At 73.0% G+C, this 56667-nt stretch carries 53 protein-coding genes (2 of these 53 running past the window's edge); 31 read left to right on the top strand and 22 right to left on the bottom strand.

What is annotated here, in order from left to right; genetic code table 11:
* The 3 genes in view from ACIBG4_RS00995 to ACIBG4_RS00985 are tightly spaced (at most 47 nt apart) and all read left to right on the top strand, a layout consistent with a single transcriptional unit that may run on beyond the window.
* On the top strand, positions 1-322 hold the 3' end of the coding sequence (locus ACIBG4_RS00995; protein ID WP_397200092.1) for an acyltransferase domain-containing protein. It extends 623 nt beyond the left edge of the window; the window shows 322 of its 945 coding nt (coding positions 624-945); its start codon lies beyond the left edge, outside the window; the stop codon is at positions 320-322.
* Between the two features lie 47 nt (positions 323-369).
* Positions 370-987 (top strand): TetR/AcrR family transcriptional regulator, encoded by a 618-nt coding sequence (locus ACIBG4_RS00990; protein ID WP_397200091.1) that lies wholly within the window; start codon positions 370-372, stop codon positions 985-987.
* On the top strand, positions 984-2120 hold the full coding sequence (locus tag ACIBG4_RS00985; protein WP_397200090.1) for an acyltransferase: 1137 nt from the start codon (positions 984-986) through the stop codon (positions 2118-2120). Before ACIBG4_RS00990 ends, ACIBG4_RS00985 begins: the two co-directional genes overlap by 4 nt.
* A gap of 9 nt (positions 2121-2129) precedes the next feature.
* On the opposite strand, the gene ACIBG4_RS00980 is transcribed toward ACIBG4_RS00985, so the two are convergent.
* Entirely contained in the window at positions 2130-3887 is a 1758-nt protein-coding gene (locus tag ACIBG4_RS00980; protein ID WP_397200089.1) for an AMP-dependent synthetase/ligase, read from the bottom strand.
* A gap of 179 nt (positions 3888-4066) precedes the next feature.
* Between ACIBG4_RS00980 and ACIBG4_RS00975 the strand changes: the two genes are divergently transcribed.
* Entirely contained in the window at positions 4067-5071 is a 1005-nt protein-coding gene (locus ACIBG4_RS00975) for a hypothetical protein (RefSeq protein ID WP_397200088.1), read from the top strand.
* A 128-nt stretch (positions 5072-5199) separates the two neighbouring features.
* Here the strand turns inward: ACIBG4_RS00975 and ACIBG4_RS00970 are convergent, their stop codons facing one another.
* Complete coding sequence (locus ACIBG4_RS00970; protein WP_310714042.1) at positions 5200-5457, bottom strand: zf-TFIIB domain-containing protein; 258 nt, start codon at positions 5455-5457, stop codon at positions 5200-5202.
* 57 nt (positions 5458-5514) lie between these two features.
* Positions 5515-6369 carry a phosphotransferase gene (locus tag ACIBG4_RS00965; RefSeq protein WP_310714046.1) on the bottom strand — a complete coding sequence of 285 codons (855 nt, stop codon included), beginning with the start codon at positions 6367-6369 and terminating at the stop codon, positions 5515-5517.
* A gap of 18 nt (positions 6370-6387) precedes the next feature.
* Here ACIBG4_RS00965 and ACIBG4_RS00960 point away from each other — a divergent pair, with 18 nt between their 5' ends.
* Positions 6388-7290, top strand: coding sequence for a TIGR03619 family F420-dependent LLM class oxidoreductase (locus ACIBG4_RS00960; protein ID WP_397200087.1), 903 nt, complete (start codon positions 6388-6390; stop codon positions 7288-7290).
* Between the two features lie 62 nt (positions 7291-7352).
* Here ACIBG4_RS00960 and ACIBG4_RS00955 read toward each other — a convergent pair whose 3' ends face one another.
* Together ACIBG4_RS00955 and murQ are read right to left on the bottom strand one after the other, a co-directional pair.
* Entirely contained in the window at positions 7353-8414 is a 1062-nt protein-coding gene (locus ACIBG4_RS00955) for a serine hydrolase domain-containing protein (RefSeq protein WP_397200086.1), read from the bottom strand.
* 128 nt (positions 8415-8542) lie between these two features.
* Positions 8543-9514 carry an N-acetylmuramic acid 6-phosphate etherase gene (gene murQ, locus ACIBG4_RS00950; RefSeq protein ID WP_397200085.1) on the bottom strand — a complete coding sequence of 324 codons (972 nt, stop codon included), beginning with the start codon at positions 9512-9514 and terminating at the stop codon, positions 8543-8545.
* 57 nt (positions 9515-9571) lie between these two features.
* On the opposite strand from murQ, the gene ACIBG4_RS00945 reads away from it, so the two are divergent.
* Positions 9572-10684: an exo-beta-N-acetylmuramidase NamZ domain-containing protein gene (locus ACIBG4_RS00945; RefSeq protein ID WP_397200084.1), complete on the top strand. Its 1113-nt coding sequence runs from the start codon at positions 9572-9574 to the stop codon at positions 10682-10684.
* Positions 10685-10686: 2 nt separating this feature from the next.
* Here the strand turns inward: ACIBG4_RS00945 and ACIBG4_RS00940 are convergent, their stop codons facing one another.
* From ACIBG4_RS00940 to ACIBG4_RS00905, 8 genes are all read right to left on the bottom strand, one after another.
* Positions 10687-11598: a GNAT family N-acetyltransferase gene (locus ACIBG4_RS00940; RefSeq protein ID WP_397200083.1), complete on the bottom strand. Its 912-nt coding sequence runs from the start codon at positions 11596-11598 to the stop codon at positions 10687-10689.
* Positions 11595-12605, bottom strand: coding sequence for an ABC transporter ATP-binding protein (locus ACIBG4_RS00935; protein ID WP_397200082.1), 1011 nt, complete (start codon positions 12603-12605; stop codon positions 11595-11597). The genes ACIBG4_RS00940 and ACIBG4_RS00935 overlap by 4 nt, the downstream gene beginning before the upstream one ends.
* Positions 12602-13642 carry an ABC transporter ATP-binding protein gene (locus ACIBG4_RS00930; protein ID WP_310714059.1) on the bottom strand — a complete coding sequence of 347 codons (1041 nt, stop codon included), beginning with the start codon at positions 13640-13642 and terminating at the stop codon, positions 12602-12604. Before ACIBG4_RS00930 ends, ACIBG4_RS00935 begins: the two co-directional genes overlap by 4 nt.
* 2 nt (positions 13643-13644) lie before the next feature.
* Positions 13645-14583 carry an ABC transporter permease gene (locus ACIBG4_RS00925; RefSeq protein WP_397200081.1) on the bottom strand — a complete coding sequence of 313 codons (939 nt, stop codon included), beginning with the start codon at positions 14581-14583 and terminating at the stop codon, positions 13645-13647.
* On the bottom strand, positions 14580-15587 hold the full coding sequence (locus ACIBG4_RS00920; protein ID WP_397200080.1) for an ABC transporter permease: 1008 nt from the start codon (positions 15585-15587) through the stop codon (positions 14580-14582). Before ACIBG4_RS00920 ends, ACIBG4_RS00925 begins: the two co-directional genes overlap by 4 nt.
* Positions 15588-15594: 7 nt before the next feature.
* Positions 15595-17421, bottom strand: coding sequence for an ABC transporter substrate-binding protein (locus ACIBG4_RS00915; RefSeq protein WP_397200079.1), 1827 nt, complete (start codon positions 17419-17421; stop codon positions 15595-15597).
* Between the two features lie 186 nt (positions 17422-17607).
* Positions 17608-18411 (bottom strand): aminotransferase class IV, encoded by an 804-nt coding sequence (locus tag ACIBG4_RS00910; protein WP_397200078.1) that lies wholly within the window; start codon positions 18409-18411, stop codon positions 17608-17610.
* 42 nt (positions 18412-18453) lie between these two features.
* A complete protein-coding gene (locus tag ACIBG4_RS00905; RefSeq protein ID WP_310714071.1) occupies positions 18454-19677 on the bottom strand; it encodes a M20 family metallopeptidase in 1224 nt (407 codons plus the stop codon).
* A gap of 71 nt (positions 19678-19748) precedes the next feature.
* Between ACIBG4_RS00905 and ACIBG4_RS00900 the strand changes: the two genes are divergently transcribed.
* Together ACIBG4_RS00900 and ACIBG4_RS00895 are read left to right on the top strand one after the other, a co-directional pair.
* Positions 19749-20528 carry an HAD-IIA family hydrolase gene (locus ACIBG4_RS00900; protein ID WP_397200077.1) on the top strand — a complete coding sequence of 260 codons (780 nt, stop codon included), beginning with the start codon at positions 19749-19751 and terminating at the stop codon, positions 20526-20528.
* Between the two features lie 50 nt (positions 20529-20578).
* Positions 20579-21208 carry a hypothetical protein gene (locus tag ACIBG4_RS00895; protein WP_397200076.1) on the top strand — a complete coding sequence of 210 codons (630 nt, stop codon included), beginning with the start codon at positions 20579-20581 and terminating at the stop codon, positions 21206-21208.
* Here ACIBG4_RS00895 and ACIBG4_RS00890 read toward each other — a convergent pair.
* On the bottom strand, positions 21165-21638 hold the full coding sequence (locus tag ACIBG4_RS00890) for an NUDIX domain-containing protein (RefSeq protein WP_397200075.1): 474 nt from the start codon (positions 21636-21638) through the stop codon (positions 21165-21167). The genes ACIBG4_RS00895 and ACIBG4_RS00890 overlap by 44 nt on opposite strands.
* A 74-nt stretch (positions 21639-21712) precedes the next feature.
* Here ACIBG4_RS00890 and ACIBG4_RS00885 point away from each other — a divergent pair, with 74 nt between their 5' ends.
* The 8 genes from ACIBG4_RS00885 to ACIBG4_RS00850 all read left to right on the top strand — a co-directional run bounded on the left by ACIBG4_RS00885 (position 21713) and on the right by ACIBG4_RS00850 (position 29790).
* Positions 21713-22642: an acyl-ACP desaturase gene (locus ACIBG4_RS00885; protein ID WP_397200074.1), complete on the top strand. Its 930-nt coding sequence runs from the start codon at positions 21713-21715 to the stop codon at positions 22640-22642.
* A gap of 127 nt (positions 22643-22769) precedes the next feature.
* Positions 22770-24776, top strand: coding sequence for an ABC1 kinase family protein (locus tag ACIBG4_RS00880; RefSeq protein ID WP_397200073.1), 2007 nt, complete (start codon positions 22770-22772; stop codon positions 24774-24776).
* 84 nt (positions 24777-24860) lie between these two features.
* Positions 24861-25592, top strand: a complete 732-nt coding sequence (locus ACIBG4_RS00875; protein WP_397200072.1) for an NADPH-dependent FMN reductase — start codon at positions 24861-24863, stop codon at positions 25590-25592.
* Positions 25593-25762: 170 nt separating this feature from the next.
* The gene (gene arfB / locus ACIBG4_RS00870) at positions 25763-26170 is read left to right on the top strand and encodes an alternative ribosome rescue aminoacyl-tRNA hydrolase ArfB (protein WP_310714082.1); all 408 of its coding nucleotides are present in this window, start codon (positions 25763-25765) and stop codon (positions 26168-26170) included.
* A gap of 59 nt (positions 26171-26229) precedes the next feature.
* Complete coding sequence (locus ACIBG4_RS00865; RefSeq protein WP_397200071.1) at positions 26230-26613, top strand: ArsC/Spx/MgsR family protein; 384 nt, start codon at positions 26230-26232, stop codon at positions 26611-26613.
* Between the two features lie 96 nt (positions 26614-26709).
* Positions 26710-27528 (top strand): hypothetical protein, encoded by an 819-nt coding sequence (locus ACIBG4_RS00860; RefSeq protein ID WP_310714086.1) that lies wholly within the window; start codon positions 26710-26712, stop codon positions 27526-27528.
* The gene (locus tag ACIBG4_RS00855; RefSeq protein ID WP_397200070.1) at positions 27525-28118 is read left to right on the top strand and encodes an HAD family hydrolase; all 594 of its coding nucleotides are present in this window, start codon (positions 27525-27527) and stop codon (positions 28116-28118) included. Before ACIBG4_RS00860 ends, ACIBG4_RS00855 begins: the two co-directional genes overlap by 4 nt.
* A gap of 115 nt (positions 28119-28233) precedes the next feature.
* On the top strand, positions 28234-29790 hold the full coding sequence (locus tag ACIBG4_RS00850; RefSeq protein WP_397200069.1) for an alkaline phosphatase D family protein: 1557 nt from the start codon (positions 28234-28236) through the stop codon (positions 29788-29790).
* Positions 29791-29820: 30 nt separating this feature from the next.
* Here ACIBG4_RS00850 and ACIBG4_RS00845 read toward each other — a convergent pair whose 3' ends face one another.
* Positions 29821-31512, bottom strand: a complete 1692-nt coding sequence (locus ACIBG4_RS00845) for an efflux RND transporter periplasmic adaptor subunit (protein ID WP_397200068.1) — start codon at positions 31510-31512, stop codon at positions 29821-29823.
* Positions 31513-31715: 203 nt separating this feature from the next.
* Here ACIBG4_RS00845 and ACIBG4_RS00840 point away from each other — a divergent pair, with 203 nt between their 5' ends.
* From ACIBG4_RS00840 to ACIBG4_RS00815, 6 genes are read left to right on the top strand one after another with little or no spacing between them, the layout of a single operon-like run.
* Entirely contained in the window at positions 31716-32846 is a 1131-nt protein-coding gene (locus tag ACIBG4_RS00840) for an efflux RND transporter periplasmic adaptor subunit (protein WP_397200067.1), read from the top strand.
* Entirely contained in the window at positions 32843-33574 is a 732-nt protein-coding gene (locus ACIBG4_RS00835) for an ABC transporter ATP-binding protein (protein ID WP_397200066.1), read from the top strand. Before ACIBG4_RS00840 ends, ACIBG4_RS00835 begins: the two co-directional genes overlap by 4 nt.
* Positions 33571-34827 carry an ABC transporter permease gene (locus ACIBG4_RS00830; RefSeq protein ID WP_397200065.1) on the top strand — a complete coding sequence of 419 codons (1257 nt, stop codon included), beginning with the start codon at positions 33571-33573 and terminating at the stop codon, positions 34825-34827. The genes ACIBG4_RS00835 and ACIBG4_RS00830 overlap by 4 nt, the downstream gene beginning before the upstream one ends.
* Before the next feature lie 36 nt (positions 34828-34863).
* The gene (locus ACIBG4_RS00825; protein WP_397200064.1) at positions 34864-35418 is read left to right on the top strand and encodes a hypothetical protein; all 555 of its coding nucleotides are present in this window, start codon (positions 34864-34866) and stop codon (positions 35416-35418) included.
* Positions 35415-36107: a response regulator transcription factor gene (locus tag ACIBG4_RS00820; RefSeq protein WP_397200063.1), complete on the top strand. Its 693-nt coding sequence runs from the start codon at positions 35415-35417 to the stop codon at positions 36105-36107. Before ACIBG4_RS00825 ends, ACIBG4_RS00820 begins: the two co-directional genes overlap by 4 nt.
* A gap of 10 nt (positions 36108-36117) precedes the next feature.
* Positions 36118-37626, top strand: coding sequence for an ATP-binding protein (locus ACIBG4_RS00815; protein ID WP_397200062.1), 1509 nt, complete (start codon positions 36118-36120; stop codon positions 37624-37626).
* Here the strand turns inward: ACIBG4_RS00815 and ACIBG4_RS00810 are convergent.
* The gene (locus tag ACIBG4_RS00810; protein WP_397200061.1) at positions 37611-39059 is read right to left on the bottom strand and encodes an FG-GAP-like repeat-containing protein; all 1449 of its coding nucleotides are present in this window, start codon (positions 39057-39059) and stop codon (positions 37611-37613) included. The genes ACIBG4_RS00815 and ACIBG4_RS00810 overlap by 16 nt on opposite strands.
* 153 nt (positions 39060-39212) lie before the next feature.
* On the opposite strand from ACIBG4_RS00810, the gene ACIBG4_RS00805 reads away from it, so the two are divergent.
* Complete coding sequence (locus ACIBG4_RS00805; RefSeq protein ID WP_397200060.1) at positions 39213-40457, top strand: cytochrome P450; 1245 nt, start codon at positions 39213-39215, stop codon at positions 40455-40457.
* 14 nt (positions 40458-40471) lie between these two features.
* Here the strand turns inward: ACIBG4_RS00805 and ACIBG4_RS00800 are convergent, their stop codons facing one another.
* From ACIBG4_RS00800 to ACIBG4_RS00780, 5 genes are all read right to left on the bottom strand, one after another.
* Positions 40472-41869 (bottom strand): MFS transporter, encoded by a 1398-nt coding sequence (locus tag ACIBG4_RS00800; protein WP_397200059.1) that lies wholly within the window; start codon positions 41867-41869, stop codon positions 40472-40474.
* A 57-nt stretch (positions 41870-41926) separates the two neighbouring features.
* Positions 41927-42532, bottom strand: a complete 606-nt coding sequence (locus ACIBG4_RS00795) for a TetR/AcrR family transcriptional regulator (protein ID WP_355445041.1) — start codon at positions 42530-42532, stop codon at positions 41927-41929.
* Positions 42533-42599: 67 nt separating this feature from the next.
* Positions 42600-43247: a heme oxygenase (biliverdin-producing) gene (locus ACIBG4_RS00790; protein ID WP_397200058.1), complete on the bottom strand. Its 648-nt coding sequence runs from the start codon at positions 43245-43247 to the stop codon at positions 42600-42602.
* A 764-nt stretch (positions 43248-44011) separates the two neighbouring features.
* Positions 44012-45124, bottom strand: coding sequence for an alpha/beta hydrolase family protein (locus ACIBG4_RS00785; protein ID WP_397200057.1), 1113 nt, complete (start codon positions 45122-45124; stop codon positions 44012-44014).
* The gene (locus ACIBG4_RS00780; RefSeq protein WP_397200056.1) at positions 45108-45683 is read right to left on the bottom strand and encodes a TetR/AcrR family transcriptional regulator; all 576 of its coding nucleotides are present in this window, start codon (positions 45681-45683) and stop codon (positions 45108-45110) included. The genes ACIBG4_RS00785 and ACIBG4_RS00780 overlap by 17 nt, the downstream gene beginning before the upstream one ends.
* Positions 45684-45844: 161 nt before the next feature.
* Between ACIBG4_RS00780 and lon the strand changes: the two genes are divergently transcribed.
* Positions 45845-48217: an endopeptidase La gene (gene lon, locus ACIBG4_RS00775; RefSeq protein ID WP_397200055.1), complete on the top strand. Its 2373-nt coding sequence runs from the start codon at positions 45845-45847 to the stop codon at positions 48215-48217.
* 146 nt (positions 48218-48363) lie between these two features.
* Positions 48364-49218: an alpha/beta fold hydrolase gene (locus tag ACIBG4_RS00770; RefSeq protein WP_397200054.1), complete on the top strand. Its 855-nt coding sequence runs from the start codon at positions 48364-48366 to the stop codon at positions 49216-49218.
* A gap of 153 nt (positions 49219-49371) precedes the next feature.
* Here ACIBG4_RS00770 and ACIBG4_RS00765 read toward each other — a convergent pair whose 3' ends face one another.
* Positions 49372-49836, bottom strand: coding sequence for a MarR family winged helix-turn-helix transcriptional regulator (locus tag ACIBG4_RS00765; RefSeq protein ID WP_397200053.1), 465 nt, complete (start codon positions 49834-49836; stop codon positions 49372-49374).
* A gap of 442 nt (positions 49837-50278) precedes the next feature.
* Here ACIBG4_RS00765 and ACIBG4_RS00760 point away from each other — a divergent pair, with 442 nt between their 5' ends.
* The 6 genes from ACIBG4_RS00760 to ACIBG4_RS00735 all read left to right on the top strand — a co-directional run.
* Positions 50279-51319, top strand: coding sequence for an FUSC family protein (locus tag ACIBG4_RS00760; RefSeq protein WP_397200052.1), 1041 nt, complete (start codon positions 50279-50281; stop codon positions 51317-51319).
* Entirely contained in the window at positions 51303-52565 is a 1263-nt protein-coding gene (locus tag ACIBG4_RS00755; RefSeq protein ID WP_397200051.1) for an alpha-amylase family protein, read from the top strand. Before ACIBG4_RS00760 ends, ACIBG4_RS00755 begins: the two co-directional genes overlap by 17 nt.
* 549 nt (positions 52566-53114) lie before the next feature.
* Positions 53115-54065 (top strand): methionine ABC transporter ATP-binding protein, encoded by a 951-nt coding sequence (locus ACIBG4_RS00750; protein ID WP_397200050.1) that lies wholly within the window; start codon positions 53115-53117, stop codon positions 54063-54065.
* The gene (locus tag ACIBG4_RS00745) at positions 54062-54718 is read left to right on the top strand and encodes a methionine ABC transporter permease (protein ID WP_310714139.1); all 657 of its coding nucleotides are present in this window, start codon (positions 54062-54064) and stop codon (positions 54716-54718) included. The genes ACIBG4_RS00750 and ACIBG4_RS00745 overlap by 4 nt, the downstream gene beginning before the upstream one ends.
* 36 nt (positions 54719-54754) lie before the next feature.
* A complete protein-coding gene (locus tag ACIBG4_RS00740) occupies positions 54755-55582 on the top strand; it encodes a MetQ/NlpA family ABC transporter substrate-binding protein (protein WP_397200049.1) in 828 nt (275 codons plus the stop codon).
* Between the two features lie 114 nt (positions 55583-55696).
* A protein-coding gene (locus tag ACIBG4_RS00735; RefSeq protein ID WP_397200048.1) for an AMP-binding protein crosses the window boundary here: on the top strand, positions 55697-56667 show its 5' portion. Its footprint extends 580 nt past the window's final position; the window shows 971 of its 1551 coding nt (coding positions 1-971); its start codon is at positions 55697-55699; the stop codon falls past the right edge of the window.

The raw sequence follows: 56667 nt of genomic DNA, 5'->3' as shown, positions 1-56667 counted from the left end.
GTGCGACGCGGCGTTCGCGCGGGCCCGCGCCTTCTTCGCCCGGCACTTCCCCGAGGAGCGCCCCCGGGTCGTCACCTGCCACTCGTGGCTGCTGGACGACCAGCTCGCCCGCTACCTGCCGGCCGGCTCCAACATCGTCGCCTTCCAGCGCCGCTTCCACCTGCTGCACCGGTTCGAGGGCAGCGACATGCTGGCGTTCGTCCTCGGGGCCGACGCGTACGGGCCGGAGCTGCCGCGCCGCACGCGGCTGGAGCGGGCGATCGCCGACCACCTCGCGGCGGGCGGCACCTGGTACGGCCGCGCCGGCTGGCTGCCCCTCTGACTCACCGGTCCTACCGATCTTCTGTCCGCCTGTGCTAATTTTTGGCCATGCGGTCAGAAAACAAGCCGAGTGGCCAGAAGGCGCGGTCGTTCATCGAGGAGGCGCGGCGGGACCAGATCGTCCGCTCCGCCGTCGAGGTGATCGCCGAGGTGGGCTTCGCCCGCGCGTCGCTCGCCCGGATCGCCCAGCACGCCGGCATCAGCAAGGGCGTCATCTCCTACCACTTCGCCGGCAAGGAAGAGCTGATGGAGGAAGTGGTCACCCGCGTCTACACGCAGATCGCCGAGTTCGTCGTCGCCCGCATGGAGGGCGCCGAGTCCGCCACCGACCTGCTCAGGACGCACGTCCTGTCCGTGGCCGAGCACATGCGGTCCAACCGCGTCCAGCTCCGGGCCCTCGGTGAGATCTTCACGAACCTGCGCGCGGCCGACGGCACTCCGCGCTACGGCGTCCAGACCAGCGACGAGCTCTACCAGGCGCTGGAGGGGATCTACCGCCACGGGCAGGAACGCGGGGAGTTCCGCGCCTTCGACGTCCGCGTCATGGCCGTCACCCACCAGGCGGCCGTCGACTCCATGTTCGCCTACTGGCAGGCCCACCCGGACCACGATCTGGACGCCCACGCCAGGCAGCTCGCCGACCTCCTCGAAAGGGCCTGCACATGACCACCGAGACCCGATCCGCCACCCGCCTGTTAGCGGTCGACAACCTCCGCGTCGTCCTCACCGCGCTCGTCGTGATCCACCACGTGGCCGTGACCTACGGCAACATCCCGGTGTGGTTCTACGTCGAGCCCGCCCGCGACCCCTCCGGGCTGGCCCTCGACATCCTGGTCACGCTGAACCAGGCGTTCTTCATGGGCTTGTTCTTCCTCGTCTCCGGGTTCTTCAGCCCCGGCTCCCACGACCGCAAGGGCGGGCGGGCGTTCGTCCGCGACCGGCTGGTCCGGCTGGGGATTCCGCTGCTCGTCTTCGTCGTGCTGCTGCGCCCGCTGGTCACGCTGCCGCAGTACCTGGCCCAGGGCCGGGACATGCCGTACGCCGAGTTCTACCTGCGCACCTGGGACCCGGGGCCGATGTGGTTCGCCGAGGTGCTGCTCGTCTTCGCGCTGGCGTACGCGCTGTGGCGGCGTATGCGCGCCGGGCGGGATCGCACGCCGGAAGGCGGACCGGAGGGCGCGCCGGAGGTCGGGCCCGAGGTGACGGCGCGGCGGTCGCCGCCGAGTGTCCGGTCGCTCGTGCTGTTCGCCGCCGGGCTCGCCGCGGTCACGTTCCTGTGGCGGCTCGCGGTGCCCACCGGCACGTACGTCCCCTTCCTCGGGCTGCCCAGCCCCGACTACCTGCCGCAGTACGTGGCCATGTTCGCCGCCGGCACCGTGGCCTTCCGGCGCGGCTGGTTCGAGAGCCTGCCGCGCCGGACCGGCCGCCTGGGCTTCGTCATCGCGGCCGTCGCGGTGGCCGTGCCGCTGCCGCTGTCGGTGCTCACCACGGGCGCGCCGTCCTGGGCCGCCACGGCGCTCTGGCAGTCGTTCTTCGCCGTGGGGCTCATCGCCGGTCTCGTGGTGCTCTTCCGGGAGCGCTTCGACGGGCAGGGCCCGCTCGGCCGGTTCCTGTCGGCGCACGCCTACACGGTGTACGTCGTCCACCCGATCGTGCTCGTCGGCGTCGCCGTGGCGCTGCGCGGGCTGGAGGCGGCGGCCGTCGTCAAGTTCGCGCTGGTGACCGCCGTCTCCCTGCCGCTGTGCTGGGGGCTCGCCTACCTCGTCAGGTCGATCCCCGGCGCGAGGCGCGTCCTGTAGGGGCCGTCCTCATGGCTGGTCGTAGAAGGCGTCGAGGACGTCGCCGTGGCGCTCCTCGACGGCCTTGCGCTTGATCTTCAGGCTCGGCGTCAGCTCGCCCGTTTCGACCGTGAAGTCCTCGCCCAGGATGACGAACTTCTTGATCGTCGCGTAGCTCGCCTCTCCCGCGTTCACCTGGTCGATCGCCCTGCTCACCTCCTCGCGCATCCGCGGGTGCTCCCGCAGCTCCGCGGGGTCGGCGGGCAGGCCCTCGGACTCGGCCCAGGGCCTGACGACCTCCATGTCCAGCGTCACCAGCGCCGTGCAGTAGTTGCGCCGGTCCCCGTGGACGAACACGTGCGACACGTACGGGCAGGCCGCCTTGACCCGGCCCTCCAGGTATGTCGGGGCCACGTACTTGCCGCCCGAGGTCTTGATCAGCTCCTTCTTGCGGTCGGTGATGGTCAGCCGGCCCTGGTCGTCGAGCTCGCCGATGTCGCCGGTGCGCAGCCAGCCGTCCTCCAGCGCCTCAGAGGTCTCCTTCGGCAGCCCGTGGTAGCCGCGCATGATGCCCCGGCCGCCGATCAGCACCTCGCCGTCGTCGGCGATGCGCACCAGCGTCCCCGGCAGCGGCGGGCCGACCGTGCCGAACTTGACCGACTCCGGCCGGTTGAAGAAGCTGCCCGCCGAGGACTCGGTCAGCCCGTAGCCCTCCAGGATCGTCAGCCCGGCCGCGTCGAAGAATTCGGCCATGTCGCGCGACAGGGGCGCGGAGCCCGAGATGAAGAAGCGGATCCGGCCGCCGAACCGTTCGCGCAGCTTGGCGAACACGAGCCGGTCCGCCAGCGCGTACTCGACCCGTGTCGTGAGCGGCACGGCGGCGCCGCGCTGGCGCGCCCGCACCACCCGCAGGCCCGTCTGGCGGGCCCACCGGAAGATGCGCAGCTTGGCCCCGCCCTCGCGCTGCACGGTGGCGGCCACCGTGTTGTGGATCTTCTCGAAGATGCGCGGCGCCGCGGCCATGAACGTCGGCCTGAGCACGCCCAGGTTCTCGGCGATCCGATCGAGCCGGCCGTCCACCGCCGTCGGGACGCCGATGTCGATCATCACGACCTGGAGCAGCTTGCCGAACGAGTGCGACAGCGGCAGCCACAGGAAGTGCAGGTCCTCCTCCGAGATGATGCCGAGCTCGCGGACCGCGCCGCCGGCGTACAGCCAGTTGTCGTGGGTCAGCTCCACGCCCTTGGGCCGGCCGGTCGTGCCGGAGGTGTAGATGAGCGTCGCCAGGTCGTCCTGGCCGATGGCGTCGACCATCGCGTCGTAGTCGCCCTCGCCGCTCAGCGAGTCGAGCCGCACCACCCAGCCGTCCTGGCTGGGGGTGCCGTCGATGACGACCACGTGCTTGACGTCGGGCAGCTCCTCGCGCACCGACCTGACCTTGGCCACCTGGTCGTCGTCCTCGACGATGACGATCGTGCTGCCGGAGTCGGTGATGACGAACGCCGACTCGGCGGCCGTGTTGGACGGGTAGATCGTGGTGGTGGCGGCGCCCGTCGACAGCACCGCCAGGTCGGCGAGGATCCATTCGATGCGGGTGGAGCTGAGGATGGCCACCCGTGTGCCGGGGCCCGCGCCGATCTGCGCCAGGCCGAGGGCCAACCGGCGGACCCGCTCGCCCACCTCCCGCCAGGACAGCGAGGCCCAGCCGTCGTCCGACGGCGTCCGGTACGCCTCGGCGTCAGGGGTGGCGGCGATCCGGTCGCGCAGCAGGGAGGGAATGCTCGACATGCCTGTCCTCCTGGGTGTGATGCAGCCGACTCTAGGCGGAGCGCACCGCGCGAGTCGACAGTCGTGATCGTCCCGTGTCGGTGCGCGGACGACGCGACGGGAGGCGGGGGTGGGGCGGGCGGCGCGGGGGAGGGGACCGCGATTGACGATGGGGGATCAAGACGGCGATAGTGGGACAGGTGGCAGCCCCCCGGATGATCTCCTGCGTCCTCGCCCTGGCGACCTTGACGCTCGGCGCCTGCTCAGCCGCCACTCCCCGGCCCTCGGGCGGCCAGCCCGTGGTCAGCGGCGTGGGCGGCGGCTCCGGAACCGCCTCCTCCGGCGCCCCCTCCTCCGGCACCGCGACGGGCCCCGCCCAGACCGCCGCGCCCAGCGCGTCCGCCCTCGACCCCGCCGCGTACAAGACGGAGCTGGCGACCCGGCGCAAGGCCATGGCCGGCGCCCTCGACTCCATGGTGGCGGCGCGGAAGCCCAAGACGCTCGGCCAGCGGGCGCAGCGGGCCACCGAGGCGATCGAGGACGGCGCCGCCGCGCTCGCCGCGGTCACCCCGCCCGACCAGGTGCGCGCCCAGCACGACGCGTACGTGGCGAGCCTGCGCGACTTCGCCACCGCGCTCGGCGGCACCGCCGGCAAGGTCGGCAGCCGCGACCTGTGCACCTCCTCGGCCGCCCTCACCGACGTGGGCGGCGCGCTCAAGGCCCTGGACCAGGCCGGCCAGGCCCTGCAGCAGGCGGGCGACTACCCGGCCGACGTGGTCACCGTGAAGGCCGGCGCCAAGAAGACCCGGCGCCTCGGCAACGGCACGTTCATCCGCCGGAGCACCCTGAACGGCCGCAGCTCGCTGCAGATCGACAACGGCGGCACCCGCGACGCGGTCGTCACCATGGTCAAGGGCGGCTCGAAGACGGTGAGCGTGTACGTGCGCAAGAAGTCGAAGTTCAAGGTCAGCGGTGTGCGGGACGGCAGTTACAAGATCTACTTCACGCACGGCGTCGACTGGGACGGCAAGGCGCGCGCCTTCACCCGCGAGTGCAGCTTCGAGCGCTTCGAGAAGTCGGTGTCGTTCAAGACCACCTTCACCGCCACCCAGATCCGCTGGCACGACTGGCGGATCACGCTGCACGCCATCAACGGCGGCAACGCCCGCACCGCCGACGTGGACCCCGACGACTTCCCGAGCTGACGGTGCCCATCCGGCATGGAGCAGGCATGCCGCGGTAGGCGCGATGGTGCCTGGCGTCGGGCACGGCGAAGGCCGCGCATCACGGGTGCGCGGCCCTGGCCGTGTCGTCCGGTGTGAGCCGGTGTCCGTCAGGACGAGAACAGCATGCCCACCCAGCTGCGCTGGCGGTGGTGGCCGTAGTGGCCGCCGTGGCCGCCGTGCGGGGCGCCCCAGGCGGGGCCGGGGGCGGGCGGCGGGGGAGCGGCGTGGTAGCTGGCCTCCATCCGGGTCAGCGTCTCCAGCTCGCCGTAGTCGAGGAAGATCCCCCGGCAGTTGTCGCACTGCTCGATGTGGACGCCGTTGCGCTCATAAGTCCGCATGCTGCCGCGGCATTTGGGGCACTGCATCTTCGTCGGTCTCCTTGGCCTCGGATCTGTGAGGAAAACCTACCGCGCGCAACCCCGTCACGCTCTGACGATTCTGTTGCACGCCTCGATCAACGACTGCTCCACCTCGTCGAGTTCCCGGCCGTCGCGGCCGGCGTTGACGACGGCCACGGCGGCCAGCTGGATCGTCACCGCGCGGGCCGGCAGGTCGAGCCGGCGCCACGGGTCGGCGCCGTCGCCGAGGGCGGGCCCGCCGAAGGCCAGGTACGCGCCGAGGAAGCGGTCCCACACGGCCGGGTCGAGCAGCCCCGCCGCGTACCAGCAGGCGGGCCGGGCCAGGTCCCACGCGGGGTCGCCGACGCCGAGGTCGTCCACGTCGATGAGCAGCCACCGGTCGCGGCGGACGAGCTGGCCCAGGTGCCAGTCCCCGTGGGTGAGCAGGCCGGGCGCCGGCTCGGGCTCCGGCAGCTCCGCGAACGCCCGGCGTAACAGCCGCTCGACCGGGCCGTCGCCGGGCATCCGCCGCACCGCGCGGGCCGCGCGCGCCGGTGCGCCCGCCTCGGGCAGCGGCGGCAGCAGCGTCAGCGGGACGGCGTGCAGGCGGGCCAGCAGCCGGGCGCCCTCCTCCCAGGGCGCGGCGTCGAGCTCGTCGTGCGAGACGGGCGTGCCGGCCGGCCACACCGTGACCGCGCGGTCCGCCACCGTGAGCACGTCGGGCCGCAGCGGGGGGAGCAGGAGGCCGCTGAGCGCGGCGGAGGCGGCGGCGCGCACCCGCAGCCGCAGCGCCTCGGCGTCGTCGCGCCGCGAGTGCGCCTTGACCACGACCTCGCCCCGGCGTAACACCACGACGTCGGTGCGGGTGGGGTGGAGGGAGGGCTCCCCCGTGCCACCGTGCGCTCCGGCGATGGCCCCGAGTTCCGCCTGCAGATCCACTCGTACAGACTAGAGGGCATGGGAATCGGATTCGCCGTGCCGCAGTCGGGCCCCTGGGCCACCCCCGCCAACATGCGGCGGGTCGCCGCCAGGGCCGAGGAGCTCGGATACGAGCAGCTGTGGACGTTCCAGAGAGTGCTCTACCCCGTGGGCCACCCGATGGGGCCGATCTACCGCAGCGTGCACGACCCGCTGGTCACCCTGTCGTACCTGGCGGGGGTGACCGAGGCGATCGGGCTGGGCGTGGCCGTGATCAACGCCTACGTGCAGCCGGTCGTGCTGGCCAAGCAGCTCGCGTCGCTGCAGATCCTGTCCGGCGGGCGGCTGACGGCCGGGCTGGGCCTGGGCTGGGTGCGCGAGGAGTTCGAGGCCGCGGGGGTGGGCTTCGAGGGACGGGGCCGGCGGATCGAGGAGTTCACGCAGGTGCTGCGCGAGGCGTGGACGCAGGAGGAGGTCGAGCACTCCGGGGAGTTCTACCGGATCCCGCCGTCCCACCTCGACCCGCGGCCGGCGCAGGCGCCGCCGATCCTGCTCGGCGGCGCGGCCGAGGCCGGGCTGCGCCGGGCGGGCCGCATCGCCGACGGCTGGATCAGCTCCAGCCGGGAGGACCTGGCGGGCATCGAGCCGCGCGTGGCGATCATCAAGGAGGCGGCCCGGGAGGCGGGGCGCGACCCCGAGGCGCTGCGCATCGTCTGCCGCGGCGTCACCCGGGTGCGCCCCGCGGGCGCGGCCGAGGGGGAGCGGCCGCCGCTGACGGGCACGTTCGAGGAGATCCGGCGTGACGTGGACGACCTGACGGCGCGCGGCGTGACGGAGGTCTTCCACGACCTCAACTTCGACCCGGAGATCGTCACTGCCGAGCCCAAGGAGGCCATGCGGCGCGCCGAGGAGGCCCTGGAGGCCCTGGCCCCCGCCTCCTGAGTCCCGGGATCGGCGGGACAGGAGCGATCGGCGGGACAGCGCGATCAGCGGGACAGGCGCGATCAGCGGGACAGGCTCAGGGCCTCGGCGGCCACCGCGCGGCGCAGGTCCCGGATGCCGTCCCGGCCGCGCACCGGGTGCACGGCGTTGGTCAGCAGCACCACCGTCAGCCCGCGCGCCGCGTCCACGACGAGCGACGTCCCCGTGAAGCCGGAGTGCCCGTACGCGCCCTCCAGCGGTCCCACGATGCCCGGGTCGCCGATCCGGACCCCGAGCCCGTGCCGGAAGGGCGCCCCCTCGGCGCCCTGGTCGCAGACCATCTCCGCCACGGTCTCGGGCCGCAGCATCTTGCCGCCGCCGAGCCGCAGCGCCTCGCCGAAGGCCAGCAGGTCGTCGGCCGGGGCGAACAGTCCCGCGTGGCCCGCCACGCCGCCCAGGCCGTAGCTCGTCTCGTCGTGCACCTCGCCGCGCACGCAGCCCGGTGGTGACGTGAGCGGCCGCTCCGGCTTCCACTCGGTGGCCGCGACCCGTGGCAGCAGGCCGGGGCCCGGCCGGTAGCCGGTGGCGGTCAGGCCCAGCACGTCGGTGACGCGGGCACGGACCAGCTCGTCGAGCGGGGCGCCGCCCGCCAGCTCGGCCACGCGGCCCATCGTGACCATGCCGACGTCGGTGTAGAGGTACGGCCCGCCCACGGGGCCGGTGACGGGCGTGTCGATGATCGCGGCCAGCCGGGTGGCGTGGCCGGCGGCGGGCAGCTCCAGGTCGACGCGGCGCGTGGGCTGGAGCCCGGCCGTGTGGGTGAGCAGGCGGCGCGGCGTGATCCGCGGGTCACGGCCGGGCAGCCAGGCCGCCACGGGCTCGTCCAGGCCCAGACGGCCCTCCTCGGCCAGCGACAGGACGACGGCCGTGGTGAACAGCTTGCTCACCGAGGCCAGGTCGAAGATCGAGTCGCGGCGCGCCGGCGGCCGGTCGCCGGCCAGGGTCCCCTCGGCGTCGGCGTACCTGACCAGCTCGCCGGCCACCGCCGCCGCCGCGACCTCGCCGTCCACGGCGACGAGCGCGACCGCCGCCGAGCACACGCGCGGCACCGCCCCGGCCAGGACCGCGTCCAGACCTTCCGCCACCTTCCCTCCCCTCTCCGCTTCGCGTCCTCTCGTCCGGCCACCCGCCACGGGCTCCGGGACCTACGGCTTCCAGGATGCCGTCCCCCGGCACGCCGCCCCCGGGAACCGGCGGCGCCCGGCGCGGCGCGTCAGCCGCTCAGCGCGTCGCTCAGCCGCTCGCCGTGCGACTCCAGCAGCGCCCGCGCCCCCTCCGCGTCGAGCCCGTGCCGGATCATCACCACGGCCGTCTTGGCCTGCCCGCCGGCCTCGTCCACGGCCCGCGCCGCGGTCTCCCGGTCGGTGCCGGTGATGTCGCTGACCATGCGCACCGCCCGATCGGCCAGCTTGCTGTTCATGGCCGACATCTCGATCATCCGGTTCCCGTACGTGCGCCCGAGCCGCACCATCGCGATCGTGGAGATCATGTTGAGCACGAGCTTCTGCGCGGTGCCGGCCTTGAGCCGGGTCGAGCCGGCCACCACCTCGGGTCCCACGACGACCTCGATCGCGTGCTCGGCGGCGGCCGACAGGGGCGCGCCGTCGTTGCACGACAGGCCGACGGTCAGCGCGCCGCGCCGCCGCGCCTCCGCCAGGGCGCCGAGCACGAACGGCGCGCGGCCGCTGGCGGACACGCCCACCACCGAGTCGAGCGGTCCCACCTCCAGGCGCGCCAGGTCCGCGGCGCCGGCCTCGGCGTCGTCCTCCGCGCCCTCCACGGAGCGCGTGAGCGCGTCCGGGCCGCCGGCGATGACGCCCTGGACGAGCTCCGGGTCGGTGCCGAACGTGGGCGGGCACTCCGACGCGTCGAGGACGGCCAGCCGCCCCGACGTGCCGGCGCCGACGTACAGCAGCCGGCCGCCCGAGCCCATCCGCGCGGAGATCGCGTCGATGGCGGCCGAGATGGCGGGGATCACCACCGCGACGGCGGCGGGCACGGCCGCGTCGGCCTGGTTCATCAGGCGCGCGATCTGCTCGGTCGGCAGCCGGTCGATCTGGGAGTAGCGGGGGTCGCTCTGCTCGGTGGCCAGCTCGCCGGACGGCACTGAGGTCTGACCGTCGGCAGGAGCGGCTGACGCACCGGTGGACGACACGGTGGAGGGCTCGGATAGCGGATCAATCATGACGCTAATTTCCACCTTCTCCTTCTCTCTTGTAAATATCTTTCAGATTATGGATTCATGACCTATGTACGAACCGGTGCCGAGCGGCTGGCCGCGGATCCCTCCCTGGCGGGCGGACGGCGGCTCGGCCTCATCACCAACCCCACCGGAGTCCTGCCCGACCTGACCCCCACGTCGCAGGCCCTGCTGGCGGCCGGAGCGCCGCTGGTGGCGCTGTTCGGCCCGGAGCACGGCGTGCGCGGGACCGCGCAGGCGGACTCCAGCGAGCCGGACACGACCGATCCGCGGACCGGGCTGCCGGCCTTGGACACGCACAAGCGCTCCGGCGAGGCGCTGGACGAGGTGGTGGCCCGCTCCGGGGCCGACACGCTGGTCTTCGACATCGCCGACGTGGGGACCCGCTTCTACACCTACGTGTGGACGATGTACGACCTGATGGCCTCGGCCGCGCGGCTGGGGCTGCGGTTCGTGGTGCTCGACCGGCCGAACCCGCTGGGCGGGACCGTGACGGAGGGCCCTGAGCTGGACCCGGCGTTCGCGAGCTTCGTCGGCAGGTTCCCGCTGCCGGTGCGGCACGGCAGGACCGCGGGGGAGCTGGCCGTGCTGTTCGGCTTCGACCTGGACCTGCGCGTCGTCGAGATGGAGGGCTGGCGGCGCGACATGGACGCCGCCGCGACCGGGCTGCCGTGGGTGATGCCGTCGGTCAACATGCCGACCCCCGACACCGTGCTCGCCTACCCCGGGACCGGCCTGTTCGAGGGCACCACGTTCTCGGAGGGGCGCGGCACGACCCGGCCGTTCGAGCTGGTCGGCGCGCCGTTCGCGGACGAGCGGTTCGCCGCCGAGCTGGCCGCGCTGGACCTGCCGGGGGTGCGTTTCCGTGACACCTGGTTCACCCCCACCTTCCACAAGCACGCGGGGACGGCCGTGCGGGGCGTCCAGCTCCACGTGCACGACCGGGCCGCGTTCCGGCCGGTGCTGACCGGCGTGTCCATGCTGCACGTGGCCCGCACGCTCTACCCGGACGGCTTCGGCTGGTGGGGGCCCGAGAACGCCGAGAACCACCTGTGGGGGTCCGACACGCTCACGGCGTGCCTGGACAAGGGCGAGGACCCGCGCCCCCTGTGCCCCGAGCCAGCTCCCCCCGGCGGGCCGCTGCTCTACACCTGACATCACGCCAGGTCGCGCCGGTAGAGCCAGAAGACGCGTTCGGCGCGCGCGCCCACGGCGCGCGCGTAGAACCGCAGCGGCCCCACCCATGCGATCTCGGCGGTGGCCTGGCCGGCGGCGCGCTGCTCGGCCAGGCACCGGCGCAGCAGCACCCGGCCCACGCCGAGCCCGCGTGCCTCCGGCGCCGTGCCCATCGGCCCGAACCACGAGGGCCGCGAGCCCCAGGCGGCGAACCCCAGCACCCGGCCGTCGCGCTCGGCGTAGTGCAGGCCGGTGGCGTTGAGCGCCTCCCAGGCCCAGCGCTCGTTCCAGTGCTCGCCCACGAAGGCGGCCACCCGGCCGCGCTCGTCCCCGTCGTCCGCGCGGCGCACGGCCACCCCCGCCTCGGCCAGGAGCGCGAGGTCGTCCGCCGTGCCGAGCTCGGCCGTGGCGGTGTCGTTGCCCGTGGTGATGTGGGCGGTGGTGAGGCGGGCGGTCATGTTCCAGGCGACGTGGCAGCGCTCGTAGCCCAGGCTCTCGGCCAGGCAGGCGGCGGCGGTGTAGCGGACGTCCACGCCGGGCCAGGCGTAGCACGGCGGGTTGCCGGCGAAGCGGGCCTGCGTCGCGCCCTGCCCGCGCAGCCACTCCTCGGCCGCCCGGACCAGCTCCCGGCCGACGCCGCGCCCCTGCCGCTCCGGGTGGACGGCCAGCAGGTCGAGGTGTCCCACGGAGGGATCCTTGGACGACAGGGACGCCATGACGACGCCGCCGCCCGCCACCAGCGCGGTCCACCTCCGGTCCGCCGGGGGCGCGGCCAGCCGCCGTACGAGCGCGCCGGCCTCGGTGGAGTCGAGCGTCAGCGCGGCCTCGGCGGCCCGCACGGCCTCCCGCAGCTCCGCCCCACCGAGTCCGGCGGCCTGCGGCACCCGGCTCACACGCCGCTCAGCGGGCGGGCGATGACGTCGCGGCGCTCCGGGTGGAAGCACGCGTGCTCCTGCGGGACGCCGTCGGTCGTCCGGAGCAGCGGCAGCTCCGTCTCGCACCGCTCGCTCCGGAACGGGCAACGGCGGGCGAACAGGCAGCCGGAGTCGGCCTTCGACTCGTCCAGCGACTCCAGCGGCACCACCGGCTGCTCGCCGGGCTGCTCCAGCCCGTGCAGCACCGGGATGGCCGACAGCAGCGACTGCGTGTACGGGTGGACCGGGTCGGCGATGACCGTGTCCACCGGCCCCCGCTCCACGACCTGGCCCCGGTAGATGACGTACAGCTCGCCGTCGCCGCCGATGTAGCGGGAGGTGGCCACGTCGTGGGTGATGAACAGCACGGCCACGCCGAGCCGCTCGCGCAGGTCCTTCAGCAGCGCGAGGATGCCCAGCCGCAACGACACGTCGATCATGGAGACGGCCTCGTCGGCGACGAGCATCTCGGGGTCCACGGTCAGCGCGCGGGCGATGACGACGCGCTGCCGCATGCCGCCCGAGAGCTGGTGCGGGTAGCGCGACAGCACGGTGCCCGGGTCGAGGCCGACCAGCGACAGCACCTCGGCGGCCCGCTCCTCCATCCACTTCCTCGACCGGCCGGTCTGCTTCGCGCGCAGCGCCAGCGGAGCCTGGAGGGTCTGGTGGATGGTGCGGGTGGGGTTCAGGGCCGAGTAGGGGTCCTGATGGATCATCTGGATCTTGCGGAAGTGCGGCTGGCGCTGCTTGGTCCTGAGCGGCGTCATCGGCGTGCCGTCGATGGCGATCTCGCCCTCGTCGTACGTCTCCAGCCCGGCGATGATCCGGCCGAGCGTGGTCTTGCCGCAGCCCGACTCGCCGATGAACGAGGCCGCGCCGCCCTTGGCGATGGTGAAGTCGACGCCGCGCAGCGCCCGCACCTCACGCCCGGCGAGCACGCCGCCCCGCTGCTTGAAGGTCTTGGTGATGCCTGTTCCCGTGATCACGCGTGCTCCTTGACGCCCACCGCGTGGCAGGCCACGATCCTCGGCCCGTGTGCGACGGCCGCCGGGTCGTCGCTCTCGCAGACGTCCATGCGCAGGGCGCAGCGCTCCCGGAACACGCAGCCCTGCTTCGGCACGGTCGCCAGCGTCGGCGGCCGGCCGGGCAGCGCCCGCGCCTCGTCGATGTCGCCGACGAGCCGCGGGATGGCCTGGATGAGGCCCCGGGTGTACGGGTGGCTGGGCGCGCCCAGCACCTCGCGGGTCGGTCCCTGCTCGACGAGCCGCCCGCCGTACATGACCGCCAGCCGGTCGGCCACCTCGGCCACCACGCCGATGTCGTGCGTGATGACCAGCGTGGTCAGGCCGCGCTCGGCGTGGACCTCCCGGACGATCTTCAGGATGTTCGCCTGGGTGATCATGTCGAGGGCGGTGGTCGGCTCGTCGAGGACGACCAGGTGCGCGTTGAGCACCAGCGCCAGCATGATGCCGACCCGCTGGCGCATGCCGCCGGACAGCTCGTGCTGGTGCGAGTCGAGGACCCGGGCCCCGTCGAGGCCCATCCGGCCGAGCAGCTCCTTCGCCTCGCGGACCAGGCCGCGCAGGTCGTCCACGCCGTGGGAGCGGCCCAGGTCGAGGAGCTGCTTGCCGACCGTCTTGAGCGGGTTCAGGGAGTTCTGGGCCGCCTGGAAGACGTACCCGATGTGCGCGCCGCGCGCCTTGCGCAGCCGCTCGCCCGCGAGGCCGACGACGTCGCCGAGCCCGTCGATCTCGACGCTGCCCGCCGAGATCCGCCCCGGCGGCTGCACCGCGTTGAGCAGCGACAGCGCCAGCGTGGACTTGCCGGAGCCGGACTCGCCGACGATGCCGGTGATCGAGCCGGGCTCCAGGGTGAGGCTGACGTCGCGGACGGCCGGCAGCTCGCCGGCGGGGGTCTTGTAGACGACGGTCAGGCCGTCGATGCGCACCCCGGGGGCGGGCGTCGCCGGCGCCGTGACCGGCTCGGGCGCCGCCTGCGGGGCTGCCGTCTCTGGCTGTGCCACCGTTACTCCTCACGCAGCCGGGGGTTGAAGATCTCGTCCATGGCGTCGACCACGAGCACGATGCCGAGCGTCAGCAGCAGGATCGCGAGCAGCGGCGCCAGCAGGTAGCCGAGCGCGTAGGGGGTGATCATCGCGCCGGCCTGGAAGACGGCCAGGTTGAGCATCACGCCCCAGTTGTTCGACTCGTACGGCAGCACGCCGAGGAAGAACAGGCCGACCTGCGCGTACACGGCGCCGGTGACCGCGATGAGCATGTTCATCGCGATGTACGGCGCCATGCTCGGCAGCAGCTCCTTGCCGATGATGTGGCGCGTGGACAGGCCGAGGCCGCGCGCCGCCTCGATGAAGCCGCGCTCGCGCAGCGACAGCGTCTGCGCCCGCACCGCGCGGGCCACGCCGCCCCAGCCGAGCAGGCCGAGCACCAGGCCCATCTGCAGCGGGTTGCCGAACTTCCAGACCGTCGCGAGGACGAGCAGCAGGGGCAGGCCGGGGATCGTCAGCTTCATGTCGGTGACCCGCATGAGCACGGTGTCCCAGCGGCCCCGCTTGAAGCCGGAGAACAGGCCGAGCCCGGTGCCGAAGACCACGGTGATGAGCGCGGTGACGGCGGCGCTGAGCAGCACGTACCGGGAGCCGGTGATGACCAGCGCCAGCACGTCGCGGCCCTGCGGGTCGGTGCCGAACCAGTGCTCCCAGCTCGGCGGCTGGGTGATCGCGTTGGCGTTGTCCGGCAGCTGGTCCGGGTAGAACATCGGCCCGAAGATCGCCATGAAGGCGAAGCCCACGAGGATGACCGCGCCGGCCAGCCGGCTGGGCTTGCGCCTCATCACCCGCCACACGCCGCGCCAGAAGTTGCGCCGCATGGTCGAGGCCGTGGACGGGGCCCCGGGCCCCGCGCCGGTCCCGCCGGACGCCGCCTCGGGGATGAGCGTGGCGCTCATGACGCCTCCTCTCCGCTGCGCACCCGCGGGTCGATCGTGGTGTAGAACAGGTCGGCCACGATGTTCGCCACGATCACCGCCGTCGTGATGAGCAGGAAGGCCCCGCTCATCAGCGCGTAGTCGCGGTCGTTGACGCCGTTGATGAGCATCAGGCCCAGGCCCGGATAGTTGAAGATCTTCTCGATGAAGACGGCGCCGCCGAGCAGCAGCCCGAGCGACAGCGCCAGGATCGTGAACAGCGGCAGGATCGCGTTGCGCGCGATGTAGCGGAAGACGATCGAGCGCTTCATCCCGCGCAGCTCCGCGGCCAGGATGAAGTCGTCGCCCAGGACGGTCACCACACTCGACTTCATCGCCAGGACCCAGCCGCCGTACGCCGACAGGGCGTAAGTGACGACCGGCAGCACGGCGTGCTCGGCGAGCGAGCCGATGTAGCCGGCGTTGAACCCGGGCTCGAAGAGGATGTCCACCGGCCCGTCGGCGGGCAGGATGGGGATGAGCGTCGCGAAGATCACCACGAGCAGCATCGCCAGCACGTACTGCGGGATGCCGTGCAGCAGCGAGCCGGAGATCGCCAGGGCGTCGCCCAGCTTGCTCTTGCGCTTGATCGCCGCGAACACCCCGAGCATGACGCCGACGAGGAAGCTGAGCAGCGTGCCGGCCAGCACCGGCAGCACCGTCCACTTGGCCGCCTCGCCCAGCACGTCGAGGACGGGGGTGCCCGGCCTGCTGACGGAGACGCCGAGGTCCAGGTGGACCAGCCCGGCCATGTAGTCGGTGTACTGCTGCCACAGGGTGCCCGTCGGCTGGAAGCCGTAGAGCACCTTGACGGCCTGCGCGGCCGCCTCCGGGGACATGCCGCCCTCGATCAGCTTCTCGTAGCGGGCGGCCATGGGGTCGCCCGGGATGTTGTTCACGATGAAGAAGCTGACCGTGGCGACCACAAGGATCATGACGAGCCCGCGGGCCAGGTGGCCCGCGAGTCGCCGTGCGATGACCGTCATAAGTGCCTTACTGCTTCGCCTTGACCATGCCGAGCTGGATCCACACGCCGGCGGGGAGCACCCCGGTGCCGAGGCGGAGGATCTCGTCGTCGTGCGGCCAGCCGGTGAAGCGGCTGTTGTTGACGAACTGGTTGTTGACGTAGTCCCAGAGCTGGATGACCGGCAGGTCCTGGTTGGCGGCGGTGGCCAGCTGGGCCATGATCGGCTTGGCCTGGTCCTCGGTCGCCGTGTTCAGCTTGCCGGTCAGCTCACCCGGGTTGATCTTGGTGCCGTCGACCTCGATCTCCTCGGGGCCGCCCATCCAGTTGCCGCCCTTGCCGGGCGCGGCGTGCGTGACCTTGCCGGCGACGTTGGTCCAGCCGTTGGAGGCGCCGTAGAGGCGCTGGAAGATGTCGTACGGCGCGGGGCCGAGCGCCATCAGCCAGAAGCCGACGTCGTACTTGCCGGCCGCCAGCTCCTCAAGGTAGAGCGGGTAGTCGGTGGTGGTCACGACCTCGGCGTCGATGCCGTTCTTGACGAGCTGGCTCTTGATGTTCTCCTGGGCCGACAGCCAGTCGGAGAAGCCGGACGGCGCGTGCATGGAGACCTTCCACGGCGTGCCGTCGGCGAGGGTCCACTTGCCGTCCTTCTTGGACAGGCCGGCCTGCTTGAACTCGGCCTCCGCCTTGGCCGCGTCCACCTTGTACGGGTCGAGCTTGGGGAGCGTGTCCGGGATCCAGGCCGCGGCGGCCTTCTGGTGGATGCCGCTGGTGGTCACGGCCGGGGTGCCGCCCTCCGGCGAGGCGACCTTGGTGACCTGGTCGCGGTCGATGAGGTAGGCCAGGCCGCGGCGCACGTGCACGTTGTCGTACGGCTTCTTGGACTGGTTGAAGGCCATGCTCACGGCCACCGGCGAGTAGCCCTTGATGACCTCGTTGCCCGGCGCCTGCTTGATCCGGTTCATCACGTCCGTGGGGGCCGCGACGAAGCCGGACTGGTCGAGCTTGCCGGCGGTGAGGTAGTTCCAGATCTGCTCGTTGCCGGTGTAGTTGAGGAACTTCACCTGGGCCGGGGCCACGTTGGCGACGTTGTAGAAGTTCTTGTTCTTGACCAGCAGCGCCTCGCCGGGGTTGACCCGCTCCAGCACGAACGGGCCGGCCGAGACGTCCTTGGGCGGGGCGAAGGTGAGGACCTTCTGGCCGAACGCGGTGATGTCGGCGCGCGCCTTCTCGGCGTCGGCGCCGTCACCGCGGGCGGTCTTCAGCGTGTCCCAGAACGTCGCGGGCAGGACGTCCTTCCAGACGTGCGAGGGCAGGACCGTGGTGTCCAGCACGCCGCGCACGAACTTGGGGCTCGGGTTGGCCATCTCCTGCGTGATCTTCAGGGTCTTGTCGTCCACCACGGTCACGTCCGCGGCCGCTCCCGCGGCGCCCGGGGTGACTGAGAAGGCGGTGCTGCCCTGGGTGTAGGCGATGCCGATGGACATCTTGACGTCCTCGGCGGTGACCGGCTGGCCGTCCGACCACTTCGCGTTCGGCTGCAGCTTCAGCGTGATGGCGGAGTTGTCGGGGGCGACCTCCCAACTGGCCGCGATGCCGGGGAGCGCCTGGTTCGGGTCCGTCAGGTGGTTCTTGACCCAGCCCAGCTTCATGGAGTTGAAGCCGGGGAACGAGTTCCCCTTCGGGTTGTACGGGTTGGCCGGCGCCGACGCGTCCAGGCCGGGCCTGTTCACGTCGATCGTGGTGAAGAGCCCGCCACCTCCGCCCGAACCGGACTTGTTGGTGGAACCACCGCTGCTGCACGCTGTCACGGTGGCAAGGCCCAGCAACGCCACTACCGCTGCTAGTCGCTTCATGTTCCGCTCCGGGGGATGTCTCGCCTGTTCAGGATCTGCAGGATTGACCCGGACCCTACGGTCGGGGGAAAGACGCGTCAATAATCTCCAGGGGTTGTGAGGTTAATGTAACTTTCCTTCATCGGTGTCCGCAATGGCGCTCGGCGCCATCCCGTCCGGGGCCCGTCCAGAGCCCGGACCCGCGGGTCAGAGCACGTCCCAGGGCACGCCCTCGTAGGCCGCCGCCACCCGCGCCATGGCCGTCTCGTCCGTCTTCAACGGCAGGTCGCCCACCCGGCACACCGGCACGACGCCCCACGAGTTGGTCATGAAGACCGCCGGATGGGCCGGCAGATCCGCCACCGTGAGCGGGCGCCGCTCGGCCGGCAGCTCGCCCTCCAGCAGCGCCATCGTGATGCCGCGCAGCATCGGCGCCTGCGGCCAGACGATCCGCTCCCCGTCGGAGCAGCCCAGGTTGGCGATCGTCCCTTCGGAGATCAGGCCGTCCGGCCCCACGAGCAGCGCGTCGTCGAAGCCCTCGGCCCTGGCCCGCAGACCGAGGTGGGCCTGCGGGAAGCCGCCGAGGTGCTTGATGTGCGGCAGATAGCGCTGGTAGGGCACCGGGAGGAGGGCCTGCGGCCCGGCCGGCCACGCGTGCGCAGGGGCCGCCGTGGCGATCACCCGCAGGCCGTCGCGCTCGGCGACGATCACCCGCACGCTCGCGTCGGGCTCGCCCCGCAGGGCCAGGCGGGCGGTGGCCAGGACGAGCTCCTCGTCGAGGGCCGTGCCGAACAGCTCCCGGGTGGCCTCGCGGAGGCGGTCCAGGTGCAGGGCCAGGCCGCGCACCCGGCCCCCGCGCACCTGCATGGCGGTGAAGTGGCCGTAGCGGGCCGCCACGGCCGCCCCGAGGTCGGCGGCACCGGCGGCCCGTCCGTCGATGGCGACATGATCGATCATGCCGCCCAGCGTACGGACCGCGGCCGAGCCGTCCAAGGTACGGACACCGGTCATGACGTCCAGCGTACGGACCCGCGCGGAGTGCTCCGGCGCAGGTCAGGAGGCCAGGGTCGCCGCCGCCGTCAGCCGGTCGCAGGCCAGCGTCGCCAGCAGCGCCGCGCCGTCCGGCACCACCGCGTCGTCGAACCGCGCCTCGGGCGAGTGGTTGTACGGCGCCGCCGCCGGGTCGAGGTCCGCCGGGCACGCGCCCAGGAACAGGAACGCGCCCGGCACCCGCTCCAGCACGTACGAGAAGTCCTCCGAGCCCATCACCGGCTGCGGCGTGACGAAGAACCGGCCGGGCCCGAACAGCTCACCGGCCGTCCGCTCGGCGAAGCCGGCCTCGTCCGCGTCGTTCACCGTCACCGGGTAGCCCATGCCGAACGACGTCTCCACGCCCAGCGCGTGCGCCGCCGCGACGCCCTCCACCACCTCGACCAGCCGCCGCTTCACCACGGCCCGCGCGTCCGCGCTGAACGTCCGGACCGTCGCCTCGAACCACGCCTCGTCCGGGATCACGTTGTCGGCCGTCCCGCCGTGGAACTGCCCGACCGTGACCACCACCGGGTCGAACACGTCGAACGTGCGCGTGACCATCGTCTGCAGCTCCGTCACCATCGCGCAGCCCGCCTGCACCGGGTCCAGCGCCCGGTGCGGGCTGGAGCCATGGCCGCCGCGCCCCTTCACCTTCACCCGGAAGACGTCGGCCGCCGCCATGATCGGCCCCGGCCGCGAGGTGAACAGCCCCGGCGGCAGCATCGAGGAGATCACGTGCAGCCCGTACGCCGCGACCGGCCGGGGCCCCGCCGCCTCCAGCACGCCCTCGTCGATCATGACCTTGGCGCCCTCGAACCCCTCCTCGCCGGGCTGGAACATGAACACGACGTCGCCCGGCAGCTCCTCGCGCCGCTCGCTCAGCAGCCGCGCCGCCCCCGCCAGCATCGCGGTGTGCAGGTCGTGGCCGCACGCGTGCATCCGGCCCTCGATCTCCGAGCGGTACGGCAGGTCGTTCCGCTCCGTGACGGGCAGGCCGTCCATGTCGCCCCGCAGCAGCACGACCGGGGCCTCCCCGCCGGCCGGCCGCCGCCCGCCGCGCAGCACGGCGGTGACGGAGCTGAGCGCGGTGCCCGTCGTGATCTCCAGGGGCAGCCCGTCGAGCGCCGCCAGGACCTTCTCCTGGGTGCGCGGCAGCACGAGGCCCAACTCGGGGGTGGCGTGCAGGGAGCGGCGCAGCGCGACCAGCTCGTCCCGCAGGTCACGGGCGGATTCAGTGAACGGCATGTGCGACATAGGCACTATTCGCTCACATGCCGGTCGCGAAGTCGACCAGACCCCCTCGGTACGATGACCGGGTGACCGAGCGTAAACGGATTGATTACTGGCTCTCCGACATGGACGGCGTCCTCGTGCACGAGGGCCGCCCGGTGCCCGGCGCCGACACCTTCATCAAGCGGCTCAGCGAGTCGGGCAAGCCGTTCAGGGTGCTGACCAACAACTCGATCTACACCCCGCGCGACCTGTCCGTACGGCTGGCGGCGGCCGGGCTGGAGGTGCCGGAGGGGTCGATCTGGACCTCCGCGATGGCGACCGCCGAGTTCCTCGACGACCAACGGCCCGGCGGCTCGGCGTACGTGATCGGCGAGGCCGGGCTGACCACGGCCCTGCACGAGGTCGGCTACGTGCTCACCGACCTCGACCCGGACTACGTCGTGCTCGGCGAGACGCGCACCTACAGCTTCACCCAGATCACCCGCGCGATCCGGCTCATCGAGAACGGCGCCCGCTTCATCGCCACCAACCCCGACCCGATCGGCCCCTCCACCGAGGGCTCCCTGCCGGCCTGCGGCGCGGTCGCCGCGATGATCACCAAGGCGACGGGCGTGGACCCGTACTTCGTCGGCAAGCCCAACCCCCGGATGATGCGCAGCGCGCTCAACGCCATCGAGGGCCACAGCGAGACGACCGCGATGATCGGCGACCGCATGGACACCGACGTCGTGTGCGGCATGGAGGCCGGCCTCTACACGATCCTCGTCCTCACCGGCGTCACCCAGCCCCAGCAGATCGACCGCTTCCCCTACCGGCCCTCGCTCGTCGTCGGCTCGGTGGCCGAGCTCGTCGATCTCGTGTGAGCCGCCGTACCTGACAGCTCCTGACAGGTACGGCTGGCATGGTGGAGACCATGACCCGTGTCTATCTGGAGCTCGGCCCCAAGAAGGTCTTCGCCTGCTCGCTGGAGTGGCCCGGCTGGTGCCGGGTCGCCAAGGGCGAGGAGGCGGCGCTCGACCTGCTCGTGGAGTACGCCCCCCGCTACCGGGCGATCGCGGAGCGGGCCGGCCTGGCGTTCGAGCCGGGGGAGCCGGCCGTGACCGCCCGGGTGCCCGGCGACATGACCACGGACTTCGGCGCGCCGTCCGCCACGCCGGACCTGGACCTGGAGCCCCTCGGGGCGGAGGAGGCAGCCCGGCAGGTGGCGCTGCTGCGGGCCGCCTGGGAGCTGTTCGACGAGACCGTGGCGGCCTCGCCGGAGGAGCTGCGCAAGGGTCCGCGCGGCGGCGGGCGCGACACGTCGAAGATCTACGACCACGTCGTGGAGGCGGAGCGCTCCTACGCCCGCAAGCTCGGCGTGCGGCACAAGCCGTACGCCTCGCGTGAGGACCGCGACGCGATGCGCGAGGAGCTCGCCGGGGTGCTCGCCCGGCCCTGGCAGCCGCCGGGCGACACCGGGTGGACGCCCCGCTACGCCCTGCGGCGCGTGGCCTGGCACGTCATCGACCACCTGTGGGAGATCGAGGACCGTCGCGGCGGATGAGCCGGGGCAGGGCCGCGATGTGCTCCGACAGGTAGCCCGCGACCGGCTCCGGCACCACGTGCCGCGAGGTGATCTCCGAGGGGAGCAGCGGCACCCGTTCCACCTCGTAGCGCCCGCGCGCCGGGTCGTCCACCTCCGGGCCGTGCCGCAGCGCCCAGTCCATGCCGGCCAGGCGGCAGCCGTACAGGTGCTGCACCTTCACCCCGCCCTGCCACGGATAGCTCACCGTGGTCAGCGGTGTGACGCCCGACACCGTCGCGCCCAGCTCCTCCAGCAGCTCCCGGCGCAGGGTGTGCTCCAGCGTGGCGTCCTCGGGCTCCACATGGCCGCCGGGGACCGACCAGTAGACCTCGCGTCCCGGAACCGTGCGCCGGAACAGCATCAGCCGCTCGTCGCCGTCGAGCAGCAGGCCACGCACGCTGGGAAGCATGACGGCACCTTACGGGACGGGGACCACCTTCGGGTAACCTAACCTACGGTCCCGTAACAAAGGAGAACGTTCTTATGGCGATGACGCAGACGGAGCTTCTGCACGAGCTCGAACCCGTGGTCGCGGGAGAGCTCGACCGCCATCACACGATGGCCAAGGAGTGGTTCCCGCACGAGTACGTCCCGTGGAGCGAAGGCCGTGACTTCGACGGCGTCTACGGGGGCGAGGCGTGGCAGGACAGCGACTCCAAGATGCCCGAGGCGGCGCGCGTGTCGCTCATCGTCAACCTGCTGACCGAGGACAACCTGCCCAGCTACCACCGCGAGATCGCCACCACCTTCGGCCGCGACGGCGCGTGGGGCACGTGGGTCCACCGCTGGACCGCCGAGGAGGACCGCCACGGCACCGCGATCCGCGACTACCTGACCGTCACCCGCGCGGTCGACCCGGTCGCGCTGGAGCGCGCCCGCATGATCCACATGGAGACCGGCTTCGCCAGCGAGTACGGGACCATGCTCCAGCAGCTCGCGTACGTCTCCTTCCAGGAGCTCGCGACCCGCATCGCGCACCGCAACACCGGCCGGGCGTCGGGCGACGAGGGCTGCGAGCGGCTGCTCGCCCGCATCGCCGCCGACGAGAACCTGCACATGCTCTTCTACCGCAACCTGCTCAAGGCGGCCTTCGAGCTCGACCCCAACCAGACCATGCGGGCCGTGACGGACGTGGTGACCACCTTCCAGATGCCGGGATCGAGCATCGAGGGCTTCACCCGCAAGGCGATGATCATCGCTCACGAGGGCATCTACGACCTGCGCCTCCACCTCGACGACGTGCTCATGCCGGTGCTGCGCCAGTGGTCGGTCTTCGACAAGACCGGGCTCGACGCCGAGGGCGAGCAGGCGCGCGAGGAGCTGTCGGCGTTCCTGGCCAAGACGGAGGCCACGGCCGCGCGCTTCGTGGAGCGCCGCGAGGAGCGCCGCGCCCGCGCCGCCGCCGCGCGCTGACCGACCACAGCCCGGGCCTCCGGGAGCGCCCCGCGCCCCGTCAGGCCCGGCCCCCCGCCGCGCGCTCTGTTCCGGGAGAGGCGGGAATGGTCTGTCTCGGGCGGTATGTCTGGGATGATCGGGGGCCATGGACTTCCCCGTGGCGCTGACCGTCTCCCTCGCCGCACTGGTGCTGATCATTCTGCTGGCCGGCGCCGCCCGGCGGCTCCTGGGGGTCAGGTTCGGGGCCGTCCGCACGTTCCTGGCCGCGCTGCTCGCCTTCACCATCGCCGCACCGCTGCTCTCGCCGATCATGGGCTCGTTCCCCGCGGGGCGGAAGGCCGATCCCGGCATCGGAGCCGTGTGGGTGGTCCTGCTCGTGACCATGTGCGTGGTGCTCATCCCCATGGTGATCCTCGTGCTGGCCGAGGCGCTGGTGCCGCCGGGCTCCATCCCGGGGCCGTTGGAGCTGGCCCGGTCGCTGCGCGGCCGGATCTCCAGGGCCAGGCGCTACTCCCAGATCACCCGGATCGCCGTCCGGCACGGCCTCGGCCCTTACCTGCGCGGGCGCGGCGACCGGGTCGAGGACCGGCCCGGCAGGCAGCGGCTCGCGGCGTCGCTGCGCCGGGCACTCGACGACGGCGGCGTCACGTTCGTCAAGCTCGGCCAGGTGCTGTCCACGCGCCGCGACCTGCTGCCGCCGGAGTTCGTGGAGGAGCTGGGCCTGCTGCAGGACCGGGTCGCGCCCGCCCCGTGGGAGCAGGTCGAGCCGGTGCTGACCGCCGAGCTGGGCGGCCCGGCCGAGACCGTGTTCGCCGAGTTCGACCGGACGCCGCTGGCCGCCGCGTCCATCGCTCAGGTGCACGCCGCCCGGCTGCACTCCGGTGAGAGCGTCGTGGTGAAGGTGCGCCGGCCGGACATCGACCAGATCGTGGCCAGGGACCTCGACATCGTGCGCCGCCTCGCCGCCACCCTGGAGAGCCGCACGCGCTGGGGCCGCTCGCTCGGGGTGCGCGACCTGGCCGAGGGGTTCGCGGCGGCGCTGCGCGAGGAGCTCGACTTCCGGGTCGAGGCGGCCAACATGGCCGCCGTCACCGCGTCCCGGCCGGCCGCCCCCACGGGGCCGTCCGGCGGGCTCGCGGACTCCGGCCGGATCGCGGTCACGTACCCGGCCCCCGTCACGGCGCTGTGCGGCGAGCGCGTCCTCGTCATGGAGCGGCTGACGGGCCGCCCGCTCGCCGCCGCCGGCGCCGGCGCGGAGAGCGGCCCTGAGCTCGCCCGCGCCCTGCTCGACTGCCTGCTCCGGCAGGTGCTGGTCGAGGGGGTCTTCCACGCCGACCCGCACCCCGGCAACCTCATGCTGCTCGACGACGGCACGCTCGGCCTGCTCGACTTCGGCTCGGTGGGCCGCCTGGACACCTCCATGCGCTCCGCCCTCCAGCGGTTCCTGCTCGCCATGAACCGGCAGGACCCCCTGGCCGTGACCGACGCGCTGCTGGAGGTGATGCCGAGGCCCGAGGACATCGACGAGCCCGCCCTGGAGCGCGCCCTCGGGCAGTTCATGGCCAGGCACCTGGTGCCGGGCGCGGCGAGCGTCCAGATGTTCACCGACCTGTTCAGGATCGTCTCCGGGCACGGCCTGTCCGTCCCGCCGGAGGTCGCCGCCGTGTTCCGCGCGCTGGCCACGCTGGAGGGAACGCTGCAGCGGCTGGCTCCGGGGTTCGACCTCGTCGGTGAGGCGCGCTCGTTCGCCGGGCGCCACCTCGCCGAGCGGCTCGACGGCGGGGCCCTGAAGGAGACTGTCGTCCAGGAGGTGGCCGCGCTGCTGCCCATGCTGCGGCGCCTGCCCCGCAGGATGGAGCGCATCGCCAGCGCCGCCGAGCACGGCCGCCTCGGCGTCAACGTCCGCCTCCTCGCCGACGACCGCGACCGCCGCTTCCTGACCGGGCTGCTCCACCAGGTGCTGCTGACGGTCCTCGGGGCCACGGCGGGGCTGATGGCGGTGTTGCTCCTCGGCGTCCAGGGCGGCCCGCGGGTGACCCCGGAGATCAGCCTCTTCCAGCTCATCGGGTACAACCTGCTCGTCATCAGCGGGATCCTGGTGCTGCGGGTGCTGGCCGTCGTCTTCCGCCGCCCCCGCGACCAGCGCCCGTAGCCACCCAGGCCGGTAAAAACCACCCTCCCGGTCAACACTCTTGCCCCACCGGTAACAGAACATCATTCTGTTGATCTCTAGCGAGTGAACGTCCTCGCAGGTCAGAGGCGCGCCGGAGTCCCGTGCCGGCTCGGGTCGCAACTTGACCTTGACCTGGTGTTGGACATCCCCGACATCGGGCAGGTTCCCGGCCATGGCCACCACATTGAGATCCTTCGGGAGCGAAGGGTGAGAATCATCGGGATCGCCGCGAGCCTCCACGCAGGATCCTTCATCAATAGATTGCTGACAGCGGTGGGCGGGGAGCTGCCGCCGGGCGTGGAGTTCACGCCCTGGACGGGGCTCGCCGCGGTGCCGCCGTTCACCGGGGGACCGATGCCCGACACGCCCGCGGGCCTGCGCCGCCTGGTGGACGACGCCGACGCGCTGCTGCTGATCGCGCCCGAGCACAGCCTGCTGCCGGTCGAGCTGGGGGACGCGCTGCGGTGGATGTCCGCCTCCGGCGCCCTGACCGGCAAGCACGTCGCGGTGATGAGCGCCAGCGCCCGCGCCTGCGGCGCCATGTGGGCGCAGGCGGAGCTGTACCGGCAGCTCAGCGAGGCGGGGGCCATGGTCACGGGGGCCGAGCTGGTCATCTCGCCGCTGTGCCCGCACTTCGACGAGCGGGGCCGCCTGACCGTGGGCCGGCTGCGCGAGCAGGTGCGGGACGTGGTGAGCCGCCTGTGCCCGGCGCCGGTCGGCGAGCCCGTGCCCGTCATGGAGCCCGTACCCGTCAGGCAGCCCGCGCTGCGGCGCGAGGCCGCTCTCACCGCCTGACCGGCCCCGCGTCGCTCGTCACGCCTCCGGCCCGACCGCACCCCGGTCGGGCCGGAGCCGGGTACGGGACACGTACCGGAGAAAAGCCGTTGGCCGCGGCATATGTCCGCTCGGTACGGTGGAGGGGTCGCCGGAACCCCGGTCACGACGAACGACAGGAGCAGACCACCATGCCCGGCCCGCTGGTCGTCAACGACGCGGTCGTCATCCCCGACGCCGAGCTCGTGTGGCGCTTCTCCCGCTCCTCCGGCCCGGGCGGCCAGGGCGTCAACACCACGGACAGCCGGGTGGAGCTGACGTTCGACGTGGCGGCCAGCACCGCGCTCCCGCCGGCGCTCAAGGCCCGCGCCCTCGACCGGCTGGGCTCGCCGGTCATCACGATCGCCGCCTCCGAGTACCGCTCGCAGCTGCGCAACCGTGAGGCCGCCTGCCAGCGGCTGGCGCAGCGCCTGAGGGAGGCGATCGCGCCCCCGCCCAAGCGCCGCCGCCCCACCAAGCCCGGCCGCGGGGCGGTCGAGCGGCGCATCACCGCCAAGAAGCAGCGCGCCGACCTCAAACGCCTCCGCCGCGACCCCTGACCGGCCCGACACGCGGGGCGCACTCGCCCCGGGACGTCCGGATGCGGTAGGACCACGGCATGGAGATCTGGATCAACCCCGCCTGCAGCAAGTGCGCGAGCGCGCTGTCCCTCCTGGACGCCGCCGACGCCTCCTACACCGTCCGGCACTACCTGGAACAGCCGCCGACCGCCCAGGAGATCGAAGAGGTTCTCCGGCGCCTCGGCCTGCAGCCCTGGGACATCACCCGCCTCAACGAGGCCGCCGCGGCCGAGCTGGGCCTCACCGACTGGCCGCGCGACGACGGCCACCGCCATCGCTGGATCACGGCGCTGGCCGACCATCCCGTCCTGATCCAGCGGCCGATCATCACCGCGGACGACGGGACGGCGGTGGTGGGCCGCTCACCGGACGCCGTCCGCTCCGTCCTGGAGCGCGAGCCGGCCCGCCCGGACGACGAGTAACCGCTGGAGGCGACCTCCCGTCGATCTTCTGATGGTGGGATGCAAGCCACATGTGCGACCATCGCCGGGAATCCGCGGGTCTAGTGGGGAGGCGCTGTGGCGGGGATCGTCGGCGTGCACGGGATCGGGAAGTACACCTACTATCTCGAAGCCGGCAACTCGGTGAGCGGGGCGGCCGAGGCGATGCGCCTCAAGTGGAACCGCTACCTGCACGCGGCGCTCGGCGGGGAGGCCAGGCCGTACGTCACCGAGGTCGCCTACTTCTCGCACCTCCTGCACGACCGCGCCCCCGAGCGGGGCCCCCAGGCGTTCGCCGCCATGGGGACCGACGCCCACCACGTGCTCGCCGAGTGGGCCCGGCAGTGCGGCTGGGGCGAGCACGTCACCGGCGCGCTCCGCACGTTCACGGGCTGGCTGCTGACGCGGCTCGACGCCCGCTCGGCCGCGTTCGCCCAGCTCTTCGCGCCCGAGGTCGCCGCGTACCTGACGGACCCCGTCAGGCGGGAGCGGTCGCGGCAGGCCGTCGCCGCGACGATCCGGCGCAACCGGCCGCGCGTCGTCATCGCCCACTCCCTGGGCAGCGTCGTCGCCTACGAGGCGCTCTGGTCCGACCCCGGTGTCGAGGTGGATTTGCTGCTGACCCTCGGCAGCCCCCTCGGCATGCGCAACGTCGTCTTCGAGCGCCTCCTGCCCGCCCCCGTCAACGGCCGCGGCGGGCGGCCGCCCGGCGTCCGGCGGTGGGTGAACATCGCCGACAAGGACGACATCGCCGCCATCCCCCCGGATCTGTGCGACAGCTTCGCCGGCGTCGACGTCGAGGAGCTGGTGAACCTGGACTGGATCGACTTCCACACGGCCGAGAAGTACCTGGGCTGCCCGGCGATCGACCCGCATCTGCGACCCTTTCTGTCATGAGATGGATCGTCTTCGACTACGGCAACGTCCTGTCGCTGCCCCAGCCCGAATCCGAGGTCGACGAGATGGTCCGCGCGGCGGGCGCCGACCCCGCGGCGTTCCGGGCCGGGTACTGGAAGCACCGCCTCGACTTCGACCGGGCCGCCCTGACGACGGAGGAGTACTGGTCGGCGGTCCTGGGCCGGTCCGTGGACGCGGGGGAGGCGGCGCGCCTGAACGCCATGGACGTGGCGAGCTGGTCGCACCCGGACGAGGGCGTGGTCGCGCTCCTCGGCGAGCTGCTCGCCGGCGGCAGCGGCGTGGGCCTGCTGTCGAACGCCCCCGCCTCCCAGGCGGACGGCCTGGAGGCGCTGCCCTGGGTCGCCGCCATCCCGCACCGCGTCTTCAGCGGCCGGATCGGCCTGGTCAAACCCGATCGCGCGATCTACGACCACCTCGCCCGCGAGCTGGGCGCCGACCCCGCCGACGTGGTCTTCGTGGACGACCGCCAGGTCAACGTGGCCGGGGCCCGGGAGGCGGGAATGACCGGCGTCCCGTTCACGACGGCCGGCGCGCTGCGCGCCGACCTGACCTCTCTGCGCGCCCTCTGATCGCCCGCTGATCAGCGCTGATCCACGCGCCGGCCCACGGCCTCGACCGACGCTGTTCACTCGTACGTGGCGCCGCTGTCATGACCGGGTCAGCGGCGCCGGACATACCTGAGGCGTGAACCGCAGATCCTTCCTCACCGCGGCGGCGGCCGGCCTGCTCACCCAGGCCGGCGCCCTCACCACCTCCACCTCATCGGCGGGGGCCTCCGCCTCCCTCGCGGCGGCCGGCTCCCTCGCCCTCAAGGGCGACCCGTTCACGCTGGGCGTCGCCTCGGGCGACCCCTCCACCGACGGGTTCGTGCTCTGGACCCGCCTCGCCCTTGACCCCCTCGGCGGCGACGGACGCGGCGGCATGCCGTCCCGCGACGTGGACGTCGACTGGCAGATCGCCGCCGACGAGCGCTTCGGGTCCGTCGTCCGCTCCGGCAGCGCCACGGCCCGCGCGGGCGCCGCGCACAGCGTCCACGTCGAGGTGGACGGCCTGGAGCCCGGCCGCGAGTACTTCTACCGCTTCCGCTCCCAGGGCCGCCTGTCGCCCGCCGGCCGGACCCGGACCGCGCCCGCGGGGGAGCGGCCCCTCGCGTTCGCCGTCGCCGCGTGCGCCCACTACGAGCACGGCTACTACACCGCCTACCGGCGCCTGGCCGAGGAGGAGCCGGAGCTCGTCGTCTTCCTCGGCGACTACATGTACGAGTACGGCCCGAGCGGCTACACCGCGCTCGCCGGCCGGGTCCGCACCCACACGCCCGGCAAGTGCGCCACGCTCGCCGACTACCGGCTCCGCCACGCCCAGTACAAGAGCGACCCCGACCTCCAGCTCGCCCACGCCACCGCCCCGTGGCTGGTGGCCTTCGACGACCACGAGATCGAGAACAACTGGGCCGGCTCCGTCTCCAGCACCGGCGCGCCCGGGTTCGCCGGCCGCCGCGCCCACGCCTTCCGCGCCTACTACGAGAACATGCCGCTGCGCCGCGCCAGCCTGCAGGGCGCCGTGCTGCGGGTCAACCGGCGCGTCTCCTGGGGGCCGCTGGCGCGCTTCCACCTGCTCGACACCCGCCAGTTCCGCGACGACCAGGCGTGCCTGGACGGCGTGCGGGCCGGCTGCGACGACCGGCTCGACTCCGGGCGGACGCTGCTCGGCCCGGACCAGTGGAGCTGGCTGGAGAGCGGCCTGCGCGGCTCCACCGCCCGGTGGAACCTGCTCGGGCAGCAGATCATGATGACGCAGCGCGACTACAAGGTCGGGCCGGGCCGCGAGGTGAACCTCGACTCCTGGGACGGCTACGCCCCCGAGCGCACCCGGCTCCTCGGCTCGCTCGCGGCCACGTCCAACCCGGTCGTCCTGACCGGCGACGCCCACATGCACCACCTGGCCGACCTCAAGACCGACTTCGACGACCCCGACGCGCCCGTGATCGCCAAGGAGCTCATCGCCTCCTCGATCGCCAGCGACGGCGACGGCTACCGCGACAAGGCGTGGATCGCCGAGGCGCTGTCGGAGAACCCGCACATCTCGTTCATCGACCAGCGGCGCGGGTACCTGATGGCCAGGCTCACCCGCGACGAGCTGTCGGTGGACTACCGGACCCTCGACTACATCTCCCGCCGGGGAGCCCGGGCCAGGACGGCGCACCGGGTCACGATCCCGTCCACCGCCCAGGCCCGCGCCTGACCGTCTCCTGTGCGGACGCTGAAGGTTGGCTCAGCGTCCCGGCCAGGCCCCGTCGGGGAACCCGCTGCCCGAGCCGCCCTCCAGCACCACCTGGTCGCTCTCGCTGAGGCCCGAGGTGACCTGCACGTACTGGTCGCCGCGCACGCCCGTGCGCACGACGCGGGTGGCGTCCCGGCCGCCCGAGCGCACGGTGACCACCGAGGCGCCGTCCGCGCGGCCGCGCACCGCCGCGACGGGCACGTAGACGGCGTCCGCCGCGCTGCCGGTCGTCACCACGACCGACGCCGTCTGACCCAGCATGATCCCCGACGGCGGCTCGTCGAAGGCCAGCGCGACGGAGTAGCGGACGAGGCTGCCGTCCGTGGTGGCGGTCGGGGCGATGCCGGTCACCCGGCCCGCGTACCGCTGCCCGGGGCGCGTGGCCAGCGTGATCTGCGCCTTCTGGCCGATCTTGAGCCGGTTCACATCGGATTCGGTGACCATGGCCTGGACCTGCTGCTCGTCCAGGTCGCCGAGGCTGACGAACGTGCCGCCGCCGGCGGCGTCACCGGCCCGGCCCGCGACCGACAGGACCGTGCCGGCGGCGGGGGCCACGATGCGGGTCCCCCGTACGGCGTCGGCGGCCTGCTCCAGCGCCGCCTGGGCGCGGTCGACGTTCGCCTGCGCCTGCTCCTCGCTGAGCCCGCCCTTCGCGCCGCCGCCCGGCGCGCACGCCCCCTGGGAGGGACGCGCGCCGCTGGAGGCGCGGGTGCTGGGACCGCCCGAGGGCCGGCCGGAGGGACCGCCCGACGGCTTGCCCGTGGGCTTGCCGGTCGCCTTCCCGGTCGGCCTGCCGCTGGTCCCCGGGCTGGCCTTGCCGGTCGGGCCGGCGCTCGGGCCGCCGGTGGGACGTCCCGTGGGGGACGCGGTGGGGGACGTGGCGGGGGACCCAGCGGGGGGCGCAGTGGGGGTGGGAGCCGGGCCGCCCGTCGGTCCGGCGGTGGGCTCCGTGGTCGAGGGGCGGGTCGGCGGCGCGGCGGTGACGGTCGTGGTCGCCGTCGCCGTCGCCGTCGCGGTGACCGTGACGGTGGCCGTCACGGTGACGGTCGCCGTGGGCCGCGGCTCGGGCGGGGTCGGGTCCGGCGAGGGGTGGCCGGGAGTGTGCGACGCCGAGGAGGGCGTGGGCGTGGGGGAGGCGGCCGTCCCGTGGAGAGCGGTGGGCGTCCCGGCCAGCCGGAACACGGCTGCCTGGGCGGCGAGACCCTGAGCGGCGATCCCCTGGGCGGCGACCCCCTGGACGGCGACCCCCTGGACGGCGGCTGCCGGGGCCGCCGAGGAAGACGGGGCGCAGGACGAGGTGACCGTCGTGGACGACGACGCGTCCTCCAGTGCCTCCTCGGCCGCCGCCAGGTCCGCCCTGGCCGCCTCGTACGACTCCCGCGCGGCGCGGCCGTCGATCCGGGCCAGCACCTGCCCCTTGCGCACCTTGGCCCCGACCTTGACGTACACGCGCGTCACGGTCCCCGAGCCGCCGAAGGCCAGGTCGCGGCGCGACGCGTCGACGGTGTTGCCGGCGGCCGTCACCGAGGCGGTCACCGCGCCGCGCCTGGCCGCCGCCAGCTGGATCCGGGCGGTGGCCGGGGCGTCGTCGCGCAGCGCTACGGCCAGGCCGGAGCCGCCCGCCAGGACGGCCAGGGCCAGCGCGCCCAGCGCGAGCGCCTTCGGCCGCGAAGTCGGTCTCATGACGGCCCATCCTGGCGCGGCAGGTTCACGCCCTCCTGCGAGCCGGCTCAGAGTTCGCTGTGTGCCTTCGGGACGGCGGCCGTTGTCAGCGAACCTTCAGCAAGCTCCCGGCTCCGGCGCAGGCTGGTGTGCCAGGGTCACCGCCTGTGAAGGTGTCCCCCAGGCGCAGAGCGCCGACGACCACTACCAGCCGCAGGACGCTGGTGACCAACGGAGCGCTGGTGGTGCTCCTCCTGGGCGGTGCCGCGTTCGCCTACGCCCAGCTCGGCACGGACGAGGCGGCCGGCGAGACGGCCCTGCGGACCGCGACGGCCGGCCGGGGCAGCGTGACCGCCTCGGTGACCGCGTCGGGCTCCGTGGAGAGCGCCAAGAGCAGGGCGCTGACGTTCGGCACGAGCGGCACGGTCGAGCGCGTCAACGTCAAGGCCGGCGACAAGGTGAGCAAGGGCGACATCCTCGCCGAGGTGGACGACGCCGCCGCGCGGGAGACCCTGTCGGCCGCCGAGGCCACGCTGGCCTCCGCCACCGAGGACGGAACCTCGACCGCGCAGCTCTACGCCGCCTACGTCAAGGCGCGCAACGCCTACCGCGAGGCGAGCCGCACGGTCGCCGGCACCGTGATCCGGGCGCCCTTCGCCGGCACGGTCACCGCCGTGAACGGCAGCGTCGGCGGCTCATCCTCGGGCTCCGGCTCGTCCTCGGGCTCAGGGCAGACCCAGTCCGGCCAGCCGGGCGCGAACAGCTCGTCCGCCTCATCCGCCTCGTCCGGCTCGTCCGGTACGTCGGGCTTCATCGAGGTGGCCGACACCCGCAAGCTCCAGCTCGTCGGCTCGTTCACCGAGTCGGACGCCGGCAAGCTGAAGGTCGGCCAGAGCGCCACCGTCACCTTCGACGCGCTGCCCGGCGTCACCGCCACCGGCAAGGTGAGCCAGATCCAGCCGGTCGCCGCCACCAGCAACAACGTCGTCCAGTACCCGGTGACGATCACGTTCGGCAGCGTGCCCGCGCAGGTCCGGCTCGGCCAGACCGCCACCGTCGAGGTCGTCGTGGGCACCGCCGAGAACGCCGTCACCGTCCCCACCGCCGCCATCTCCACCAGCGGCGGCCAGAGCACGGTCACGCTGCTGAGGAACGGCGGCCAGGTCAGGACCCCGGTCCAGGTGGGGGTGCGCGGCACCGCCACCTCGGAGATCACCTCCGGCGTGTCCGAGGGCGACGTGGTCGTCCTGCCCTCCGTCAGCACCGGCACCGGGACGGGCACGGGCAACGGCCAGCAGCGCGGCTTCGGCGGCGGCTTCCCCGGCGGCGGCGGCGTGCCCGGAGGCGGGCGATGACCGATCCCGTCCTGCGCGTGCGGGACCTGGTCAAGGAGTACGGCGAGGGCGACGCCCGGGTCCGCGCGCTGCGCGGCGTCGACCTCGACGTCGACGAGGGCGACTACGTCGCCATCATGGGCGCCTCCGGCTCCGGCAAGTCCACCCTCATGAACATCCTCGGCTGCCTCGACGTCCCCACCTCCGGCAGCTACCGGATCGACGGCGCCGACGTGGGCCTGCTCGACGAGCACCAGCTCGCCCTGCTGCGCAACCGCAGGGTCGGCTTCGTCTTCCAGTCGTTCAACCTGATCCCGCGGATGAGCGCGCTGGCGAACGTGGAGCTGCCGCTCGTGTACGGCGGCGTCGGCCAGGCCGAGCGCCGCGCCCGCGCGCTCGCCGCGCTGGAGCAGGTGGGCCTGTCCGACCGGATCCACCACGAGCCCAACCAGCTCTCCGGCGGCCAGCAGCAGCGCGTCGCCGTCGCCCGCGCCCTCGTCACCGCGCCGGCCCTGCTGCTCGCGGACGAGCCCACCGGCAACCTCGACACCGCCTCCACCCGCGACGTGCTCGACATCCTCGACCGGCTCAGCCAGTCCGGCCGCACGATCGTGGTCATCACCCACGAGGACGACGTCGCCGCGCACGCCAAGCGGGTCATCCGGCTCGTGGACGGTGAGGTCGTGGAGGACCGCAGGCAGGCGCCGGTCGACGGCCCGCCGCCGAGGCTCGCGGAGGCCGCCCGGTGAACCGGCTGGAGATCGTCCGCTTCGCGCTGCGCGGCCTGCTGGCCAACAAGATGCGCAGCGCCCTGACCACGCTGGGCATCCTCATCGGCGTCGCCGCGGTCATCCTGCTCGTCGCCGTCGGCGAGGGCTCGTCCCGGAGCATCCAGCAGAACATCCAGCGGCTCGGCGCCAACACCCTCACCATCTCCCCGTCCTTCACCGGCGGAGGCGCGGGCGGCGGCCGGGGCGCCCCCGGCGGCGGAGGCCAGAACACCGGCCCCCGCACGCAGGCCAGGCAGCTCACCCTGGCCGACGCCGAGGCCCTGACCGACAAGGCGGCCGCCCCGTCGGTCGCGACCGTCTCGCCCGTCGTGACCGCCGGCTCGGCCACCGCCACCTACGAGGCCGCCAGCCACACCGTCTCGCAGCTCGTCGGCACCTACCCGAGCTACTTCGAGGCCATGAACAAGCAGGTGGAGCGGGGCACGTACTTCTTCAACGACGACGTGCTGGCCGCCCGCAAGGTCATGGTGCTGGGCACGACCGTGGCCGAGGAGCTGTTCGGCGACCTCGACCCGGTCGGCCGGCAGGTGAGCGTGTCGGGCGTGCCGTTCACGGTCGTCGGCGTGCTCAAGGAGAGCGGCTCCAGTGGCATGCAGGACGCCGACGACGTGGCCATCGCGCCGCTGCCCGCCGTCCAGCAGAGCCTGACCGGGTTCGGGTCGCTCGGCTCGATCGTCGTCCGGGCCACCGGGGCCTCCGCCACCGAGACGGCGCAGGCCGAGGTCACGGCGCTGCTCAACCAGCGGCACGGCATCACCGGCACGGCCGCCGCCGACTACCGCATCCTCAACCAGGCCACCCTCCAGGAGACCGTCAGCGCGGCGACCGGCACCTTCACGGTGCTGCTCGGCGCGGTCGCGGCGATCTCCCTGCTGGTCGGCGGCATCGGCATCACCAACATCATGCTCGTCACCGTCACCGAGCGGACCAGGGAGATCGGCATCCGCAAGGCCATCGGCGCGCCCCGCGGCGCGATCCTCGGCCAGTTCCTGATGGAGGCCACGCTGCTGAGCCTCGTCGGCGGGCTGTCCGGGGTGCTCGTGGCCTTCGCCGGCACCCGGTTCACCATCGCCGGCATCGAGCCGGTGCTCGTCCCGTCGTCCGTCGTGCTGGCCCTCGGCGTGTCGGTCGGCATCGGGCTGTTCTTCGGCAGCTATCCCGCCAACCGGGCCGCCAAGCTGAGGCCGATCCAGGCCCTGCGCCACGAGTGACGCGTCCCCATCCCCGTATCCCCCTAGGAGACTGACATGGCCGAGCGCGACAGCTCGCTCGACTCCTCGCCGTTCCGCGACGACCTGCGCGAGGAGCTGGCCGTCCAGCCGCGCCGGGCGCCGTCCAAGCTCACGCTCGCGCTCGGGGCCGGCGTGGTGCTGGTGGCCGGCGTGCTGATCGGCATCCAGGCGCACAAGACGCTGGGCGGCGACGCCGTGCCGGCCGCCGCCGGTCGGCAGGCGGGCGCCGGGCCCCAGGGGTACGGCCAGCGCGGCAACGGCATGCCCCAGGGGTACGGCACCCCGCCCGGTTACGGCGGGCAGCCGGGCGGGCAGCCCGGCATGGGCCGCGTGGGAGGCGGCGGGACGGTGGGCACCGTCGAGAAGGTGGCGGACGGCAAGGTATACCTGAAGGCCATGGACGGCTCCACCGTCACCGTCACGACCACCGGCTCGACCACGGTGCAGATCTCCAAGCCCGCCAAGGTGTCCGACCTGGCCACCGGCACCACCGTCGTGGTGCGCGGGGAGAAGGCCGCCGACGGCTCGGTGTCGGCCGTGTCGATCACCCAGGGAGGCGGCGGCCGATGAGCGTCCCCGAGGCCAGGCTGCTGGTCGTCGACGACGAGCCCAACATCAGGGAGCTGTTCTCGGCGAGCCTGCGCATGGCCGGCTTCGAGGTGTTCACCGCCGCCGACGGCAAGAGCGCGCTGCGGGTGGCCGAGGAGCGCGCGCCCGACCTCGTCATGCTCGACGTGATGCTGCCCGACCTCGACGGCCTGACCGTCGCCACCCGGCTGCGCTCGCGCGGCCGGCGCGTCCCGGTGCTGTTCGTCACCGCCAAGGACACCCCCGAGGACCGGCTGGCGGGGCTGGGGCTCGGCGAGGACTACGTCACCAAGCCGTTCAGCCTGGAGGAGGTCATCGCCCGCATCCGCGCCGTGCTGCGCCGCACCCGGCGCGGCGCGCCCCTGCCCAACCGGCTGCGCTCCGGCGACCTGGAGCTCGACGTGGAGACGCAAGAGGTGTGGCGCAACGGGCTGCCCGTGCGGCTGTCGCCCACCGAGTTCCGGCTGCTGCGTTACTTCATGCTCAACACCGGCCGGGTGCTGTCCAAGACCCAGATCCTCGACCACGTCTGGAACGGCGACTGGCGCACCGACGTCGGCCTCGTCGAGTCGTACGTCTCCTACCTGCGGCGCAAGCTCGACACGGGCGAGCGCCGGCACCTGCACACCCTGCGCGGCGTCGGCTACATCCTGCGCCCGCCGAAGGACTGACCCGGAGGGAATGAGCGTGGGGCGCGGGAGTGAGGCCGTCCGCGGCGTGCGGCGCCGCCTGGCGCGCACCCCGCTGTGGCTGCGCCTGGTCTCCGCGACGCTGCTGATGGTCACGCTGGCCATCGCGCTGACCGGGCTGTTCGCCGTCCGGCTGCTGCGCGGCTACCTCGTGGAGCGGGTCGACCAGCAGCTCCACTCCGCCAGCCGCCCGGCGCGCATGCCGCCGCCCCCCGACCCCACCGCCGGTCCGCGGTCGCCGGAGCGCTTCTACGGCCTGTTCCACGGCGTGCTCGTCGACGCGGGCGGCACCGTGATACGCAGGTTCTCCGAGTCCACCGACGACTACACCCCGAACCTGCCCCGCCTGACCAGCGCCGAGGTCGCCCGCCGCGCCGGCCGCCCCTTCACCGTCGAGTCGCTGCCCGCCGACGGGCCGCTGTGGCGGGTGATCGCCGTGCCCGCCCGCGACGGCGACAGCCGCGTCGTCGCGATCAACCTCGGCGACGTGGACGGCACCGTCTCGCAGCTGATGCTCATCGTCGTCGTGGGCGGCGGCGGCACGCTGGTCGTGCTGGGGATCGCCTGCTACTGGGTCGTACGGCGGAGCCTGCGCCCCCTCGGCGAGATCGCCCGCACCGCCCGCGACATCGCCGGCGGCGACCTGTCGCGCCGGGTGCCGCTGTGGGCCGCCACCACCGAGGTCGGCAAGCTCGGCCGGGCGCTCAACGGCATGCTCGGCCGGATCGAGGTGGCGGTGCGGGAGCGGGAGGCGGCGGCCGAGGAGGCCCGCCGCTCGGCCACGGCCGCCCGGCGGTCGGAGGAGGTCATGCGCAGGTTCATGGCCGACGCCTCCCACGAGCTGCGCACCCCGCTCACCTCCATCAGGGGCTTCGCCGAGCTGTACCGGCTGGGTGAGGAGCGGAGCCTGGACGAGGCGGTCCGGCTGCTCGGCCGCATCGAGGGGCAGGCCGCCCGCATGGGGCTGCTCGTGGAGGACATGCTGCTGCTGGCCCGGCTCGACCAGCGGCGCGCCCTCGACCGGCGCCCCGTGGACCTGCTGAGCCTGGCCGCGACCGCCGTCATCGACGCGCAGACGCTCGCCCCCGACCGGGTCATCGAGCTGGTCCGGCTCGACGGGGGAGAGGGGCCCGTGCCGGTGGTCGGCGACGAGCCGCGCCTGGGCCAGGTGCTGGGCAACCTCATCGGCAACGCGCTCACCCACACGCCGCCCGGCACGCCGTTCCGCGTCGGGGTCGGCGTGTCCGGCGACCGGGTGGAGCTGGAGGTGGCCGACGAGGGGCCCGGGTTCCCGCAGGAGATCGCGGAGCTGGTGTTCGAGCGGTTCTACCGGGCCGACCCGGCGCGCGGCGCCGGCGGGGCCGGACTGGGCCTGTCGATCGCGGCCACGCTCGTGGAGGCGCACGGGGGCGCGATCACCGCCTCGTCGCAGCCGGGGAAGGGCGCGGTCTTCCGCGTCGTCCTGCCCGCCGCCGAGCCGGGCTCCTACCCCAGCGCGTAGCCGTACAGGCCGGTGCCCTCGCCCAGCTCCCGCGCCCGGCCGGGCCGCACCCCCGGGTACGGGCCCGGCTTGCGCGCGCCCGGCACGAGCCACACCGCGCCCTTGTCCGGCTCGGCCACCACCAGCCCGTCAGCCGGCCCTCCGGGCGCCTTCCTCGCCGTGACGGACAGGGCCGAGACGTGCTCGCCGCGCGCGGCCGGCAGCACGGCCGGGACCGCGCCGCGGCCCTTGACCAGCACGTCCCCGTGGCGGGTCAGGCCGCCCGCCGGGTCGGAGGCGAGCACCTGCACCGCGTTCTCGCCCGGCACCCCCACGGCCAGCTCGTCGTCGCCGTCGCCGTTGAAGTCCCCGGCCGCCAGCGCCGCCCCGAACCGGTCGTAGTAGCGCGGCTCGCCCCGCAGCAGCCGCTGCGTCCACATCTCGCTCCGGGCCCCCCGCAGCCCGGAGCGGCCCCCGTAGAGCACGTGCACGGCCCCGTCGCCGTAGTCCATCGCCCGCTGGTTGGCGCTCAGCCCCTCGCCGGGCACCCCGACGGCCAGGTCGTCGCGGCCGTCGCCGTCGAAGTCGCCGCAGGTCAGCGCCGCGCCGAACGCGTCCCACTTCTCCGCCGAGCCCTTGATCCCCTGGCTGCTCTGCGTCAGGGCCAGGGCCCGGCCGCGCGCGACGTCGAGCACGGTCACCGAGCCCTGGCCGTCCTGGGTGACGCTGTCGGCGGGCGCGCCCACGGCCAGCTCGTCGCGGCCGTCGCCGTCGAAGTCGCCCGTCGCGAGCGCGCCGCCCCACTGGTCGGTGACGTTCGCGGCCTGCCGCACCCAGCGGGTGCGCTGCGTGATCTCGTACGGGCCGCGCCCCTTCATCCAGTAGACGACCACCGCGCCGCCCCGCCCCCGGGTGGGCGCGCCCACCGCCAGCTCGTCGCGGCCGTCGCCGTCCAGGTCGCCCGCCGCCAGCGTGGCGCCGAACCGGTCGCTGGACGGCTTGCGCAGCACCAGCCGCTCGCCCGCGCGCAGCCCCTCCGGTGAGCCGTGGAAGACCTGGACCGCGCCGTTGCCGTCACCGCCCGGCACCCGCTCGCCCGCGAACTCCTCCGACACCCCCACCGCCAGGTCGGCGCACCGGTCGCCGTCGAAGTCGCCGGTGGCCAGCGCCGAGCCGAACGAGTCGCCCGGCTCGGCGTCGTCCTGGACGAGCCGCACCTTCCGCCCGTCGCCGTACAGGACGGTCACGGAGCCGGCGCGCCGGTCGTCGTACGGCGCCGCCACGGCGAGGTCGGCACGGCCGTCGCCGTCGAAGTCGGAGGCCCCGCCGCCGCACGACCGCGCGGCGGCGGCCGTACCGGCGGCGACCCTGCCGGAGGCGGCCGTACCCGCCCCGGCGTGAGCCGGGCCGGAGGCGAGAGGGAGGAGCAGACATGCGGCGAGCAGCGCTTTCATGTCTCCAGTGATGACTCCCCGGAAGGAACCGGGCCTGAACGGCACGGGAACGCGCCAAGAGGTCCGGATGCACATCGACCCCCGCGAACAGGAACCCCGGCCGGCACGAGGATCCCATCACGGGCCGGCCCGGGACCGTGCCAGGATAGGCGCGTGGCTATCGACGTGGCGGACATCGATCTCGCGGATCTGGACTTCTGGCGCAAGCCGCCCAAGGAGCGCAACGAGGCGTTCGCCCGGCTCCGGCAGCTGGAGCACCCGGTGTTCTTCGAGGAGAAGCGGGTGCCGCTCCTGCGCTCCGGCAAGGGCTTCTACGCCCTGGTCCGCCACGCCGACGTGGTGGAGGCCAGCCGCAACGCCAAGGTGTTCTCCAGCGAGCCGGCCGTCACCAACCCCGAGCCGCCCGGCTGGGTGAAGCAGGTGTTCGGCGAGTCGATGGTCAACATGGACGACCCCCGCCACGCCCGCCTGCGGCGCATCGTCACCCGCTCCTTCAGCCCGCGCATGCTGGCCGGTCTGCAGGGCGACATCGAGGCGGCCTGCGCGCGGATCGTCGACGACGTGGTCGAGGACGGGCCCCGTGACTTCGTCCACCAGGTCGCCGCCCGGCTGCCCATCCACGTCATCTGCGACATGCTCGACATCCCGCAGGAGCTGCGCGAGAAGGTCCACGAGCACGTCGACGTCTCCACGGCCTACACCGGCGTGCGCCCCAGCCTGGCCCGCAGCATCCAGCTCGCCGGCCAGAACATGCTGGCCCTGCTCGCCTTGCAGCGCATGGTGATCAAGCTCGGCCACGAGCGCGCCGCCGACCCCCAGGGCGACCTGATCTCGCTGCTGGTCACCGCCAACCCCGACGGCGAGAAGCTCACCGACAAGGAGCTGGGCTCGTTCTTCGCGCTGCTGCTGGTCGCCGGCAACGAGACCGCGCGCAACACGATGGCCCACGGCATCAAGCTGCTCACCGACAACCCCGCCCAGCGCGAGCTGCTGACGAGTGACTTCGACGGCCACATCAACGGCGCCATCGAGGAGATGGTCCGCTACGTCTCCCCGATCATGCAGTTCCGCCGCACCGTCACGCAGGACTACTCGCTGCGCGGGCTGGAGCTGAAGCAGGGCGACAAGGTCGTGCTCTTCTACGGCTCCGCCAACCGCGACGAGAGCGTCTTCCCCGACCCCGACGCGTTCGACATCACCCGCGACACCAAGCCGCACGTCGGCTTCGGCGGGCCGGGGCCGCATTTCTGCCTCGGCGCCAACCTGGCCCGCCAGGAGATGCGCACGATGTTCCGCGAGCTGCTCACGCGGCTGCCGGGCATCCGCGCGGTCGGCGAGCCGGAGCTGCTGCTGTCCAACTTCGACAACAGCGTCCGCAGCCAGCCGTTCACGTTCTAGGGCCGCGGGGCGCCTCAGCGGTTGGCCCGCTCCGGGTCGAGCACGTTCGTCCTGATCGTGAGGAACGTGATGGCCGCGGAGACGAACATCATCACCGCGCTGACCATCATCGCGGTCCGGAAGCCCGCGTCGAACACCGCCGGCTGCTCGAACGCGTCGCCGACCAGGCCGACGAGCGGCGGCACCGCGGCCACCGCGAGCAGGCTGCCCGTGCGCGCCACCGCGTTGTTGACGCCGCTGGCCGTGCCCGCGTACCGCTCCTCGGCGGTGGCCAGCACGGTGGCCGTCAGCGGGGCCACGGCCGCCGACAGGCCGAGACCGAAGACGGCCACCGCCGGAAGGACCTGGAGCAGGTACGAGGCGCCGGTGGAGATCGTGCTCATCCACAGGAACCCGGCGCCCGCCACGACGATGCCCACCGTCATCGGCAGGCGCGGCCCGAACCTCTTGGCCACCTCCCCGGCCGGCGCCGACAGCAGCAGCATCAGCACGGTCGTCGGCAGCAGCGACAGGCCCGCCGCGATGGGCGAGAACCCGGACACCACCTGGAGCTGCACCACCAGCAGGAAGAACACCACGCCCATCGCCGCGTACATGATCAGCGTCACCACGTTGACCGCGGTGAACACCCGGTCGCGGAAGATCCCGACCGGCACCAGCGCGTCCGGTGAGCGCCGCCGCTCGACCAGCACGAACGCCACACCCAGCGCCACGCCGGCGATCAGCGGCGCGGGGGCGCTCAGGTCGATCAGCCCGTACGTGATGCCGGCCAGCGTCAGCGCCGCCAGCACCGCGCCCAGCACGTCGAAGCGGCCGGAGGCCTGCTCGTCCCTGCTCTCGGGCACGTGCCGCGCGGCGACCAGCACCACCAGCGCCGCGAACGGCAGGTTGATGAGGAACGCCCACCGCCAGCCCGCCCACTCCACCAGCCAGCCGCCGAGCAGCGGGCCCACGGCGGCGGCCACGCCGCCCAGCCCGGACCAGGCGCCCACCGCGCGCGGCCGGTCGGCCTTCACGAACGACGCCTGGATGATGGCCAGCGAGCCGGGCGTGAGCAGCGCCCCGCCCACGCCCTGCAGCGCCCGCGCGGCCACCAGGAACCCCACGTCGGGGGCCAGCCCGCACATCGCGGACGCGATCGCGAACCACACGGTGCCGATGACGAACAGCTTGCGCCGGCCGAACCGGTCACCGAGCGACCCGCCCAGCAGGATGAGGCCGGCCAGCGTGAGCGTGTAGGCGTTGACCGTCCACTGCAGGCCCGCCATGTCGGCGTCCAGCTCCTTGCCGAGGAAGGGCAGGGCGACGTTGACGATCGTGCTGTCGAGTAAGGTCAGGCCGGAGCCCAGGACCGTGGCGGCGAGGATCCACCGTCCCCGGGCGGACGCGAGCCGGATGTGGCCGTTCTCCATGGGTCCCATCCTGTCACCGCCCCGAGGTAGACCTTGATCTCCCCCCGGCCCCCGCGGTCAGCTCCCGGCGCGGGCCCCCAGGGCGCGCAGCACGAAGTCCGACACCCGCTCCCCGGCCCGGTCCACGGTGTCGGCGCCGCTCACCAGGGGCACCCGCTCCGCGCCGATCACCGCCAGCACCATCCGCGCGGTCGCCGCCACGTCCGGCACCTCGAAGTCGCCCGACGCGGCGCCGCTCTCCAGGATCTCCGCCAGGATCCGCTGCATGGGGGCGACGTGCTCGGCCAGCCGCTGGTAGGCGTCGGGGCCGAGGGCGGCGCCGAGGTCGGCGGGGCCGGGATGCGGGTGGGCGACCAGGCCGGTGAGCTGGAGCCGCACGTAGGCGCGCAGCCGCTCGGCGGGGGTCGCCCCGTAGGGCAGCTCCCGCTCGTAGCTCTCGATGAAGTAGCTGGTGACCTGCTCGGTGAAGGCGAGCAGCAGCGCCGCCTTGTCGGGGTAGTAGTTGTAGAGCGCGGTCCTGGTGATGCCGGCCTCGTGCGCGACGTCGGTCATCGAGAGCGCGTCGATGCCCTGCTCGCGCGACAGGCGGGAGACCGCCTGGAGGATGCGCTCGCGCGTGCGGGCGCGGTGCTCGCCGATGGTCGCGGCGGAGATCCGGGGCATAGGGTCATGGTAGGCCGCGCGGCCGCGGAGGCCGAGGCGGAGCCCGGACCTGTGACGGCGCGGTGACCTAGGCCGCCGCGCGCACCGTGTGCAGCAGCTCGGCCAGCACCTCGGTGTTGAGCTGGTAAGCCAGCTTCACCTCGCGGACGACGCGCTGCCGCTCCTGCTCGTCGAGGCCCTCCCCGAACGCGTCCAGCCGGGACCGGTACTCCTGCTTGAACCTCGGCAGGCTGCCCACCTCGTCGAACACGTAGAAGTCGACCCCGCCGCCCTTCGCGTACCCGTAGATGCGCTGGAGCTCCATCCGGATGAACTGCCCGCCCGACAGGTCGCCCATGTAGCGGGTGTAGTGGTGGGCGACGTACCCGCCGGGCCAGCCGGCCACCTGCTCGATCCGGGCCACCAGGGTGCGGGTGGACTTCGACGGGGTGATCCGGTCGCGCCATCCTTCGCCGTAGATCGTGGCGAGGTCGCGTTCCAGCGCCCGCTCGCGGTACAACTCAGGGAACACGAACCGTCCCGCCACCGGGTGGTCCGTCAGTTCGCGGGACACGCCGTCGAGCGCCGCGTACGCGAAGTGGTGCTGCGCGACCATCTCGCCGTACTCGGCGGCGCTGAGCCGGCCGCCCATGAGCTCCGTGAGGTAGCTCTCGCCCTCGGCCGCCTGGTGGTCACCCCACGTGGCGTTCCTCAACGCTTCGGAGAACGACGTCACACCCACACCTCATCACGTACCGCAGTTTCATGACACAGTGTCACAAACCTGCGACCCTCCCGTCAAGCGGATGATGACACCGTGTCGTTAAAAATCTCGGTCGCCCGCACTCCTTTTCTTCTTCACGAAGAATTCCGGTCCCCGGCATAACAGCATTTTCGATAAATGCGGATAAATGACCCCTGCTGGGCTGTTCGCATGCGCGCCACCGGCCGAGGAAGTGCCCCCTGGCCAGTACGATTCCTGAAGGAAAATTGATCCGAGCTTGATTCACGAGTACCCGCACGGGGCGGTCTCGATGTTATGTACGCTTCCGTCGAGAGGGCCCCGCGCGCTCTCGGAAGTGAACATGAACGTGCATCGTATTCACGTACGATGAATGGCCGTCATGCGGAGAGCGGCAACGCCCCGGCGTCAGTGGGCGAGGGGGACGGCGGCATCCTGTTGCACCAGGAGTCGTCCCCCTCGGCCCGTCGGCGCCCCCGTCACGCGCAACGAAGGCGACTCGACATGACTCAACACCAGTTCCCCATGTTCGTCACCCCCCATGAGGCGGGCGCCTCTCCGGCGGCGAACGGCTACTCAGCGTATCTGCTCGGCCACCGGAGCGCCGGCCGAACGTCCGCGCAGCACGCACCCGGCGAACCTCCCGCCGAAACCGCTACCGACGGCCCCGCGGAGGAGGGCGCCCCTCCGCCCGGCTGACCCGCGGTCGCACCGCCGGGGGACGCCGCCGAGGTCGCGCGCTCTCGGACAAGCCGAGGTCACGCGCGCTCCGACAGGAAGGCGCGCACGGCTCGCTCGTAGCGCGCCCGGTCGGTGTTCCACGCCTCGGTGTGCTCTCCGTACGGGAACTCCTCCAGCCGGACGTCCCAGCCGATCCGTGCCCCGGCGGCGACCAGGTCACGTGACTCGCGCACCGGGTGCGCGGTGTCGCCCGTGGTGTGGAGGAGCAACAGCGGCGGCCGCACCACGGGCGGGTGCCGGATGAGGCTGATCCGGTCGAGATCCACGCCGGTGCGCCAGGTGATGACGCCGGCGGCGAGTGTCCCGAAGATCGCCGGCATGCCGAGGTTCTTCGCGCCCTGTTCACTGGTCATGCCGGCGTCGATCATGGGAGCGTCCAGGACCACCCGGTCCACCGTGCCCGCCAGCGCCGAGTGGGTCAGGAACTGGCCGATGATCGCACCGCCCATGGACGTCCCGTACAGGACGAAACGCCGCGCTCCCATGCCCTGCGCCGCGCGCATGGCCGCCTCCAGATCACGCCACTCGCTGACCCCCTGGTGCAGCAGTCCGTCGGGGGAGCGGGGCGCGCCCTCGTCGTTGCGGTAGGTGATGACCAGGAACGGCAGGCCCAGCTCGTGCACGACCGGCAGCACCTTCAGCTCGGCCTTGCGCCTGCCGTTCTGCCCGTGCACCGCGACGGCCCAGGTGGTGCCGCGGCCGGGCACGTACCAGGCCGGGGCGGGACCGAGGTCGGTGGGAACGGCGATCTCGGAGAAGTCCACTCCCCAGGCGACCTCGGGGTTGCCGGGCGGGACGTTGCCGAACCAGCCGGGGGTGCCCGCTGAGGGGACCCGGCCGCGCAGCACCGTGCGCGTCACCCGGCCGCCCTGCCGCGTGCTGATCGGTCCGAGCATGGTGTACGCCCCGGTCCACTCCAGCCAGTAGATGCCCGGTTTGCGGGTCTCGGGCGTCTCGGTGAGGGTGACCGCGTCCGGCCGGGAGGCCAGCACCATCGTGTTGGCCTCGCCGTAGTGGACGACGCCGACCGCCTGCTCGCTGCCGTACCAGGCGCCGTAGCCCACCGCGGCCACCGCGGCGACCACGAGAGTCAGGACCACGACGAGCCCGCGCCTACGCCTTGACGCCATCGAGGACCCTCCTGACCGTTCTGCGGCACAGCGCGCGGAACTCCTCCTCCGGCAACCCGACGCGCCCGCCCAGGTGGAGCTGGACCAGGCCCTGGACCCCGGACGTGAGCGCCAGTGTCACCTCGAGCGGGTCGTCGTCGCGCAGTCGCCCGGCGCGCATGGCCTCTTCCACCAGCGCCACCAGGTGGGTGAAGGCGGGTGAGCGGCCGCCGGTGAAGTCGTCGGGAAAGCGCCTGGCATGCTCCCTCCGCTCGGTCATCAGGTACGTGTACAGATGCGGGGTGCCGAGGGCGAAGTCCAGGAAGTCCTCCAGCAGCCCGAAGAGCCGGCTCTCCCAGTCGCCGCCCGCCCCCCGCAGGCCCCAGCCCGTCTCCAGGCTCCGGAAGGCGCGGTCCACCACGACGCCCAGCAGCGCCTGGCGGTTCGGATAGTGCTTGTAGATCGCCATGGCGGTGACGCCCGCCGCGTCGGCCACCCGTCGCATGGTCACGGCCTCGGGGCCTTCACGCACCAGGATGTCGTGCGCCACCTCGGCCAGGCGCTCTGATGTCGTCTTCACGGTATACACCGTAGACCAGATGGTCTACTACGTACACCTCTCCAGGCGTCGAAGGTCTGGCTTACATGATTACGATCGCTCTGAGCGAACATCGGCAAGGAAGGGAACACTGAAGGGCTCCGATGAATTGAGTCTGTATAACTCAACCCTTGGGAGTTCGCATGAGTGAGAGCTTGACCCTCCCGGTCCTGCCGCTGGACGACGAGGTGGTCCTGCCGGGCATGGTGGTCCCGCTGGACCTGTCCGACTCCGAGGTGCGTGCGGCGATCGACGCGGCCGAGTCGTCGAGCCGCGCATCCGGACGCAACAAGCCGCGAGTCCTCCTCGTTCCCCGCATCGACGGCCGTTACGGCGCCGTCGGCGTGCAGGCCGTCGTGGAGCAGGTCGGCAGGCTGCCCGGAGGCGAGCCCGCCGCCGTGGTGCGCGGCGTGGACCGGGTGCGCGTCGGCACCGGCACCACCGGGCCCGGCGCCGCGTTGTGGGTGGAGGCCATCACGGTCGACGCCGTCCCCGTCAGTGAGCGCGCCGAGGAGCTGGCCAAGGAGTACAAGGCCCTGGCCACCACCATCCTGCAGAAGCGCGGCGCGTGGCAGGTCGTCGACCAGGTGAACCAGATCGACGACCCCTCGGTGCTGGCCGACAGCTCCGGCTACACCCCCTGGCTGACCACGGCCCAGAAGGTCGAGCTGCTCGAAGCCGCCGACCCGGCCGACCGGCTGGCCAAGCTGGTCGAGTGGTCCCGCGAGCACCTCGCCGAGCTCGACGTCGCCGAGACGATCCGCAAGGACGTCCAGGAGGGCATGGAGAAGCAGCAGCGGGAGTTCCTGCTGCGCCAGCAGCTCGCCGCCGTCCGCAAGGAGCTCAAGGAGCTCAACGGTGACACCTCCGAGAGCGAGGAGGAGGACTACCGGGCCCGCGTGGAGGCGGCCGACCTGCCGGAGAAGGTGCGCGAGGCCGCGCTGAAGGAGGTCGACAAGCTGGAGCGGACCTCCGACCAGTCCCCGGAGACCGGCTGGATCCGCACCTGGCTCGACACCGTCCTCGACATCCCGTGGAACGACCGGACCGAGGACAACTACGACATCACCGGCGCGCGGGCCGTGCTCGACTCCGACCACACCGGCCTCGCCGACGTCAAGGACCGCATCATCGAGCACCTGGCCGTGCGCAAGCGCCGCCAGGACAAGGGCCTCGGTGTCGTCGGCGGCCGGCGCAGCGGAGCCGTCCTCGCCCTGGCCGGCCCTCCCGGAGTGGGCAAGACCTCGCTCGGCGAGTCCGTGGCCCGCGCGATGGGCCGCAAGTTCGTCCGCGTCGCCCTCGGCGGCGTGCGCGACGAGGCGGAGATCCGGGGCCACCGGCGCACGTACGTCGGCGCGCTGCCCGGCCGCATCGTCCGCGCCATCCGCGAGGCCGGCTCCATGAACCCGGTCGTCCTGCTCGACGAGGTGGACAAGGTCGGCGCCGACTACCGCGGCGACCCGACGGCCGCCCTGCTGGAGGTGCTGGACCCGGCGCAGAACCACACGTTCCGCGACCACTACCTCGAGGTCGAGCTGGACCTGAGCGACGTGCTCTTCCTCGCCACGGCCAACGTCCTGGAGGCCATCCCCGGGCCGCTGCTCGACCGCATGGAGGTCGTCACCCTCGACGGCTACACCGAGGACGAGAAGGTCGCCATCGCCCGCGACCACCTACTGCCCCGGCAGCTGGAGCTGGCCGGTCTGACGGCCGAGGAGGTCGCGGTCGAGGACGCGGCGCTGCGCAGGCTGGCGGCCGAGTACACCCGTGAGGCCGGCGTCCGCTCCCTGGAGCGGTCGGTCGCCCGCATCCTGCGCAAGGTGGCCGCCAACGGCGAGCTGCCGGTCACGGTCGGCGCCGACGACCTGGTCGGCTACATCGGGCGACCGCGCTTCGTGCCCGAGTCGTCGCTGCCCGAGTCCAAGCAGCGCACCTCGGTGCCGGGCGTGGCGACGGGCCTGGCCGTCACGGGCGCCGGCGGCGACGTCCTGTACGTCGAGGCGTCGCTGGCCGATCCCGAGACCGGCGAGACCGGCCTCACGCTGACCGGCCAGCTCGGCGACGTGATGAAGGAGTCGGCCAGGATCGCCCTGTCCTACCTCCGCTCGCACGGCGCGGAGCTGGAGCTGCCGGTGACCGCGCTGAAGGACCGCTCGGTCCACGTCCACTTCCCGGCGGGCGCGGTGCCGAAGGACGGTCCCTCGGCGGGCGTCACGCTCACCACGGCGCTGGCCTCGCTGCTGTCGGGCCGCCAGGTCCGTGGCGACGTGGCCATGACCGGCGAGATCTCGCTCACCGGGCGGGTCCTGCCGATCGGCGGCGTCAAGCAGAAGCTGCTCGCGGCGCACCGGGCGGGCATCACCACGGTGCTCATCCCGGCCCGCAACGAGCCCGACCTGGACGACGTTCCCCAGGAGGTGCGCGACGAGCTGACCATCCACACGGTCAGTGACGTGCGCGAGGTGCTGGACATCGCCCTCAACCCGGCCAAGGTCGTCTCCACGGCCGCGGCCTGACCCGCCGTCCATGAGACGCGTCCGCCGCCACCTGGACGGCGGCGGACGCGGAGCCCGCCCGCCGCTCCCTCACGGGACGGCGGGCGGTGCCGCGCCCGCGGAATAATGGGTTGTGCCGGCCGGGGCGCCGCTGGCACGATCCGGCGATGCCCGCCTCCACCGCGTACGACTTCACCGCGTACGACGGAACCCCTCTCGCCTACCACGCGCTCGGAGAGGGCGACCCGCTGGTCTGCCTGCCGGGCGGTCCGATGCAGGACTCCGCATACCTCGGCGACCTCGGCGGCCTGACGGCGCACCGCCGGCTGATCATGGTGGACCCCCGCGGCACCGGCGGGTCCGCGATCCCTGAGGACGCCGCCTCCTACCGCTGCGACCGGCTCGTGGACGACGTCGAGGCCCTGCGCGAGCACCTCGGCCTCGACCGGATCGACCTGCTCGCCCACTGCGCCGGCGCGAACCTCGCGACGCTGTACGCGGCACGGCACCCCGAGCGCGTCGGCAGGCTCGCCCTGATCACCCCGAGCACCCGGGCCGTCGGCCTCGACGCCACCGGCGAGGCCCGGATGGCGACCGCGCGGCTACGGAAGGACGAGCCGTGGTTCGGGCCGGCCTTCGCGGCCCTGGAGGCGATCGTGGCCGGCCGGATGACCGGCGACACCTGGAAGGCCATCGACCCCTTCTACTACGGCCGGTGGGACGCGGCGGCCCAGGCCCACAACGCGGCCCAGGACGGGCGCCGGAACGACGAGGCAGCCGCCGCCTTCGGCGCCGAGGGCGTCTTCGACCCGGACGCCACCCGGGCGGCACTCGCGGCGTTCGGCGCGCCGGTGCTGGTCCTCGCCGGAGAGGTGGACCTGAACTCGATCCCGGGCGTCGTGGCCGAGTTCGCCGGGCTCTGGCCGAAGGCCGAGTTCACCGTCCAGCCGGGGGCGGGCCACTTCCCGTGGCTCGACGACCCCGGCCGCTTCGTGACGACGACCGCGGCCTTCCTGGCCTGACCGCGCCGTTTCCGCGGTGAGGCCGCGCTGCTTCCGCGGTGATGCCGCGCTGCTTCCGCGGTGATGCCGCGCCGTTTCCGCGGTGATGCCGCGGAAGCGCGGCCTTCTGCGCTGATGGTCGCTTTGTGGTGGTGGCCGCTTTCGTGGTGAGGGTCAGGGGTCGCGGCGTGACGACGCTCCGCCGGGGCGGTCGTCGAGGAGCCGTTCGATCAGGTCGGCCGCCACACCCAGGACGCGGCACTCCTCCGGTGTGAGCGCGCGGGACATGGCCTCGGCCAGGCGCGCGTCGGACCCCTTCACCTGATCGGCGAGCACTTCCGCGCCCTTGTCGGTCAGCACGAGGAGATGGCGCCTGCGGTCGTCCTCGTCGCGGGAGCGGCGGATGAGGCCGCCCTCCTCCAGGGACGCGAGCGCCCGCGTGATCGACTGCGGCTGCAGATGCTCGGCCGCCGCCAGCTCGCCCGCCGTCATGGCGCCGCGCCGGCGCAGGTGCCCCAGCAGCGACAGCCCCAGCCTGCCCGGCGCCTCGGCGGTGCGCTCGTCGCGCAGCCGCCTGGCGAGCCCGACGGCGGCCCGCCGCAGCGACGCGGCCGTCGCCCGCAACTCTCCCTGTTCCACAATTACTACGCTACCACTTACTGAATATCGCCGCTCTTGCCGAAAGACGCCCTCACATTGGTACGCTCTGCGTATGATCTGGCTTCGGATGGCCGCCGCCGCGCTGGGCGTGGGCGGGCCGGTCGCCCTGGGAGTCGCCACGGGCCACCCCGCCCTGGGCGCTCTCGCCGCCGTCGGCGCCCTGGCCGCGACCGGCGTCTCCGCGTCCGGGGCCGCGACGCCCGAGGTTCCGGCGCCCGGCTCGTCCGCGTCCGGCGGCCGCCCTGCAGCTTCAGCGGCCGACGCCCCAGCGGCCGGTGTGGCAGGCGGTGTTGCTGGCGGTCGCGGTTTGGGGGCCGGGGCTCCGCGGGCTGGTGTGGCGGGCGGTGTTGCTGGCGGTCGCGGTTTGGGGGCTGGGGCTCGGCGGGCTGGAAGGCGTTCGGGGCGGGCGTGGGGGAGGGTGGTGGGCAGGGCGGCCGGGATCGTGGTCGCCGTGGCCGCTGCCGGGTTCGCCGGTGCCGCTGTGGCCGGGCACGGGTGGGCCGAGGCGTCGGCGCTGGTCGTTCTGGCGGCCGCGGCGGCGCTGGTCGGCGGCGTCAGCCGGGCCATGGCGGAGAGCACCACCCGCTTCATCACCTTCATGGTCATCACCACCGGACTGGCGCGGCAGGGTCACCCGCTCGCCGTCGCCGCCGTCGTCACCGTCGGGATCGTGTGGGGCGTGCTGCTCGCCCTGCCCCTGGGCCGAGCGGCGAGCGCAGCCCAGGCGGAAGGCACCCAGGAGGGGCGCGTCCAAGCGGGAGGTGCCCGGGAGGGGCGCGTCCAGGCGGAAGGCACCCGGGAGGGGCGCGCCGGGAAGGGCAGGGTACGGCGGGTGGCGTGGCGCGGCATGTGGAGTGCCACGAGCCGGCAGTACGCGGGCCGGCTGGCCGCCTGCCTGGGGGCCGCCCAGGTCATCGCACTCCTCTGGCCCCACCCGACCGCGTCCTGGATCTCCGTCACCGTGGTGATCGTCGTCCGGCGGCGGCTGACCGGCGCGGCGCGGCGGGCCGTCGAGCGGGCCGCGGGGACCGCCCTCGGCGCCCTCGCCGTGGCGGTCATGCCCGCCTGGGCGTCGGCCGCGTGGCCGCTGGCGCTGCTCGTGGCCGGGCTGGCGGCCCTGAGGCCGCCGCTGAAGGACCGTCGCCCCGCCGCGTACGCCGCCGTGATGACGCCCCTGGTCCTGCTGCTCAGCGGTGGCGCGTCCGCGGGCATGGCCGGTCACCGGATCGCCGACACGGCCATCGGCTGCGCGCTCGCCCTCGGTTTCGGCTACCTACCCTGGGCAGTACGCCACCGGAAGGACGCGGCGCGGAGCGGGAAGGACGCGGCGCGGAGCCGCGAGAACGCCGTACACAGCCAGGAGAACGCAGTGCACAGCCGGAAGAAGGCCGTGCACAGCCGGAACGACAGGGCCGAGAGCCGGTCCGACGATGTGAGGAGTGCCCGTGCCGTCGTGGAGTGACCACGCGATCCTGTGGCAGGTCTACCCCCTCGGCTTCACCGGGGCCCCCGCCGTCGCCCCGCCGCCCGGCGAGCCGGTCCGGCACCGGCTGCGGCAGCTCGAACCGTGGCTGGACTACGCCGTCGAGCTCGGCTGCTCCGGCCTTCTGCTGGGTCCGATCTTCGCCTCCGAGACCCACGGCTACGACACCGTGGACCACTTCCGCGTCGACCCGCGCCTCGGCGACGACGCCGACTTCGACTCCCTCGTCGCCGAGGCGCGCGCACGCGGGCTGCGGATCGTGCTCGACGGCGTGTTCAACCACGTCGGCAGGTCCTTCGCCGCCGGCTCCGACTGGTTCAGGAAGGGACAGGACGGCTACGACACCTTCGAGGGGCATGAGCGCCTGGTCGCCCTCGACCACGGCCTGCCGGCCGTCCGCGACCACGTCGCCGCGGTGCTCGACCACTGGCTGACGCGCGGCGCGGCCGGCTGGCGGCTCGACGCCGCCTACGCCGTGCCCCCGTCCTTCTGGCGCCAGGTGCTGCCGGGCGTCAGGGAGAGGCACCCGGACGCATGGTTCGCCGGTGAGGTCATCCACGGCGACTACACCGGGTACGTCAAGGAGTCCGGGCTGGACTCCGTCACCCAGTACGAGCTGTGGAAGGCCGTCTGGAGCTCGCTCAACGACCGCAACCTGTTCGAGCTGGCCTGGGCCCTCGACCGGCACAACGACCTGCTCGGCGCGTTCACGCCGCTCACCTTCGTCGGCAACCACGACGTCACCAGGATCGCCACCCGGCTCGACGACCGGCGCCATCTCGGCCACGCCCTGGCGATCCTGCTCACCACCGGCGGCGTGCCCAGCCTGTACTCCGGCGACGAGCAGGCGTTCGAGGGGCTGAAGGAGGAGCGCGAGGGCGGCGACGACGCGATCCGGCCCGCCTTCCCGGCCGCGCCCGGAGACCTGGCCCCGTACGGCCGGGCGGCGTACCGCCTGCACCAGAACCTCGTCGGCATGCGCCGGCGCCACCCGTGGCTGGTGCGCGCCCGCACGACCGTCGAGCACCTGACCAACACGGCAGCGGCGCTCAGGTCGAGCGCCGGGGGAGAGGCGCTCATCACCCTGCTCAACCTCGACGACCGCGCCTACCGCTTCCCGATCGACGTCTCCCGGCTGACGCCGCTGGAGCCGGAGCGCGGCCACCAGGACCCCGCGGTCGTCGGCCCGCACGCGTGGCGGATCCTCGCCGAGAAGCCGGCGTGACATAGATCACCAAATGTGTCGGGAATATAGGGAAGCAAGGAATCTGTTGGCACCTGACGTGGACGAGGCACACGCGAGCAACCCCGGCGCTCCCATCGGCGGACGCTGTTGTCGCATGCGCACCCGGCGAATGCGCGCGGCGACACGCGCGCACACGCGGACGATGACGCGGGCCATAGAGCCGGCGCACATGCGGGCCATGGCAGGCGCGCACATGCGCGCGGCGGCCCCCACCGCCCGCTGACCGCGAGCCGGCCGCCTGCCGTAACCCGCCCGAGGGCGTAACGGCCCGCCGGCGCAAGGAACCGTCCGCCCTCCCCCCGAAGGTCTTCCGATGATCGCACCGAGCTACGTGCTGCGCAGGCTGAGCCACCTGCCGTTCCACCCCGGCGCCCACTGACTCGCGCCGCCGCCCGGCCCCGGTCCTTCAGGTCCTCCCGGTCCTTCCGTCGTTCGGAGCGGACGTCTCCTCCAGGCGTCGCTCCTGAAGACGGTTCCAGACGTTCGTCCGTTCCAGCGGCGTGGCCGCTGCCAGTGTGGGGTTTTCACGTGATCCAGGTTTCCGGCCTGCGCAAGCTGTACGGCGAGACCGTCGCCCTCGACGGTGTCGATCTGCGCGTGCGCGAAGGCGAGATCTACGGCGTGCTCGGTCAGAGCGGCGCCGGCAAGAGCACGCTGCTGCGCTGCGTCAACCTGCTGGAGCGGCCGACCGCGGGCACCGTCACGGTCGCCGGGCAGGACCTGACCGCCCTGCCGTCCCGCGAGCTCAACCGCGCCCGCCAGCGCATCGGCATGATCCACCAGCACTTCGCGCTGCTCTCCTCCCGCACCGTCGCGGGCAACGTGGCCTTCCCGCTGGAGGTTATGGGCGTGCCCCGAGCCGAGCGCTCCCGCCGCGTCGCCGAGCTGCTCGACCTCGTGGGACTGGGCGGCCGGGGCGGCGACCACCCGCACCAGCTCTCCGGCGGCCAGAAGCAGCGCGTCGGCATCGCCCGCGCCCTGGCCGGCAACCCGTCGGTGCTGCTGTCGGACGAGGCCACCTCGGCGCTCGACCCGGCCACCACGCGCTCCATCCTCGACCTGCTCAAGCGGCTGAACACCGAGCTGGGCCTGACGATCCTGCTCATCACGCACGAGATGAACGTCGTCAAGAGCGTCTGCGACTCCGTCGCCATCATGGCCGGCGGCCGGGTCGAGGAGTCCGGTGCCATCGCGGACCTCATCCGGACGCCCGGCTCCCGCCTCACCCGCGAGATCTTCCCGCTGCCCGAGCCCGCGCCGCCCGGCTCGGTCACGCTCACCTTCACCGGCGACCCGCAGCGGCCCGTCGTGTCGGAGGCGGTGCGCAAGTTCGACGTCGAGATCAGCATCCTCGGCGGCTCGATCGAGGAGCTGGCCGGCGGCGCGGTCGGCCGGCTGCGCGTCTCGATCACCGGTGACGCCGAACCCGCGCTCGCCTACCTGCGCGACCGCGGACTGCTCGTGGAGGTGGCCTCATGACCTGGGACGAGATGACCCCGCTGCTGTGGGAGGCCGCCGGGCAGACCGCGCAGATGGTCGGCTGGTCGACGCTGCTCACCGTGCTGTTCGGGCTGCCGCTGGGCGTGGCGCTGGTGGTCTTCGACCGTGGCGGGCTGCGTCCGCTCCCCGCGCTGAGGTCCGTGCTGGGCGTGGTGGTGAACGTCGGCCGGTCGCTGCCGTTCATCGTGCTGATGATCGCGATCATCCCGTTCACCCGGCTGGTCGTCGGCACCACGATCGGCACCGCCGCCGTGGTCGTGCCGCTCACCGTGGGCGCGGTGCCGTTCTTCGCGCGGCTGGTCGAGACCGCCCTGCGCGAGGTCGGGTCGGACGTGGTGCAGGCCGCGCAGGCCATGGGCGCGAGCCGTACGACCATCGTGCGGAAGGTGCTGCTGCCCGAGGCGTTCCCCGGCCTGGTGGCGGGGCTGACCGTCACGATCGTCGCGCTCATCGGCTACTCCGCCATGGCCGGGACGATCGGCGGGGGAGGGCTGGGCGACCTGGCCGTCAGGTACGGCTACCAGCGCTTCGAGACCCTGCTCATGATCGTCACGGTCGTGCTCCTGGTCGTGATCGTCCAGGTCGTGCAGAGCCTGGGCGACGCGGTGGCCCGCCGGCTGTCGCACCGCTGACTCACACGTACACCATCACTAAATAAAGGAAAAATCATGAAATTTCGGAACATTGTAGGTGTGGCCGCGCTGTCGGTGTTGCTGGCCGCATGCGGCACGTCGCAGTCCGCGACCACGAACGCGGGCGCCGAGTCCGCCGACACCGTGATCAAGGTGGGCGCGTCCCCGGTGCCGCACGCCGAGATCCTCAACTACGTCAAGGACAACCTGGCGCCCGCCGCCGGCCTGAAGCTGGAAGTGGTCGAGTTCACCGACTACGTGCAGCCGAACGTGCAGCTCAGCGAGGGCCAGCTGACCGCCAACTTCTTCCAGCACAAGCCGTACCTGGACGACTTCAACGCCTCCAAGGGCACGAAGCTGAGCTTCGTCACGCCCGTCCACCTGGAGCCGCTGGGCCTGTACTCCAAGAAGGTCACCGGCCTGGCGGCGCTGCCCTCCGGCGCGACCGTCGCCCTGCCCAACGACGCCACCAACCTCGGCCGGGCGCTCAAGCTGCTCGCCGACAACGGCGTCGTGACCCTCAAGGACGGCGCCGGCACCGCCGCCACCGAGCGCGACGTGACCGGCAACCCGAAGAAGCTGACGTTCAAGCCGCTGGAGGCCGCCCAGCTCCCGCGCTCGCTCGACGACGTGGACGCCGCGGTCATCAACGGCAACTACGCCATCGAGGCCGGGCTCAAGCCCGCCTCCCAGGCGCTGGCCCTGGAGAAGAGCGAGGGCAACCCGTACGTCAACGGCCTGGTCGTGCAGGCCGGGCACGAGAAGGACGCCGGCATCGTCACCCTGGGCAAGCTCCTGCAGGACCCGAAGGTCAAGGAGTTCATCAAGCAGAAGTACCAGGGCTCGGTCATCCCCGCGCAGTGACCCCCGTGCAGGAGCCGCGGCCTCGGCACGAGGCCGCGGCTCCGCCGTGCCCGGACCGGCACGCGAAGATCAGGACGCTGGCGCGGCGGCCGATGGCCGAATAGTGTTCGGTTCATGTACCCGGGAGTGATCGCGGCAGCGAACCCCGACAAACCCGCTGTCGTGATGGCGGGTTCCGGGGAGATCGTCACCTACCGGCGGCTGGACGAGGAGTCCAACCGGCTGGCCCACCTCTTCCGCGCCGCCGGGCTGCGGCCGGGCGACCACGTCGCCTTCATGCTCGGCAACCACCCGCTCTTCCTGGCCATCGCCTGGGCGGCCCACCGCTCCGGCCTCTACTACACGGCGATCAGCTCACGGCTGCTCACCGACGAGCTGGCCTACATCGTCGGCAACTGCGGCGCCCGCGTCTTCATCTCCAGCGCGGACCTGGCCGGCGTCGCCGCGTCCATCACGGACGCCACACCCCGCGTCGAGCGCCGCCTCATGCTGGAGGGCACGGCGCCGGGGTTCGAGTCGTACGAGAGGGCGGTCGCCGGCATGCCGGTCACGCCGATCCCCGACGAGCGCCAGGGCGCCGACATGCTGTACTCCTCCGGCACCACCGGCCGCCCCAAGGGCGTCAAGCCGTCGCTGCCGCGGGCCCCGCTCACCGAGCCCCCCATGCTCTACAAGCTGGTCGCGGGCCTGTTCGGGCCCACCGGCGACAGCGTCTACCTGTCGCCCGCGCCGCTCTACCACGCCGCCCCGCTGCGCTACTGCATGACGTTCCAGCGGCTGGGCGCCACGGTCGTGGTGATGGAGCGCTTCGACCCTGAGGAGTACCTCCGGCTCGTCGAGAGGTACGCGGTCACGCACACGCAGCTCGTCCCCGCCATGTTCAGCAAGCTGCTCAAGCTGCCGGAGGAGACGCGCAAGGCGTACGACCTGTCGTCGCTGACGTGCGCCATCCACGCCGCCGCGCCCTGCCCGGTCGAGGTCAAGGAGCGGATGATGGAGTGGTGGGGCCCGATCGTCCACGAGTACTACGCGGGCACCGAGGGCAACGGCTTCCTGTACGCCTCGCCGCAGGACTGGCTGGCGCA

This window comes from Nonomuraea sp. NPDC050383, assembly GCF_044459125.1.
Classification (GTDB): Bacteria; Actinomycetota; Actinomycetes; order Streptosporangiales; family Streptosporangiaceae; genus Nonomuraea.
The sequence above is the reverse complement of the archived record's forward strand: the minus strand, read 5'-3'. Positions and strand labels throughout refer to the sequence as shown.

Bases quoted from the DNA above. Each gene is read 5' to 3' on its own strand.
- ACIBG4_RS00945 (WP_397200084.1), top strand. From the start codon at position 9,572: ATGACCTATGTACGAACCGGTGCCGAGCGGCTGGCCGCGGATCCCTCC.
- ACIBG4_RS00890 (WP_397200075.1), bottom strand. From the start codon at position 21,638: ATGCTTCCCAGCGTGCGTGGCCTGCTGCTCGACGGCGACGAGCGGCTG.
- ACIBG4_RS00740 (WP_397200049.1), top strand. From the start codon at position 54,755: ATGAAATTTCGGAACATTGTAGGTGTGGCCGCGCTGTCGGTGTTGCTG.
- ACIBG4_RS00785 (WP_397200057.1), bottom strand. From the start codon at position 45,124: ATGGCGTCAAGGCGTAGGCGCGGGCTCGTCGTGGTCCTGACTCTCGTG.
- murQ (WP_397200085.1), bottom strand. From the start codon at position 9,514: ATGATTGATCCGCTATCCGAGCCCTCCACCGTGTCGTCCACCGGTGCG.
- ACIBG4_RS00925 (WP_397200081.1), bottom strand. From the start codon at position 14,583: ATGAGCGCCACGCTCATCCCCGAGGCGGCGTCCGGCGGGACCGGCGCG.
- ACIBG4_RS00880 (WP_397200073.1), top strand. From the start codon at position 22,770: ATGGACTTCCCCGTGGCGCTGACCGTCTCCCTCGCCGCACTGGTGCTG.
- ACIBG4_RS00885 (WP_397200074.1), top strand. From the start codon at position 21,713: ATGGCGATGACGCAGACGGAGCTTCTGCACGAGCTCGAACCCGTGGTC.
- ACIBG4_RS00895 (WP_397200076.1), top strand. From the start codon at position 20,579: ATGACCCGTGTCTATCTGGAGCTCGGCCCCAAGAAGGTCTTCGCCTGC.
- ACIBG4_RS00835 (WP_397200066.1), top strand. From the start codon at position 32,843: ATGACCGATCCCGTCCTGCGCGTGCGGGACCTGGTCAAGGAGTACGGC.
- ACIBG4_RS00810 (WP_397200061.1), bottom strand. From the start codon at position 39,059: ATGAAAGCGCTGCTCGCCGCATGTCTGCTCCTCCCTCTCGCCTCCGGC.
- ACIBG4_RS00815 (WP_397200062.1), top strand. From the start codon at position 36,118: ATGAGCGTGGGGCGCGGGAGTGAGGCCGTCCGCGGCGTGCGGCGCCGC.
- ACIBG4_RS00915 (WP_397200079.1), bottom strand. From the start codon at position 17,421: ATGAAGCGACTAGCAGCGGTAGTGGCGTTGCTGGGCCTTGCCACCGTG.
- ACIBG4_RS00960 (WP_397200087.1), top strand. From the start codon at position 6,388: ATGGGAATCGGATTCGCCGTGCCGCAGTCGGGCCCCTGGGCCACCCCC.
- arfB (WP_310714082.1), top strand. From the start codon at position 25,763: ATGCCCGGCCCGCTGGTCGTCAACGACGCGGTCGTCATCCCCGACGCC.
- ACIBG4_RS00820 (WP_397200063.1), top strand. From the start codon at position 35,415: ATGAGCGTCCCCGAGGCCAGGCTGCTGGTCGTCGACGACGAGCCCAAC.
- lon (WP_397200055.1), top strand. From the start codon at position 45,845: ATGAGTGAGAGCTTGACCCTCCCGGTCCTGCCGCTGGACGACGAGGTG.
- ACIBG4_RS00970 (WP_310714042.1), bottom strand. From the start codon at position 5,457: ATGCAGTGCCCCAAATGCCGCGGCAGCATGCGGACTTATGAGCGCAAC.
- ACIBG4_RS00795 (WP_355445041.1), bottom strand. From the start codon at position 42,532: ATGCCCCGGATCTCCGCCGCGACCATCGGCGAGCACCGCGCCCGCACG.
- ACIBG4_RS00910 (WP_397200078.1), bottom strand. From the start codon at position 18,411: ATGACCGGTGTCCGTACCTTGGACGGCTCGGCCGCGGTCCGTACGCTG.
- ACIBG4_RS00865 (WP_397200071.1), top strand. From the start codon at position 26,230: ATGGAGATCTGGATCAACCCCGCCTGCAGCAAGTGCGCGAGCGCGCTG.
- ACIBG4_RS00845 (WP_397200068.1), bottom strand. From the start codon at position 31,512: ATGAGACCGACTTCGCGGCCGAAGGCGCTCGCGCTGGGCGCGCTGGCC.
- ACIBG4_RS00825 (WP_397200064.1), top strand. From the start codon at position 34,864: ATGGCCGAGCGCGACAGCTCGCTCGACTCCTCGCCGTTCCGCGACGAC.
- ACIBG4_RS00800 (WP_397200059.1), bottom strand. From the start codon at position 41,869: ATGGAGAACGGCCACATCCGGCTCGCGTCCGCCCGGGGACGGTGGATC.
- ACIBG4_RS00770 (WP_397200054.1), top strand. From the start codon at position 48,364: ATGCCCGCCTCCACCGCGTACGACTTCACCGCGTACGACGGAACCCCT.
- ACIBG4_RS00980 (WP_397200089.1), bottom strand. From the start codon at position 3,887: ATGTCGAGCATTCCCTCCCTGCTGCGCGACCGGATCGCCGCCACCCCT.
- ACIBG4_RS00990 (WP_397200091.1), top strand. From the start codon at position 370: ATGCGGTCAGAAAACAAGCCGAGTGGCCAGAAGGCGCGGTCGTTCATC.
- ACIBG4_RS00905 (WP_310714071.1), bottom strand. From the start codon at position 19,677: ATGCCGTTCACTGAATCCGCCCGTGACCTGCGGGACGAGCTGGTCGCG.
- ACIBG4_RS00920 (WP_397200080.1), bottom strand. From the start codon at position 15,587: ATGACGGTCATCGCACGGCGACTCGCGGGCCACCTGGCCCGCGGGCTC.
- ACIBG4_RS00855 (WP_397200070.1), top strand. From the start codon at position 27,525: ATGAGATGGATCGTCTTCGACTACGGCAACGTCCTGTCGCTGCCCCAG.
- ACIBG4_RS00985 (WP_397200090.1), top strand. From the start codon at position 984: ATGACCACCGAGACCCGATCCGCCACCCGCCTGTTAGCGGTCGACAAC.
- ACIBG4_RS00745 (WP_310714139.1), top strand. From the start codon at position 54,062: ATGACCTGGGACGAGATGACCCCGCTGCTGTGGGAGGCCGCCGGGCAG.